Here is a 55697-nt window from a genome sequence, read left to right as displayed (position 1 = left end):
CCAGCCGTGATTGGCGTGCGAACCGGCTTCACGCGCCCGCACCGTCAGCACGCTGTTCAGCAAGAACACGCCCTGCTGCGCCCAGTCGCTGAGATCCGTCTGGCGACGCTCGACGCCCAGATCGTTATGCAGCTCCTGAAAGATGTTCTGCAAGCTGGGCTGCGGCCGATTCCCCTCCGGCACCGAGAAGCAAAAGCCCATCGCCGCACCGGGCGTGTGATACGGGTCCTGTCCGAGGATAACGACTTTGACGTCATCAAACGGCGTCAAATCGAAAGCACGGAAGATATTCTTGCCAGCCGGGCAGCACTGCGTGGCCGCATACTCGGCGCGGACGAAGGACGTCAGCGATTCCCAATACGGCTGCTCAAACTCCCCCTGCAACCGCTGCTTCCACGACTCCTCAATGCGTACACTCATTTGCGTTCCCGGACGATGCCACTGTTTTAGCGTTTCACTCCGGCCGAGTATAACGCCCTTGGCGTAAAATTCATGATTCATCACCGAACGCTACGGGACTATTTTGGACATCCGCTCGCTCCGTTATTTCGTCACCACCGTGCAGCTGAACAGCTTTACCCAGGCGGCCGAATCGATGCACGTCACGCAGTCGACCATCAGCAAAATGGTGCGGCAACTGGAGGACGAAGTCGGCGAAGCGCTGCTGATACGGCACGGCCGCAAGCTGGTGCTGACCGACGCCGGCCGCATCGTGTTTGAGCGCGGACAGGAGATGCTCAACTCCATGCGCCTGCTGAACACCGAGCTACAAGATACCAAGGCTTTGCAGCGCGGCCACCTGACGGTCGGCATTCCGCCGATGATCAACCTGCTGTTCACGCCGGTGCTGAAGGCGTTCCGCGAACGGCATCCCGACATTGAACTGACGCTGCGCGAAGATACCGGCCAGGTCATCGAACGGCTGGTGGCGACCGGCGAGCTGGAACTCGGCATGACCGTGTCGCCGGTCGATCCGTCGCTGGATTTGCAATCGAAGGAAGTGGCCAAGTTTCCCATCTGGGCCGTGGCCAAGCCGGATACCTTCCGCCGCAATGCGGCGACCATCAAGCTGTCCAATCTGGCGTCGATGCCGCTGGTGCTGCTGAAGGATGAATTTGCGTTGACGCGCGCCTTGCGCCAGGTCTTCCAGCAGCATGGACTGGAGCCGGTGGTCACGGCGCAAAGCGGTCAGTGGGATTGGCTGGTATCGATGGCATCGGCCGGCGTCGGCGTGGCCATGCTGCCGGAGCCGTTCATCCATCGACTGAATGGCGTCGAGGTGGCGGCGGTGCGCGTGATCGAACCGGAGATCAACTGGCGGCTGGCCCACATCTGGAACGGCCGCTACCTGTCGCATGCGGCCCGCGCCTGGGTCGAGCTGTGCGAGACCATGCTGTCCGGGCACTGGCTGTAGCCAGACACGGTACTACGGCGACAAGCGCGTAGAATGGCGTCTTTAAAGAGGAACTCAACATGAAAAAAACAGGACTGGCCAAGGCCGACGCAAAAAAACTGATGGGCAAGATGGTAGCGCCGGGCGCCGCCGGCTTCGGCAATGCCGATAACACCGTCATCGACAAGCGCGAGCAGCGCAAACGCGACCAGGCGCTGGGCCTGGTGCCATTCGCGGTCAAACTGAATGATGAACTGGTAAAACGCCTGCACACCCTCGCCACCGAGCGCGGCCAGGATCTAAACCAGACCGTCGCCGAAGTGCTGGCCAAAGGCCTGGACGCCTAAGTCCTTCAGCCCTACCGTCTGCGACAGATCAAAAAGCTCCTGATGGAGCTTTTTTTTTTGCACCAACATTTCGTTCTACGCCTTCGCGCCGACAAATACTTTGGTTTGTGAATATTGGAGAGATTATTTGTGATCAATCTAGCTAAAATAATTCCTAGTAGAAATTTTTCAATCGAATCAATTTTCGTCCACTTCCAAGCAACCAGGAAAGCACCATGTTTTGTAGAGAATGCGGCACCCAGCAGGACGATAACGCAGCCTTTTGCCACGCCTGTGGTAACTCGCTAAAACCGGCGGAGAACGCCATCCACGGAACAGTACCGCCGCCGCTGCCACGCGCGCTTGCACCCAGTCTGTCGGACACCCTGCCTGAAGGCGTGAAAGGCTGGAGTTGGGGCGCTTTCCTGCTGAATTGGATATGGGCGATCGGCAATCGCACCTGGATCGGCCTGCTGGCGCTGATTCCTTATGTGGGCTTTATCTTCGCCTTTTGGCTAGGCTTCAAGGGCCGCGAGATGGCCTGGAAGAATGGCAAGTGGGAAAGCCTCGAACACTTCAACCGTGTGCAGAAAGCCTGGTCGCGCTGGGCGGTTGGCCTGACTCTCGGTTCCATGGTGCTGGGTGTGGTGGCGGCGCTGGCGCTTCCCGCGTATCAAGACTACCTGCACAGGGCGGGACAGCAGGTTGCGCTGGCGGTGGACAACGCCCCGTCGAAATAAGGCAGGAAATCATTTGTGGCGCGCCGCCGATCAGGGCGGCGCGCCAGGCACTTAGCCTGCTGCCAGCACGTTGTGTGCTTGCTCGTCCGCGTGGTACGAGCTGCGCACCATGGCGCCGACGGCGGCGTGTTTGAAGCCCATTTTGTAGGCTTCTTCTTCGTACATCTTGAACACGTCCGGGTGCACGTAACGGCGCACCGGCAGGTGGCTGTTGGACGGCGCCAGGTACTGGCCGATGGTCAGCATGTCGATGTCGTGCTCGCGCATGTCGCGCATCACTTGCAGCACTTCTTCGTCAGTCTCGCCCAGGCCGACCATGATGCCCGACTTGGTCTTCACGCTCGGGTACATTGCCTTGAAATCCTTCAGCAGCTTCAGCGAATGCATGTAGTCCGAACCCGGACGCGCTTCCTTGTACAGGCGCGGCGCGGTTTCCAGGTTGTGGTTCATCACGTCCGGCAGGCCGTCGGCGAAGATCGCCAGCGCTTTTTCCAGGCGGCCGCGGAAGTCCGGCACCAGCACTTCGATCTGGGTTTTCGGCGACAGCGCGCGGGTGTTGGAGATGCACTCGACGAAGTGGGCAGCACCGCCGTCGCGCAGGTCGTCGCGGTCCACCGAGGTGATCACGACGTAACTCAGGCGCAGCTTGGCGATGGTGTGCGACAGGTTGGTCGGCTCATCCTTGTCCAGAGGGTCCGGGCGGCCGTGGCCGACGTCGCAGAACGGGCAGCGGCGGGTGCACTTGTCGCCCATGATCATGAAGGTGGCCGTGCCCTTGCCGAAGCATTCGCCGATGTTCGGGCAGCTGGCTTCTTCGCACACGGTCACCAGCTTGTTCTCGCGCAGCGTTTCCTTGATTTCGTAGAAACGGGTGTTCGGCGAACCGGCCTTGACGCGGATCCAGTCCGGCTTCTTCAGGCGCTCGACCTGTTCGATCGGCACGATCTTGATCGGAATGCGCGAAGTCTTGCTGGCGCCTTTTTGCTTTTCGCTCGGGTTGTACGCTACGATGGTTTCAGTGGTCATAATCAGTTCATTCGTTGGTCGCCAGGACGCGGACTAATTCCTCGGCCAGCTGCTGTTGCACATCCGACAGCTTTGCCTGCGCGCCAACGGTGCGCATATCGACTGTTTCCAGTCCGGCATAGCCGCAAGGATTAATCCAGGAAAACGGGGCCAGATCCATCGCCACATTCAGCGACAGCCCGTGGTAGGTGCAGCCATTGCCGCGTACCTTCAAGCCCAGCGCGGCAATCTTCGCGCCTTTGTGATCGCCGCCGGCCATATAAATGCCCGGCGCGCCTTCAACGCGCTCACCGACGAGATTATACGCCTGCAAGACATTGATGATCGCCTGCTCGATTTTATGCACGAATTGGCGGGCATACAGCTTGCCGCCCGGCTTGTTGCGGCGCAGGTCCATCAGCAGGTAAATCACCACCTGGCCGGGGCCGTGATAGGTGACTTCGCCGCCGCGGTCGGTCTGGACTACCGGGATCTCCGTCGCCCCGGCCAGCAGGTGGCCGCGGTCGGCGCCCAGGCCCAGCGTGTAGACCGGCGCATGCTCGACGATCCACAGTTCGTCGCGCGAGTCCGGCGTGCGGGCGTCGGTAAAGGCCCGCATGGCGGCGAAGGTGCTGTCGTAATCGGCTTGGCCGAGATGCTTGATCTCGGGGAAGGTAGGAGACGTCATCCGGCCATTATACGCCTGTGCGTCACTTTCATCCTGGCTGGTGGCGGGCCAGCCAGGCCTGCACCGACGGCCGCTGCCACTGGAAATCGACGTATTCGCGCAGCTTGACCGGCACCTCGTCGCCATTGCGCACCAGCCGGCTCAGCATGATGGCCAGGTCGGTATCGGCAATCGACCAGTCGCCGAACAGATGCTGCGGCCCCTGCACCAGGCGTTCCGCCACGTGCACCAGCTTGGCGGCGGCCGTCTGCGCGGTCTCGCTCAGCGGCGCGCACGGCTTCTTGAAGAATACGGTCTCGGTATCGCGCTCGACGCGCACCGGCACCAGGTCGCTGCGCACCCAAGCCTGGATTTGCCGCGCCAGCGCGCGCTGGCGGCGGTCCTGCGGATACAGGGCGATGTACTCCGGCGGCGGAAAGCTTTCGTCCAGGTATTCGGTGATGGCGCTCGACTCGGTCAGCACGAATTGCTCATGACCTTCACCTTCCACCAGCGCCGGCACGCGGGCGGTCAGCGCGCGGTCGGCAAACGCCGCCTGCCTCTGCTCACCGCTGCCCAGATCCACCGTCTTGACGCTGAAGGGCAGGCCCTTCTCGGTCAGCGCCACAAACACGGACAAGGCATACGGGCTGGTGAAAAGGCTATCGGCGTACAGTTCAAACGACATGGCGGCTCCGGCTTAGGTAGATTTATTCACATAGTAAACCTTGTGTAAGTGACTGTATAACGGTATATTTTCGCAATTCTTGTTAGTTTTATTCACAAAGTTATCCACAGCATGGCCCGCAGGCTGCCCAATTTTTCCGCATTGCGCGCCTTCGAGGCGGCGGCCCGCCACGAGAATTTCTCGCGCGCGGCGGAAGAGCTGCACCTGACGCACGGCGCCATCAGCCACCAGGTGCGGGCGCTGGAGGAAGAGCTGGGACGGCAACTGTTCGTGCGCAATGGCCGCCAGGTGAAAATAACTAACGACGGCCTGAAATTCGCCCAGTTCCTCGGCAAGGCCTTCGCCGACATCGGCGCCGCCACCGACGCCATGCGCGCCGCCAGCATCAACCAGCGGCTGACCATCACCTCGATTCCGTCGTTTGCGGCGCGCTGGCTGGCGCCGCGTCTCGGTAAATTCATCGAGCTGCATCCGGATATCGAAGTGGTGCTGCAATCGAGCGGCCACATGCAGGATCTGGCGCGCGAGGGCGTGGATGTCGGCATCCGCTTCGGGCGCGGCAACTATCCTGGCATGGTGGTATTGCGGCTAATGGGGGATGTGTACTACCCGGTAGTGAGTCCACACTATCGCGGTGGGCAGCTACCGCTCGCGCCGGCCGACCTGGCGAGGCACACGCTGCTGCGTTCGGTGGAGCGCTGGACGCCGTGGCTGCACGCAGCCGGGGTCGACCTGCCGGAACCGTCCGGCGGGCTGCTGTTTGAGGATTTATCGATGCTGGTGCGTTCCGCCGCCGATGGCAACGGCGTGGCGCTGGTGCGGCATGTGGTGGCGATGCAGGAGATCGCCTCCGGGCAGTTGCTGCGGCTGTTCAACGTCGCCACGCCCAGCCCGGATGAATACTACTTCGTCACGCCGCCCGGTGCGGCAAGCAAGCCGCAGGTGCAGGCGTTCCGCGACTGGCTGCTGGAAGAGATTGCCGCCTTCCAGCGCCAGCACAACTAGAGGTTGCTTCAAAATGAGCGCAGCGAGGCGCGGCGACGAAGACAGTGCACCTGCACGGCTAGGAGCCACAACGAAGCTGCGGTCTTTTTGAAGCGACCTCTTTACATGACAATCTTGACCATCGGGTGAGCCGACAGTTCGGTGTACAGCGCATCGAGCTGCTCGCGGCTGGTGGCGCGCACGGTGCAGGTCAGGCCGGTGTAATTGCCTTTGGCCGAAGGACGGACTTCCATCTTGCCTTCATGGAAATCCTGATCGTGCTTTTGCACAACCGTGGTAATGGTCGGGGCGAAATCGATATGAGTCGGACCCATGACCTTGATCGGGAAGTCGCTCGGATACTCGATGAGGGACTCTGATGGGGGGATCGCTTGCATATTCTTTCCAATCTATAAATATAAAACCTGAGACACCGAACGGCGTCTCAGGCCTATATTGTAGCCGGATCAGGACTTTGCAAGCGCCAGCGGCTCGGCAGCGGGCTGGCCCGACAGGCGCTGCAAGCGGGCCAGCGCCGACTCATTGCCCAGCGCCGGCTGGCTGACCGATTTGCGGATCGCCTCCAGCTCGGCGGCCTGGTCGAGCGGCTTCTGGCCAATGTCGGTGACGATGCGCAAGCCTTCGGCATTGGTGCGGATGGTCTCGGCGCGGCGGGTCAGGGCGCTCAGCGCGCTCGACTGGCCTTGCATGCCTTGCAGCCCCGTCAGCTCGGCCTGGCGCTCGGCGCGCAGCTGCTGCAAATCCTGCTGGGCCCGGGCCGAAGCCAGCGCCTGCATCGCCTTCTTCGCCTGCGAATCGAACTCGGCCAGCTGCTTCGACAGCGCGTCGACGATGGTTTGCAGCTCGTCCATGTACTGGCGGGCGTCGGCTTCTTCCTGCAACTCCTGCGGCATGCGCGCCTTGTTGGACTCCAGCTCGTCGCAGAACAGCGTAATGGTCGATTCCGAAATCTTGCCGCTGGCCAGACGCTCGGCCAGCGTGCCGGCCGCCTGCTCGTCGGTGGCGATCAGCTGGCGCAGCTTGACCACGTCGCCGGCTTCCTTGTCGAACGAGGCACGGGCGGCGGCCAGCTTCTGGGCCGCGCTGCGCAGACTGTCGGCCAGACGGTCGCGGTCGGCCTCGGTCGCGGTTTCCGGATCAAAATTGGCGATCGCTTCGGAAACGCGATTGCCCAGCGCGCCGAAGTGCTTGGTGATCAGGCGCGCGGTCAAACCCCAGCCATTCAAGTTGCTCATGTCAGTCTTCCTTCGTTTTCAAAGTTGCGCATCATTGGATAACGATGCGTTGCTGCTCCACCGGGATGCCAATCACAAAGTCCACATGGATCCCGCGTTTGGATGAATCGCCGTTCACGCTGTTGATAATTTCCGTCGTGATCAGCAAATACTCGTTGCCGCCGCCGCGCAATGTGCGCATATACGGCATGAAATACATCTCTTGGCGCAGGCCGGTGCGGCCGCTGGCGTCGTCCAGCCGCACCTCGGTGCCGGTGAACGGCGGCATGTACGGCGTTTCCGGATCGCCGGCGTCGCGCCAGTAATCCAGGCCTTCGCTGCTGCCGAATACCAGTTCCAGATCCAGGCCCAGGTCGTCCAACTGTTCGCGCCACAGCGTGTAGCTGCGGTCGCCAAGGCCGGTGCCGGCCTGGCCCGTGTAGGCATCCTGATCGGCCGCCGTTTCCGGGATCACGCGCGCCAGCTGGGTGCAGTACATGATCTCGCTGACCTCGCCGCTGGCGTTCTGATAGACCTGCAGGAACTTCTCCTTGTCGTCGCGGTCGCCAGTTTCCAGGTAATAGCGGTACAGTCCGCCCGACTGCTTGAGGCGGAGCTGCGACACGGCCAGGATGCGGGTGTCGTCCGCCTCCGGCAGCGTGATCAGCGAACCGTTGGCGACCGCGCGCAGCAGCGGCGACTGCTGTATGCCGACCACGCTGCCGATGCGTGCGCCGAGCGGCAGGTCGCCATCGGTGCGCGGCGCCTCGTTGCCGGCCAGCTTGGTCGCGCCATTGCGCAGATAGTTGTATGCATCGGTCCAGCCCATCATCAATTCCTTTCAAACGAATAATTCGGCGCGGCGCGCAGGCGGCGGAACTTGCGTACCGAATACACCACCGCCCACATCAGCAAACTCAACACGGACAACCAGGCAAACCAGCGCAGCACGCTCATGAAGAACGATGGCTGCGGCGCGGCTGCCGGCACTGCGGCCGGAGCGCCCAGGCCCGGCATGCCGGTCACCATGACGCCGCCTTCGGTGGCCGGCGCGGTGGCGGCCGGCTGCTGCGGCGCCGAAGTCCCATTGGTGGTAGTGGTCGGGTACGCCACTGGCTGATGGCTCTGGCTCATCGCCCGCCCCAGCATGAAACCCATCACGCCGGCCATCAGGCCATTGCCACTGCCGGACGGCTGCTGCTGATAACCCGGCCCCGGCGCCGGATAGGCCGGCGCGCGGTACACGGGTGACGGTTGCTGCGGCTGGCGCAAGGTATCGTTCAGCGGCGGCAGCGGCTGGTTGTTGGCGGCGGCGCGGCGTTCATCGAGCGTCTTCAGCGCATTGGCGCGCGACGCGCTCTGGTCGACATCGCGCGACATGGCCGAGGTATTGCGCTGCGGCTGGGCCGGCGAACCGGCCTGCTGGCCGAAGGCGCCCGGGCCGCTCTGGCGGTTGGCGGGCGGCGCCGACGGTCTGCTGTGTCTGGCGGCGTTGCTCTTTTGTGAAGAAAATCCACTTTTAAACGAGGACGATGTGCCAGAATGAGAAGTTGCGCCGGCATACACGGGCACATTGCCGGCCACGGCCAGGCAAACCGTCAACAGCAGCGCAGAGCGAAATGACTTCATGATGTGTTTTCACAAAGAGTTGAATGAAAAACAGCATAGCGCCGCGCGTCGGCGGGTGCATCGGTAATAAAAGGCACGCTTCACCATGACACGTAAATACCTGGACATGAATCAGCACGACGCGCTCTACAAGGTGGCGCGCGCGTATCCCGGCGGCATCGACGCCCTGGCGCAGGCGATGGGGATCTCGGTCAACGTCTTGCGCAACAAGCTGGCGCCGACGATTGCCTCGCACTATCCGTCGTTTGAGGAGGTGTCGACGGTGGTGGACCTGTGCCACAAGGCGGGCGTGGCGGACGCGCATCTGCCGCTGCACGCGCTGCTGGTGCGGCACGGCATGGCCGCGTTTGTGATGCCGACGCCGGACAGCATCGGCGAAGATGACCTGTCGCAGACGGTGTGCAAGGTGATGAGTCAGGTGGGGGCGGTGGCGGAAGCCGTCTCCACCGCGCTGATGGACGGCAAGGTCACGGCGGCAGAGGCGGATTTGATCGAGCGCGAGTTTCAGGGCGCGCTATCGGCGCTGGGCGAATGGCGTGCCCGCCTGCGCCTGAAAGCCCAGCAATAATCCGGGGTCAGGTCCTAATCCGGGGTCAGGTCCGGCATTCGGACACGAGCACAACCGTAGCGAAGACTAAGGTTGTGTTCGTGTCCGAATGCCGGACCTGACCCCGGAGTTTACTGGCGGTTTTCGCGGCGGTCGCGGTTAGGGTCTTTTTTCTCGTCGCGCGGTTTTTCGGCCTCGCGGCGCGGTTCGGCGCGCTGAGGTTGTTGTTGCGGTTGCTGCTGCTGTGGCGGCGGCGTGAACTGGCGGGGCGGCTGCTGCGCTGGTTGTGGCTGCTGCGGTTGCACTTGCGGTTGCTGCGGCTGGGCCTGCTGCTGCGGCCGCTGCTCGTCATGCGGACGGAAACGGCGGTTGTCGTCGCCCCGGTCGGTGCGCTCGCGCGGCGCTTGCCACTGTGGTTGCTGCTGCTGCTGAGTCTGTTGCGGCTGCTGCGGCGCCACCTGTAACACCGGCTGCGGCGTCACTGGCGCCTGCCATCGCGGCTGCTGACCGGGCTGCCCTTGCTGCTGGCCGGGCTGTCCCTGCTGCCCCGGCTGATTAAAGCGCGGCCGCAACTCAATCCGCACATCATTCGGATTGATGGTCTGCGCCGGCGCATCCGGATGGCCGAACTGGTTTGGCGCCAAGGTGCTGATCTGACCGCGCGGCTGCTGCGCCGGCACCTGCACCGGCTGCGACGGCGCGGTAATCACCCGTCCCGGACGGTCATTGCGCCCATCATTGCGGTCAAACCGATCCGGTATGCCATCATGATCGCGATCACCGCCGCCACGGTTGGTGGTCAAACCACGACCCGGCGGCTGCGGTGGCGCTACAGGCCCCACATTCTTGACGAAACTCGCCGGTGGAATCACCTGCGCGCCCCGGTTCACCACCACATTGCGGCGGCCTTCAAACTGATCGCGCGGCAGCACCGTCAGACCGTTTCGACGGCCATTCCAGTCGTCGCGCGGCGTGAACGGCTTGCCGTTATGCGTCCACGTCACCCGGCGATCGTAATCCGCCGACACCCGATAGCCCGGCACAAAACGGTCACGCGGCGACAGCGGATACCAGCCCAATCCCGGCCCCGGACGCGGTCCGCCCCCATTGCCGCCAACCCAACCGACCAGCGCCGGCGCCCACACCGGCCGCCCAGCCGGACGTCCGGGCGCCCACGACCAGCGGCGGCCCACCATCACCCAGCGCCCATAGTGCGACGGCGCATAGCCCCACGGCGCGTTGTCGACCCAGGTCCAGCCCCACGGCGCCAGCCAGATCCAGCGGCCGTCGCGGTACGGCGCCCAGTCCAGCGCCACATTGCGCGGCGTCCACAGCGGGCCGTATTCGGGATTGTCGATCCAGGTACCGTTGCGGTCCAATTCTTCGTAGCCGGTCATGCCGCTGGAAACGAAACGGGTGGTGGTACTGTTGTCGTAGCGGTCGCGGTCCTCGGACCAGATGTCGAAACCGTCGCGCCGCGCCACGCTGGTGCGCACGTCTTCGCCAGTCACATCCACATGGCGGCCATTGCTGACCACCACCGACGAACCGGCGCCGTCCACCCGCGCGCTGCCGGCCAACAGGCTGATCTGACTGGTGTCCGGCTGGCGGTCGACGTCAACGCGCAGAATCCCCGGCTCCAGCAGGGTGATGCGGGCTTGCGGCGTGGTCAGTTCAAAGTCGCGCAACAGGTCGGGATTGCGCACCCGGATGCTGACGCTGCCGTAGTTCAGGCGCAGGCGCAGCAGGTCGTCGTCCATGGCGGTGATTTCCAGGTCGGAATCGCCATCCACCCGCACGGCAGTCGAGCCGACGCGGAATTCGGTGCGGGCGCCGTTGGCCGTGTTGATGTGGTTGGCGGCCGTCACCGGCCAGTTCAGCGAAGCGCCGACCGGATCGCCATCCCCCACCAGCGTGACTTGCCCCTCAACGCTGGAGATGCGGCCGACGATCGCGGGCGGATCTTCAGCCAGGGCCAGCGCGGAAAAGCCGGCCAAGGCGGCCAGCACGACGGTGTGGATAATCTTGCGGCTCATGGCAGCGTCTCCTGTGGGTAATGCCTGAATAACGCCGCGCGCGCGAAACCGACGACAGCGGTTACAAATACTTGCAAACTTTCTAAGCCGCCGCGCTGCCGCGCTTGACGAAGAACAGCGCCGCGCCGACCGCCATCAGCAGGCCGCCAAACACGCGATTCTGCTTCTTGACGGCGCGGGCGTCGCGGAAAAAGCGCTGCATCGACGAGGCCAGGAACGCATAGCTGTGCATCACCACCAAATCGATGCAGCACATGGTCACGGCCAGGATCAGCAGTTGCGGCAGCAGCGGCGCCTTGTCGGTAATAAATTGCGGCAGCACCGCCACCATGAAGATGATGCCCTTCGGATTGGTGGCATTGGTCAGGAAACCGGTCAGGAAGCGCTTTTTGACGGTCGGCACCACCACGGCGGCCTGCTGCTGTTCGCTGATGTGGACCTTGGCGCGCCACTGGCTCAGGCCGAGATAAATCAGGTACAGCGCCCCCACCGTCTTGACGATGTTGAACACCACTTCCGACGCCATCAGCAGTGAACCGACGCCGGCGCCGGCGATGAAGAACACCAACAGCAAGCCAGTCTGCAAGCCGAGGATGGTGGCGCTGGCGCGCCGCACGCCATACGACAGGCCGTGCGACATCGACAACACGGCGCCCGAACCCGGCGACACGGCAATAATGCAGGCAGCAACAAAGAAGGTGATCCAGGTGGCGAAGCTCATGGCGATTCCGTTTAGTTTGTTTAACTTTAGCAATCATCATTGTAGCGGCATCGGGACGCGGCTTGCTTGGGTTAATATTGCCTGTCAAACCATACAAGGAGTACCCCGCAATGGCCGGTTCCAGCCTGTTAGCCCTGATCGACGATATCGCCTCCATCCTCGACGACGTCGCCCTGATGAGCAAGGTGGCGGCCAAGAAGACCGCCGGCGTGCTGGGCGACGACCTGGCGCTGAACGCCCAGCAGGTGGCGGGCGTGCGCGCCGAGCGCGAATTGCCGGTGGTGTGGGCGGTGGGCGTCGGCTCGCTGAAGAACAAGGCCATCCTGGTGCCGGCGGCGCTGGCGATCAGCGCGTTCGCGCCATGGGCCATCACACCGCTGCTGATGGTCGGCGGCCTGTACCTGTGCTTTGAAGGCTTCGAGAAAATCGCCCATAGCCTGTTCCACAGCGGCGACGACGAACACAAGGCCGAGCTGCGCGAAGCGCTGGCCAATCCCGATATCGACCTGGTGGCGCTGGAAAAAGAAAAGATCAAAGGCGCGGTGCGCACCGACTTCATCCTGTCGGCGGAAATCATCGTCATCGCACTCGGCACGGTGGCGACCGCGCCGTTCCTGCAACAGGTGACGGTGGTGGTCGGCATCGCGCTGGTGATGACGGTCGGCGTGTACGGCCTGGTGGCCGCCATCGTCAAGATGGACGACGCCGGCCTGTACCTGAGCCAGCGCGGCGGCGCAGCGGTGCGCGCGCTGGGCCGGATGCTGCTGGCGGCGGCTCCGGTGCTGATGAAATTGCTCGGCATCGTCGGCACCGTGGCCATGTTCATGGTCGGCGGCGGCATCCTGACCCACGGCCTGCCATTCGCCCACGACATCATCCACCACGCCACCGAAGCCGTGGCCGCCACCCCGGCGGTGGGCGGACTGCTGGCCGTGATCGTCCCAAGCCTGCTGGACGCCGTCGCCGGCCTGATCGCCGGTGGCCTGGCGTTGGTGGTTGTCAACGCGATCAGCAAGATCGTGCGCCTGGTCAAAAAGCCAGGCTGAGTCTTCTGCTCTGATACGGAAGCGAGCGCCAGCCGGCCTCGCTTTCCCTATCGACAAGGAGCACGCATGACTACCCCTTCCAGCGCCTTCATCGGCGCATCCTGGCTGGCCCTGATCGCCGGCGCCCTGACCTATATGATCGGACTGTGGAACGCCAGCATGGCGCTCAACGAAAAAGGTTATTACTTCGTCATTCTGATGTATGGCCTGTTTGCCGCCATCTCGCTGCAAAAATCCGTGCGCGACCGCAGTGAAGGCATCACTGTCACCACCATGTACTTCGGCCTATGCTGGCTGTCGGTTTTATTGGGAATTTTGCTATTGCTAGTAGGCCTGTGGAACGCCCAGCTGGCCCCGAGCGAGAAGGGTTTTTATGGCATGGCCTTCTTGCTCAGCTTGTTCGCTGCGGTCACCGTGCAGAAGAATGTGCGCGATCTGGCATCCATCCCTAACCGCTGACCAGCTCGGCTCTCTCCCCGGCGGGTCATTACACGCTCCAATCCGGAGAAATTTGATCTAAATCAATAAATTCGACCGGGGGACTACGTAAACTGACCCTATTCATTGCGATAAAGCAATAAAACACCGGCGGAGAGAGCTATGCGCAACAACCAACCAGTCACCAATCGCGAAGTAGAAGTGTTGGACGACCAGGCCATCGTGTCAAAAACTGACCTGAACGGCAACATCACTTATGTGAATCCTTACTTCACCCAAATCAGCGGTTTTGATGAGGACGAACTGTTGGGCGCTCCGCAAAACATCGTGCGCCATCCCGACATGCCGGCCGAAGCCTTCGCCGACCTGTGGGCCTCGCTCAAGGACGGCACGCCGTGGACCGGCATCGTCAAAAACCGCTGCAAAAACGGCGACCACTACTGGGTGCGCGCCAACATCACGCCGATCCGCGAAAACGGCAAGACCATCGGCTATATGTCGGTGCGCGTCAAAGCCGAGCGCCACCAGATCGCCAAGGCCGAACAAGCCTACCGCGCGATCCGCACCGAAGCCAATCACAACATCCGCATCAAGAACGGCCAGGTGATCCATCCCGGCTTCGCCAACCTGCTGTCGCGCCTGAGCCATGTGTCGCTCGGCTTCCGCATCTGGGCCGCCACCAGTGTGGTCAACGTGTTGCAAGTACTGGTGTGCGCCGCCACGCTGATGAATGGCCACGCCGCCAACAGCTACGGCATCTTCGCCGCCACCTTCCTCGGCCTGCTGATCAACGTCTTCCTGTGGTACACGCTGCGCGTCTCGGTGCTGCAACCACTGGACCGCGCGCTGCACGGCGCCCGCCAGATCGCCGCCGGCGACCTGTCCGGCAGCTTCGACACCGAAGCCACTGACGAAGTGGGCCAGTTGCTGCGCGCCTTGCAGCAAATGAACAGCAATCTGATCGCCACCATCCGTGACGTCCGCGTCAACGTGGAAACCATGGCTGTGGCCACCCGCCAGATCGCCGCCGGCAACGCCGACCTGTCCGGCCGCACCGAAGCGCAAGCCGCCAGCCTGGAAGAAACCGCATCCAGCGTCGAGCAGTTCTCGTCGACCGTCAAGCAAAACGCCGACAACTCCGAGCAAGCCAACAAGCTGGCGCAAAACGCCTCCGACGTGGCGGTGCAGGGCGGCGTGATCGTGGCCGACGTCATCGCCACCATGGACGAAATCAACAACTCGTCGCGCAAGATCGTCGACATCATCGGCCTGATCGAAGGCATCGCCTTCCAGACCAACATCCTGGCGCTGAACGCCGCCGTGGAAGCCGCCCGCGCCGGTGAACAAGGCCGTGGCTTCGCGGTAGTCGCCGGCGAGGTGCGTAACCTGGCCCAGCGCAGCGCCACCGCCGCCAAAGACATCAAGAACCTGATCGACGTCTCGGTGGGCAAGGTCAGCGCCGGCATGGCGCAGGTCGACCGCGCCGGCGCCACCATGAAGGAAGTGGTGGCCTCGGTGCAGCAGGTCACTGCCATCATGAAGGAAATCTCGGTCGCCTCGCACGAGCAAAGCATCGGCGTCGACCAGGTCAACTCGGCCATCGCCCACATGGACCAGGTCACGCAGCAGAACGCCGCGCTGGTCGAAGAGGCAGCCGCCGCCACCGCCAGCCTGGCGCTGGAAGCGGGCGGCCTGACGCAAGCGGTCAGCCTGTTCAAGTTTGGTCCGGCCCGGGGCGCGCGCAGCGTCCGCGCAGCCGCCCCACAGTCATCCACAGTGAAACGCCTCGCAGCATAAATTATGAATACGCCTTTCCCACCCGTTGAATTTGACGCTGCCATCATCAGCAAACTCAGTCAGTCGGGCCCACGCTACACCTCCTATCCGACTGCGGACCGCTTCCAGGGCGACTTTGGCTACGGCCAGTTCCTGGAGGCGGTGGCCGGCCTGCGCATGCGCCGCAGTCGCCGGCCCTTGTCGCTGTATGTCCACATTCCGTTCTGCGACACGGTGTGCTACTACTGCGGCTGCAACAAGATCGTCACCAAGGATCACAGCAAGGCCGCCGTCTATCTCGGCTACCTGAAACAGGAAATCGATATGCAGGGCCGCCTGTTCGACGGCATGGGCCAGATCGAGCAGCTGCACTTCGGCGGCGGCACGCCGACCTACCTGAGCGACAAGCAGATGGGCGACCTGATGGCGCACCTGCACGCCAACTTCGATTTCGCCGACGATGCGCATGGCGAGTATTCGATCGAGATCGATCCGCGCACGGTCAGTGTGGAGCGCGTGCACAGCCTGCGCGCGCAAGGCTTCAACCGCATCAGCCTGGGCGTGCAGGATTTCGATCCGGACGTGCAGAAAGCCGTCAACCGCATCCAGCCGGAAGCCGAAACCCGCGCCGTGATGGATGCCGCCCGCGCCGCCGGCTACCGTTCGATCAGCATCGACCTGATTTACGGCCTGCCGAAGCAGACCATGGCCAGCATGACGCAAACGCTGGACAAGGTGATCGACGCCTCTCCTGACCGCATCGCGCTGTACAACTACGCGCACCTGCCGCATATCTTCAAGCCGCAACGCCGCATCGCCGATGCCGACATGCCGACGCCGGCGGTCAAGCTGGAGCTGCTGGCGATGTGCATTCAGCGTCTGTGCGACGCCGGCTACATCTACATCGGCATGGACCATTTCGCCAAGCCGGAGGACGAACTGGCCGTGGCCCAGCGCCAGGGCCGTTTGCAGCGCAACTTCCAGGGCTATTCCACGCGCGCCGAGTCGGAACTGATTTCGTGCGGCGTGTCGGCCATCAGCGCGGTCGGCGCCACCTACAGCCAGAACGAGAAAACGCTGGATGCCTATTACGCCAAGCTGGATGATGGCGTGCTGCCGATCACGCGCGGCATCAAGATGGACAACGACGACCTGCTGCGCCGGATTGTGATCGGCAAATTGATGTGTAATTTCGAATTGTCGCTGTCGTCGATCGAGCAGGGCTTCCCGATCAAGTTCCGCCAGTATTTTGCGGCGGAGCTGGAGAAGCTGAAGGCGTTTGAAGACGACGGCCTGCTGACCGTCGATGACGAATGGATTTCGGTGACGCCGAAAGGCCGTCTGCTGATCCGTAATATTTGCATGGTGTTCGACCGTTATCTGGGCGTGGCGCAGGACATCGCGCCGCAACCGCTGCGCTACTCGAAGACTATCTGAGGATGTCATGAACGCCGCACAGCTACTGCCAGTGTTTGTGGTCGGCCTGGCCGGCAGCATTCACTGCGTTGGCATGTGCGGCGGGATTGTGACGGCGATGTCCACCACCACACGCAGCACCGTCATTCCCGCGCACGCGGAAATCCATGCCGAGTATCCACTCAGGCGTTCTATGGGTTCCCGCGTGCGCGGGAACGACGTGGCGCTGGTGCTGGCCTACAACGCCGGCCGCATCAGCAGCTACATGCTGGCTGGCGCCTTGGCCGGCGGCCTGGCCAGCGGCGCCCGCAACATGGCGGCGCTGGCGGGGGTCCAACTCGGCTTCTACTGGCTGGCCAACCTGATGCTGGTCGTCCTCGGCCTGTACCTGATGAACGCCTGGCGCGGCTTGGCCGTATTGGAGCAGGGCGGCCGCGTGCTCTGGCAACGCGCGCAACCACTCATCGCCCCCGCCATGAAAACCCTGATGCCAGCCGACACCGCGCCAAAATCCTATGCCCTCGGGGCGCTTTGGGGCTGGCTACCGTGCGGCATGGTCTACAGCGTCCTGACCACCGCCCTGCTCAGCGGCTCGGCCGCCGACGGCGCCGCGCTGATGCTGGCCTTCGGCCTCGGCACGCTGCCGATGCTGACCGGCCTGGGCATGCTCGGCGCGCGCCTGCAACAAGTCATGCAGCGCCGCCAGGTCCGCCTTGCCTGCGGCCTGCTGGTGCTGGCCTTCGGCGTCCTCGGGCTTGCCCGCGCAGCGGGAGGCGTCACGCCCGAATGGATGGAAATGCTATGCCTCACACCACACCCTTGAACGCCCTGGCGCCAGCGCCGTGCTTCCACTGCGGCCAGACGCTGCCCGACGTGGTGGATAACGCCTGGACGGTCACCATCGCCGGCGAACCGCACACCATGTGCTGCCCCGGCTGCGCGGCCGTGGCGCAAACCATTGTCGACCTGGGCCAGGAAAGCTACTACCGCGACCGCACCGCCTACGCGGCCAGCGCGGAAGGCGCGCAGCAGCTGCCGCCGGAACTGCAACTGTACGACAACGCCGACCCGCGCTTCGCGCTCGATGAAGACAGCCGTGAATCCACCTTCACGGTGGAAGGCATCCGCTGCGCCGCCTGCGTGTGGCTGATTGAAAACCGGCTGGCGCACGTGCCCGGCGTCGATAGCGCGCAACTCAACGTCGCCACCGAAAAACTCTACGTGCGTTGGCGCAGCGATGCCTGCCAGCCCGGCGACATCCTCGGCGCGCTGCACACCATCGGCTACGCCGCCTATCCCTATGAAGCCGACCGCCACGCCGGCCAGCAGCAGCGCGCCGCCAAGACGCTGGGCCGCCAGCTGTTCGTCGCCGGCCTGTCGATGATGCAGGTAATGATGTACGTCGCCCCGTCCTATCTGGCGCGCGACGACGGCACGCTGGACGACAGCATGGCCTCGCTGATGCGCTGGGCCAGTTTGCTGCTGACGCTCCCCGCCATCTGCTACTCGGCACTGCCGTTCTGGCGCGGCGCCATCACCAGCCTGCGCGCGCGCGCGCTGGGCATGGACGTGCCGGTGGCCTTGGGCATCGCCGCCGCGTTTGGCGCCAGCGTCATCGCCACCTTCACCGGCAAGGGCGAAGTGTGGTTCGACTCGGTGACCATGTTCATCTTCCTGCTGCTGTGCAGCCGCTATCTGGAACTGCGCGCGCGCCGCAAAGCCGGCGCCGCACTGGAACGCTTGCAGCATGCACTGCCGGCATCGGCCTCGCTGCTGGAGAACTATCCGGCCAGCCGCGCCGCCACCATCGTGCGCGCGGCGTCGCTGGCTGTGGATAACATCATACTTATCAAGCCCGGCGAAGCGGTGGCCGCCGACAGCGTCATCATCGAAGGCCGCACCTCGCTCGACCTGTCGCTGCTGAGCGGCGAGAGCGTACCGGTGCCGAAATCCACCGGCGACGCCATTCCCGGCGGCGCCATCAACGCCGGCAGCGTGATAATGGCGCGCGTGACGCGCAAGGCGCAGGACAGCACCTTGTCCGACCTGGTGAAACTAATCAACCGCGCCGGCGGCGAAAAACCGCACATCGCGCTGTGGGCCGATCGCGTGGCCGCATATTTTGTCGCCGGCCTGCTGCTGTTTGCGCTGGCTGCGTTCAGCTTCTGGTTCTGGCACGACGGCAGCATCGCGCGCGCCTGGCCGATTGCGATTGCGGTGCTGGTGGTGTCCTGTCCATGCGCGCTGTCGCTGGCCACGCCGACCGCGTTGGCCGCCGCCACCGACAACCTGCTGCGGCAAGGCGTGCTGGTGACCGGCCCGCAAACGCTGGAGACACTGCACCGCACCACCCACGTAGTGCTGGACAAGACCGGCACGCTGACGTGGGGCCGGCCGGTGCTGCAAGGAATACAGGAACTGGGCGCCATGCGCGCCGACTTCTGCCTGCAAGTTGCGGCCGCGCTGGAAACCGGCAGCGCGCATCCGCTGGCGCGCGCCATCATCAGCGCCGCCGACGAAGCAGGGCGGCACAACTGGAGCGCCGTGGCGCTGACCGAAACCGCCGGCTGCGGCCTGGAAGGCACGGTCCACAATCGCCGCTACCGCCTGGGCAGCGCGCAGTTCGTGGCCGGCATTGCCGGTCTGGCGCCGGAGCGCGTGGCGGCCGATGGCGTGACGCCGGTCTACCTTGGCGTGGAAGGCCAGTGGCTGGCCTGTTTGCAGCTGCACGACGGCTTGCGGCCCGATGCGCAAGACACGGTCGACTACTTCCGCCAGCGCGGCAAGACGGTGGTGCTGGTCAGCGGCGACGATGACGTGCTGGCGCGCCGCGTCGGCGACCAGCTGGGCATCGAAACCACGGTCGGCGGCTACCTGCCGGCCGACAAGCTCAACTTCGTGCAGCAGATGCAGCGGCGCGGCTGCGTGGTGACCATGATCGGCGACGGCATCAACGACGCCGCCGTGCTCGGTGCCGCCGACGTCTCGTTCGCCATGGGCAGCGGCGCCGCGCTGGCGCAAGCGCATGCCGATGCGGTGCTGCTCAACGGCCGCCTCGGCGCGGTGGCGGACAGCGCGCGCGTGGCCGAGCGCACCATGCGCATCATCCGCCAGAATCTCGGCTGGGCCACGGTCTACAACGTGGTCGCCATTCCGGCGGCGGCAATGGGCTTGCTCAATCCGTGGCTATCCGGTGTCGGCATGGCGCTCAGTTCGGCGGTGGTGGTGCTCAACGCGCTGCGGCTCAGAAAGGCCGCTTGATGGAAGCCCTGTACCTGCTCATTCCGCTCAGCGTGGTGCTGGTGTTCGTGGCGCTGTGGATCTTCTTCCGCGCCTCCGACGACGGCCAGTTCGACGACCTGGTCGGCCCGGCGCTGCGCATCCTGCAAGACGACGACAAGCCGCCCATTGATCACAAGCGATCCGGCGATTTTTGACTTACATCAAGGATTTTTAAGCTTCTCCTAAGTAACCTTTGACCTACATCATCAAAGTGTTCCGGGGAGAACTCAATTGGATCAACACTATAACTACAAGGTCGTGAAGCAGTTCACGATTGCGACCGTAGTCTGGGGCGTCGTGGGCATGCTGGTCGGCGTGATCATCGCCGCGCAGCTGGCCTGGCCGGCGCTGAATCTGGACATTCCATGGCTGACTTATGGCCGTCTGCGTCCGCTGCATACCAACGCGGTGATTTTTGCGTTCGGTATCTGCGGCCTGTTTGCTACCTCGTATTACGTGGTACAACGCACCTGCCAGGTGCGCCTGTTTTCCGACAAATTAGCGGCCTTCACCTTCTGGGGCTGGCAGGCCGTGATCCTGAGCGCGGTCGTGACGCTGCCGATGGGCCTGACCCGCGGCAAGGAATACGCCGAGCTGGAATGGCCGATTTCCATCCTGATCGCGCTGGTGTGGGTGTCGTACGCCGTGGTGTTCTTCGGCACCCTGATCAAGCGCAAGGTCAAGCACATCTACGTCGCCAACTGGTTCTTCGCCGCCTACATCATCGCCGTGACGATTCTGCACGTGGTCAACGGCATGTCGATGCCGGCTTCGCTGTTTAAATCGTACTCGGTCTACGCCGGCGTGCAGGACGCGATGATCCAATGGTGGTACGGCCACAATGCGGTGGGCTTCATCCTTACCGCCGGCTACCTGGGCATGGTCTACTACTTCATTCCGAAGCAGGCCGAACGTCCGGTGTACTCGTACCGCCTGTCGATCGTCCACTTCTGGGCGCTGATCTTCACCTATATGTGGGCCGGTCCGCACCACCTGCACTACACCGCACTGCCGGACTGGACGCAATCGGTCGGCATGGTGTTCTCGCTGGTGCTGCTGGCGCCAAGCTGGGGTGGCATGATCAACGGCATGATGACCTTGTCGGGCGCCTGGCACAAGCTGCGCACCGACCCGATCCTGAAATTCATGATCGTCTCGCTGTCGTTCTACGGCATCGCCACCTTCGAAGGTCCGATGATGTCGATCAAGACCATCAACTCGCTGTCGCACTACACCGACTGGACCATCGCCCACGTCCACGGCGGCGCGCTCGGCTGGGTCGGCTTCATCACCATGGGTTCGATCTACTACATCATCCCGCGCATCGCCGGCGACCAGAAGATGTATTCGACCAAGCTGATCGACCTGCACTTCTGGGTCGCCACCATCGGCGTGGTGCTGTACATCGCCGCCATGTGGATTGCCGGCGTGATGCAGGGTCTGATGTGGCGCGCGGTCAATCCGGACGGCACGCTGACCTACACCTTTGCGGAAAGCGTCAAGGCCACCTATCCGTACTACGTGGTGCGCTTCACCGGCGGCCTGCTGTACCTGGGCGGCATGTGCGTGATGGCCTACAACACCTGGATGACCTTGCGTAACACCAAGACTGCGGTCGCGCCTATCCCGGCGGTCAACGCGGCCCACGCCTGATATCGGAGCACAGTATGAAATTTTCACATGAATGGATCGAGAAAAATCCCTGGCTGCTGATCGCGCTGGTGACGCTGGTGATCAGCGTCGGCGGCGCCGTCGAGATCGTGCCGCTGTTCTTTCAAAAATCGACCACGGAACCAGTGGCGGGCCTGAAGCCGTACTCGCCGCTGCGCCTGGCCGGCCGCGACATCTACATCCGCGAAGGCTGCTACAACTGCCACTCGCAGATGGTGCGGCCGCTGCGCGCCGAGACCGAGCGCTATGGCCACTATTCTGTGGCCGGCGAGTTCGTCTACGACCACCCGTTCCAGTGGGGTTCCAAGCGCACCGGCCCCGACCTGGCGCGCGTGGGCGGCCGCTACTCCGACGAATGGCACCGCGACCACCTGAACAATCCGCGCGACGTGGTGCCGGAATCGAATATGCCGAACTACCCATGGCTGTCGAAGAACACGCTGGTGCCGGCCGAGATCCAGCCGAAGATGCGCGCGCTGCGCCGTACCGGCGTGCCGTACACCGACGCCGAGATCGCCGCCGCGCCGGAAGAGCTCAAGGACAAGACGGAACAAGACGCCCTGATCGCCTATCTGCAAGGCCTGGGCACCCTGATCAAAACGAGGAACTAGCATGGATACCCTGTTTGACAACGCCAGCAGCGTGATGACGGTGATTTCGTTCATCACTTTCGCCGGGATCCTGTGGTGGGTGTATGTGCACCGCAAGGCCACCGACTTCACCGCCGCCGCCAACCTGCCGTTTGACGACGACGAGGAGGTGCACCATGGCTGATTTCACCAACGGCTTCTGGGACATCTACATCGCCGCGCTGACCCTGCTGGGCATCATCGGCTGCGGCATCCTGCTGTACTCGCAATCGAAGGTCAAGGTCGTCAAGACCGACGCCGGCAAGATCGACACCACCGGCCACGTCTGGGACGAGGACCTGACCGAGCTGAACACGCCAATGCCGCGCTGGTGGATGTGGCTGTTCTACATCACCATCGTGTTCGCGCTGGCCTACCTGTTCCTGTATCCAGGCCTGGGCAGCTACGCCGGCAAGCTGGGCTGGAAATCCAGCGGCCAGTATCAGACCGAGCTGGCCAAGGCTGATGCCGAATACGGTCCGCTGTTCGCCAAGTACCAGAAGCAGGATCTGAAAACGGTGGCGGCCGATCCGCAAGCGCACGCCATCGGCGAACGCCTGTTCCTGACCTATTGCGCGCAGTGCCACGGTTCTGACGCGCGCGGCAACAAGGGCTTTCCCAACCTGACCGACAAGGACTGGCTGTTCGGCGGCGCGCCGGAAACCATCCAGGAAACCATCCTGCACGGCCGCGTCGGCGCCATGCCGCCGATGGGCGCCGCCGTCGGTGGCGACAAGGAAGTGGAAGCGGTCGCGCACTACGTGCTGAGCCTGTCCGGCTCGACCCATGATCCGATCAAGTCGGTGTTCGGCAAAGAGAAGTTCGGCGCCTGCATGGCCTGTCACGGCGCCGACGCCAAGGGCAACCAGACGCTCGGCGCGCCTAACCTGACCGACAAGATCTGGCTGTTCGGCGGCAGTGTGGAAACCATCAAGGAGACCATCAACAAGGGCCGCACCACCACCATGCCGGCGTTTGCTGACTTCCTCGGCGAAGCCAAGGTGCATGTGCTGGCGGCGTACGTCTGGAGCCTGTCGAACAACCCTGCCGAGGTGGCCGCTCCCGCCGCCGTACCGGCTGATCCACCCGTAGCAGCAGAAAAATGAACGCCCCAAAGGAACAAGTCATCAAGATGTATGCGGCTCGCGAGGAAATCTATCCGCGCGAGATCGCCGGCCGCTACGCCCGCCTGCGCTGGCTGTTTGTCTGGCTGACGCAGCTGGCCTTCTACTGCACGCCGTGGCTGCAATGGAACGGCCGCCAGGCGCTGCTGTTTGACCTGGGCACGCGCAAGTTCTACATCTTTGGCCTGGTCCTTTGGCCGCAGGACTTCATTTACCTGGCGGTGCTGCTGATCATCTGCGCCTACCTGCTATTCCTGGCGACAGCGATAGCAGGGCGGGTGTGGTGCGGTTTCGCCTGCCCGCAAACGGTGTACACCGAAATCTTCCTGTGGATAGAGCGCAAGATTGAAGGCAAGCGCAGTGCCCGTATCGCGCTGGACCGCCAGCCGGCATCGCTGCGCAAGTTCGCCAAGAAGAGCGCCAAGCATGCTGCCTGGCTGCTGTTCGCACTGTGGACCGGCTTTACCTTCGTCGGCTACTTCACGCCGATCAAGCACCTCATGACCGAAGTGGTGACCTTCGACTTCGGCCCATGGGAATGGTTCTGGGTGCTGTTCTACGCCTTCGCCACCTACGGCAACGCCGGCTGGATGCGCGAACAGGTGTGCAAATACATGTGCCCGTATGCCCGCTTCCAAAGCTCGATGTTCGACCGCGATACCCTGATCATTACCTACGACACCGCGCGCGGCGAACCACGCGGCCCGCTGTCGAAAAAAGAGCATGGCCAAGGCGGCTCGTGCATCGACTGCTCGCTGTGCGTGCAGGTCTGCCCGACCGGCATCGACATCCGCAACGGCCTGCAATACGAGTGCATCGGCTGCGCCGCCTGCGTCGACGCCTGCAATACCGTGATGGACAAGACCGGCCAAGCACCCGGCCTGATCCGCTACAGCACCGAACGGGCGATGGACGAGCATCTGACGCCGACCGAAATCCGCCGCCGCACCACGCGGCCACGGGTGAAGATCTACACCGCCGTACTGGGCCTGATCGTGCTGGCCACCTGTAGCGCCTTGTACCTGCGCACGCCGCTCAAGCTGGACGTGATCCGCGACCGTGGCTCGATGGGCCGCGAGGTGGAAGACGGCATGATCGAAAACGTCTACCGCCTGCAAATCATGAACACCTCCGAGCAAGCGCATGTGTACAAGATCAGCGTTGGCGGCCTCGATACGCTGAGCGTAGCCGATGCCGACACCGTGCGGGTCGAGGCCACCGAGACGCGGGCCTATCCGGTGCGCTTGCGGGTGGCGCATGGCGCCGGCCATACCGGCTCGAACAAGATTAACGTCAGCCTGACCGCAGTCGACGATCCGTCGCTGCATGTGAAAGAATCCGCGGTCTTCATCGTGCCGCGCTAAGGAGAAATAACATGTCCAACGCCATTCTCAATATGCCTGTTACGCCGTGGTGGAAGCAGCGCTGGCCGTGGCTGCTGATGCTGGGCCCGGCCTCGGTGATGGTGGCCACCAGCTACACCGCCTGGCTGGCGATCAAGACGCCGGACGCGGTGGTGGTCGGCGATTACTACACGCAGGGCAAGGCCATCAACCAGGACTTGCGGCGCGACCGCGTGGCCGCGCAGCTGGGTTTGTCGATGACGCTGGGGTATGACGCCGCCACCGGCGCGCTGAGCGGCCGCATCAACCGCAAGGACACCGGGCCGCTGATGCTGCACCTGTCGCACGCCACGCAGCCGGAGAAGGATCTCAAGCTGATGCTGGTGCCGGATGCCGAAGGCAACTTCAGCGTGGCGCTGCCGATGCTGGAACGCAGCCGCTGGGTGGTGCTGGTGGAGGGTGGAAAACGCGAATGGCGCCTGGCCGGCGCCTGGGTGTGGCCGGCCAACCACGGCATTACGCTGCTGCCGGACTAAGGCGGTTTAGCCGCAGGTTGCGGTGCCGGCGGTAATCGCTTTCAGCAGACGCGGATCGAGCAATTCGATTTCGCGGTTGCTGACGCGCAGCAGGCCTTCTTTCTTGAACTTGGACAGCAGGCGCGAAATACTCTCGATCGTCAGGCCCAGGTAATTGCCAATCTCCTCACGCGACATGCGCAGCTGGAAGGTAATCGGCGAATAGCCCCGCGCCTCATAGCGCGACGACAGATTGACCAGGAAGGCAGCAAACCGCTGGGTCGCCTGCATATTCCCCAACAACAGCATCACACTTTGCTCACGCGTGATTTCCTGGCTCATCATGCGATGGAAATGGCGCAGCAGCGTCGGCATTTCCGCCAGCAACAATTGCAACGTAGCGAACGGAATCTCGCAAACCTCGCTATCTTCCAGCGCGATGGCGGTGCAATGGTGCTCGTCGGCGCTGATGGCGTCCATGCCCAGCAGCTCGCCGGCCATCTGGAAGCCGGTGATCTGCTCCGCACCCTCGCGGTTGACCTGGTAAGTCTTGAAATGGCCGAGGCGAATTGCGTACAGGTTCTGGAACGGATCGCCGATGCGGAACAGCGTGCCGCCACGCGGTACTTTGCGGCGACGGCCGATGATCTGGTCCAGGCGCTCCATATCGTTGTTGTCCAGCCCCATGGGCAAACAGAGCTGATGCATGCTGCACGACGCGCAGCTTGCTTTCAGCACCTCAATTGTCGCGCCGGGGATTACCAGCGAAGGAAGTTCTCGTATCATGCAGCTAGTGTAGCCCATCGGACTTGATTTGCACCGCTATACCGCAGTCATCCAATCAGGTATTCGCGCGCGGGAAAATATTTTGTTAGGCTAGCGGCATGACCCTGCCCAAGCCTCCCACCCTCGACCAGCATTTGTGTTTTTTAGTCTACAACACATCGCTGAAGATGACCCAGACCTACAAGCCACTGCTGACCGCCCTTAACCTGACCTATCCCCAATACCTGGTGATGGTGGTGCTGTGGGAAGAAGACGGGCTCGGCCTCAAAGACGTGGCCGAACGCCTGCAACAGGACTCCGGCTCGGTGACGCCAGTGGTCAAGCGGCTGGAAGCGGAAGGCTACCTGACACGCGACCGCGATCCCCGCGACGAACGCAACCGCGTGCTGAAGCTGACCGCCGCCGGCCAGACGCTGCGCGCCGCTGCGCTCAAGGTCAGCCAGGACTTCGCCGCCGAATGTCAGGTCAGCCACGAGGAGGTGGCGACGCTGATGGCCACCCTCGGCAAATTGAACCGCAATCTCGGCGATTGAAAAAATAAATCTAAATTTAACTTGCGTACGATTTTTTAGTGCGCTATATTTCATCTCAAGGAAACGCGCTATTCAAACCAGCGCGTTTTTAAAACCATAATACTTAGCGCGCTAACAGTTAGCGCATACAACTGAAAGGAAATATCATGAAACGTACCTTCATCGCTTCCGCCCTGCTGGCCGCTACCGCTTTCGCCCACGCCGCCGCACCGGCCAACGACACCACCATCGTGCTGGTGCACGGCGCCTTCGCCGACGGTTCCAGCTGGAACAAAGTCATCCCTATCCTGGAAGCCAAAGGCTACAAAGTGGTCGCCGTGCAGAACCCACTGAGCTCGCTGGCCGACGACGTCGCCGCCACCCAGCGCGTGGTCGATGCGCAAACCGGTAAAGTGGTGCTGGTCGGCCACTCGTGGGGCGGCACCGTGATCACCCAGGCCGGCACCAGCGACAAGATCAAGGCGCTGGTCTACGTGGCCGCGTTCGCGCCGTCGGAAGGTGAAGCCACCGCCAACCTGGGCAAGGACTACGCCGTGCCACCTGGCATCGCTACGCTGAAAGCCGACGCCGGCGGTTACCTGTGGCTGCCGACCGAATCGGTGGCCCAAAACTTCGCGCCGGACGTGACGCCAGCCGAGAAAAAACTGATTGCCGCCACCCAGGGCCCGATCGCCGCCAAAGCCTTCGGCGACACCACCACCGTGGCCGCCTGGAAGAACAAGGCCAACTACTACATCGTCGCCAGCAAAGACCGCATGATTGCGCCGGAACTGGAACAAGCCTTCGCCAAGAAAATCAACGCCACCGTGACCACGCTGCCAACCAGCCACGTACCGATGGTGTCGCAACCGGCCAAGGTCGCTGAAGTGATTATCGCCGCCGCCCAGCGTTAATTTGCTTGCAGTTTGAAAGCCTACAGGCGTGCCACGGCACGCCTTTTTCTTTCTTGCCAACGCCAGTCTTTGATAGGAGAATCCAATCAGCCCCTGCATTCATCAAGGTTGATATGAAGCCACTCGGCATCAAGGCCAAAGTCGCGCTCGTTACCAGCATCACTTCGGTCCTGATGATCGGCCTCGTCACGCTGGTGCAAACCCAGCGCATGAAAGAGGATTACACGCGGGTGTTGTTCACCCAGCAGACGGCGCTGGTCAACCGCACCGCGCAGGAGCTGGACGACAAGCTGACCATGCTGCTCGATATCATCGCGCTGTCGGCCCGCAACCAGCCGCCGGCGCTGGCCACCTCCGGCGACCAGCTGCGCGAGTATTACCAGGACCGCGCCGTGCTGGCCCTGTTCGACGATTTGCTGGTGCTGAACCCGCAAGGCAAGGTGATCTCCGACCTGCCGCTGGTGCCGGGACGAGTCGGCATCGACGCCTCCGACCGCGTCTACTTCAAGACCGTGATGCGCACCCGCAAACCCATGATTACCGAGCCCATCATCGGCCGCGCCAACAAGCAGCCGGTAGTGCAGATGGTGGCGCCGGTGCTCAACAACAAAGGCGAAGTGGTGTGCCTGCTGGTGGGCGTGCTGCGGCTGTACAAGGACAATCTGCTGGGCCACTTGCGCACCGCCAAGGTCGGCAATAGCGGCTACTACTTCGCGCTGACCCGCAACGAGAATCCGGTGTACGTGCTGCATCCCGATATTTCGCGCCTGCTCAAGCCGCGCGATCCGAACGCCAACCCGGCCACCACGCGCGCGCTGCAAGACGGCTTTGAAGGCACCGCCATGGGCCTGGGCGAAGGCCTGCCCACACTCAACAGCTACAAGCAGCTGAAATCGGTCGACTGGCTGCTGGCCACCTCGCTGCCGGCCGAGGAAGCGCTGGAACCGTTTGACGGCGTCATCAAGCGCGTGCTGGTCTGGAGCGGCGTGGCGGCCGTGCTGACCGCCTTGCTGATCAGCACGCTGACGGTGCGGCTGCTGGCGCCATTGGCACGGCTGCGCAACGCCATCGTCGGCCTGCGCGCCGAACCGGCCCGCTTCACGCCGCTGCCGGTGTACGCGCACGATGAAGTCGGCCAACTGACCACCGCATTCAACGAGCTGATGCACGAACGGCTGGCAGCCGATGCGCGCCTGCAAAGCCTGGTCGAGTTCGCGCCGAACACCATCGTCGTGGTCGGCATCGACGGCCGCATCGAGACCTTCAACCGCGAAGGCGAACGCTGCTTCGGCTACGAGCGCGACGAGGTGCTCGGCCAGCCGCTGGAAATCCTGGTGCCGGAACGGCTGCGCCAGCAACACGTGGGCCACCGCAACCGCTTCTTTGCCGACCGTCTCAGCGCCGAGCCGGTGCGCATGGGCAATGGCGCCGCGACCTACGGCCGCCGCCGCGACGGCAGCGAGTTCCCGGTCGAGGTCAACCTGAGCGCGGTGCGCACCGACCAGGGCACCAAGGTGCTGGCGGTGATTTCCGACATTACCGAACGCCACCGCCTGCAACAGGAGGTGGAAAGCCGCGCGCTGGAACTGGAGCGCGAACGCGACCGGGCGCAGGCGGCCAACCGCGCCAAGAGCGATTTCGTCGCCAATATGAGCCACGAGATCCGCACGCCGATGAATGCGGTGCTGGGCATGGTCTACCTGCTCGGCAACACGCAGCTGACGTCGCAGCAGCGCAAGTATCTGAACATGGTGCGGGTGTCGGGCCAGTCGCTGCTGGGCATCCTCAACGACGTGCTGGACTTCTCCAAGATCGAGGCGCGCAAGCTGGACCTGTCGCCGGTCGATTTTTCGCTCGACGAGACCATGAATGCGCTGGCCACCATGATGACCATGAACGCCGGCGACAAGGAGCTGGAGCTGGCCATCAGCGTCGATGTGGCGATTCCCAACCGCCTGCGCGGCGACGCCATGCGCCTGCAGCAGATCCTGGTCAACCTGGCCGGCAACGCCATCAAGTTCACCGAGCAGGGCGAAGTGGTGGTCAGCGTGCAGCTGACCGCGCGCGACGACCACAGCGCGCTGCTGCGCTTCGAGGTGCGCGACACCGGCATGGGCATGACCGAGGCCCAACTGGGCCAGCTGTTCAACGCGTTCTCGCAGGGCGACCAGAGCATCACGCGGCGCTTTGGCGGCACCGGCCTGGGGCTGGCCATCACCAAGCGCCTGATCGAACTGATGGGCGGACAGGTGGCCGTCAACAGCCGGCCGGGGCAGGGATCGACCTTCTGGTTCAGCCTGCCGTTCGAGATCCAGTCCGACCAGACCGATGAGCGGCGCAAGCCGGCGCTCGGCCAACTGCGCCTGCTGGTGGCCGACGACAACCGTACCAGCCGCGAACTGGTGGCACGCCTGATCCGCGCCTGGGGCTGGCAGGCGGACGAGGTCGATTCGGGCGAGGCCGCACTGCGCCGCTACCGCCAGAGCATCGACCACCAGCAGCCATACGACGTGGTGCTGGCCGACTGGCACATGCCCGGCATGGACGGGCTAGCCACCGCCAAGAGCATCCGCGCATCCGCGCACGGCAAGCCGCAGCCGATGGTGGTGATGCTGAACGCCTTCGCCCGCGACCGCATCGAGGAAATCTCGCACGCGCCGGAAGCCGACGTGGTGCTGGTCAAGCCGATCACCAGCTCCAACCTGTTCGATGCGCTGCATCAGGCGCTGGCTACGCAGGGCGAGGCCGAGCCGCAGGGCGTGCCCGATACCGGCATCGTCGGCATGCTGGCCGACGTCCATTTCCTGTTGGTGGAAGACAATCTGCTGAACCAGGCGGTGGCGCGCGGCATTCTGGAACACGCCGGCGCCACGCTGGACATCGCCGGCGACGGCCGCCAGGCGGTGGAAATCATGCGCGGCCATGCCGCCGAGTACGACCTGGTGCTGATGGACATGCAGATGCCAGTCATGGATGGGTTTACCGCGACCCGCATCCTGCGCCAGGAATTGAAGCTGAACTTGCCGATCATTGCGATGACGGCCGGCGTGCTGGAATCCGAACGCGAGCGCAGCCGCGAGGCCGGCATCACCGATTTCATTCCCAAGCCAATCGAGGTGGACGAGATGCTGGCGGTGCTGCAACGCCACCTGCCCAAGCGCGCCGCGCCACCTGCGCCGCCACCACCACCCATTCCCGCACCACCAACCCGCGCACCGGCGCCTGTGCACGCCGCCGTGACGCCGCCAGCGTCGCCGGTCGAAGACGATCTGCTGGCCTCCATGGCCGCAGCCGCCGCGCCGGCCGCACCCGCAGCACGGGAAACTGCCCCGGCGCCCGTCTTCGCACCATTAGTCGCCGTGCCGCTCGGCGGCCCGCTGGCCAACGCACAGCAGTCCTCGGCGCCGCCACCCAAGCTGATGACCAACGCGCCGCCGCCAACCGGCGAGACTGCCATCTTCAACATGGACAGCCTGATGCGCGTCATGGGCAAGGACGCCAAGGGCCGCGCCGCCATGTACAAAATGGTGCGCGGCGCCCTCGACACCGGCATGGAACCAGCCGACCAGGCCGGCCTGGCGCTACAGGAAGGCCGGCTGCGCGACGCCGCCAAACTCTTCCACAGCCTGCGCGGCGCGGTCGGCATATTGGGCGCCAAACGCCTGATCCAGGCTACCATCGCCGCCGAAGACGCGATCCACGACCAGCGCGAGGACGAGCTCACCGAGCGCTACCTGCAAGTCCGCAACGAGCTGGCGCAAACCCTGGCCCAGGCCCGCGCCTGGCTGGAACGCGAACAGTCCTGACCCCCTCACAGATGTAAGCAAACGTACGCCGGATGACCTATCCGGCTGCCTAACTTTTGGGCAACGTTTGGCGTTTACACCACAGTCCTGCCCCTCCCAAGCGATTCCATGAATCATATTGATAATAATTCGCATTTACGTTACGGTATTTTATTGTTACAATCTTTCCCACTAATTTATTCCCGAACCGGCAAGCCAGACGCCGCATGAACACTGTTTCAGCGCGCAGCCAGCCCTCTCTCTTCTGACGAAAGAAGCACATGGCAATGATCAAGAGTCGCAAACATGCGCAGACGCGCTTTAATCAACACATGAGTGCAGCGCTGGCTGCGATGCTGCTGCCGGTCGCCGCCCACGCCGTCGAAGCCGCCGCCCCGTCGGATACCGACGCCCAGGCCAAGCCGCAAACCATGCAAGAAGTGCAAGTCAATGCCGCGCGTGAAAACGACTACAAAGCCGAACGTGCTTCGTCCGCCAAGTACACCGAAAAACTGGTCGACACCGCCCAGACCCTGACCGTCATCAAAAAAGAGCTGATCGAACAGCAAGGCGCCACCACGCTGACCGAAGCGCTGCGCAACACCCCGGGCGTCGGCGCCTTCTTCCTCGGCGAAAACGGCTCGACCAACACCGGCGACGCCATCTACATGCGCGGTTTCGACGCCTCCGGCAGCATCTACGTTGACGGCGTGCGCGACGTCGGCTCGATCGCCCGCGACACCTTCAACATCGAACAGATCGACGTGCTGAAGGGCCCGGCCGGCACCGACAACGGCCGTTCGTCGCCAACCGGTTCGATCAACCTGGTCACCAAACAGCCACTGCTGGAAAACGCCTACCAGGCGTCCGTCACCGGCGGCAGCGGCAAGCAGAAGCGCGGCACGGCCGACATCAACACCGTGATCGACGCCGACAGCGGCACAGCCTTCCGCCTGAATGTGCTGGACCAGGACAGCGGCAATCCGGCGCGCGACGTCGTCAAGAACAAGCGCTGGGCCATCGCGCCATCGCTGGCTTACGGCCTGAACAGCCCGACCCGCGTCTACCTGGACCTGCTGCACGTCAAGCAAAACAACATCCCTGACGGCGGCGTGCTGACCATCGGCCTGCCTGGCTACACCTCGCCGGACCCAACCCGTCCGTTCCTGACCAATGCCCGTCCGGTCGATCCGAAGAACTTCTACGGCTCCAGCCTGGACCACGACGATGTCAAAGCCGACATGGTCACGCTGAAAATCGAACACGACTTCGCCAACGGCGCCAAGCTGGTCAACACCGCCCGCTACGGCAAGACCACCGAGAACTACCTGCTGACCTCGTTCATGGCGACCACCGCCAACGTGGTGACGCCGAACCCTGCCGATCCATCGACCTGGACCATGAAGCGCACCAACCTGACCTTCAAGGATCAGGTCAACGAAATCATCGCCAACCAGACCACGCTGACCGCCGATGTCACCACCGGCGCCGTCAAGCACACGCTGGTGGGTGGCCTGGAGTTCACCAACGAGAAGCAAACCAACTACACCTGGGCCGCCACCGGCGGCACCGCACTGCCGGCGACCAGCATCTACAATCCGAATCCGGACGCAGCGGTCAACGTGACCTACGCCCGTAACGGCGCGCGCGGCAACGGCAGCACCAACACCGAGAGCGTCTACCTGTTCGACACCGCCAAGATCGGCGCTGACTGGATCATCAACGCCGGCGTGCGCGTCGACCACTACAACACCACCTACAACGCCGTTACCCTGCAGGCTGCCGTCACCGCGCCGGCACAACAGGTGATCCCGGTCGGCACGCTGCTGGGCAGCTCGATCGACGCCGGCGACACCCTGCTGAACGGCAAACTGTCGGTGGCCTACAAGCCGACCGCCGACAGCAGCGTCTACGGTCTGGTGGCCAGCTCGAAATCGCCGCCAGGCGGCACCACCTTCACCCTGAGCAGCGCCGCCAACAGCGCCACCAACCCGAGCTACGATCCGCAAACCACCACCAACTACGAAGTCGGCACCAAGTGGGATCTGCTGCAGCAAAAACTGTCGTTCACCGCTGCCGCCTTCCGCACCGAAGTGAAAAACGAGATCGAAGTCGATCCGACCAACCCGGCCGTGTACTACCAGAATGGTAAAAAACGCGTGCAAGGTATCGAGCTGGGCGTGACCGGTGAAATCCTGCCGAAATGGCTGGTCAGCGCCGGCTACACCCACCAGTCGACCAGCGTCGAATCGGGCAAAGTGGTGACCGCCAACGGCGAAAACCAGCTGAGCTACACGCCGAAGCAAGCGTTCACGCTGTGGACCTCGTACACGCTGCCGTTCGGCCTGCAAATCGGCGGCGGCGCGCGCTTCAGCGACAAGCTGCTGCGCGGCACCGACGGCGCCGTCGGCACCCCGGCCTACGCCGATTCGTACTGGGTGTTCGACGCCATGGCGGCGTACCCGATCAACAAAAACATCGACCTGCGCCTGAACGTCTACAACCTGGGCGACAAGGACTACGTGCAGGCGATCAACAAGTCGGGCTACCGCTACACCCCGGGCGCACCACGTTCGGCCAGCCTGACCGCGAACTTCAAGTTCTAAGCACGCGGTTCCCGATTCCGTGTTGCTGGCCCCGCCGCTATTCGTAGCGGCGGGGCTTTTGCTTTTAGAAGAGATTCAGCGGGCGGGGTCTGAGTCAGACGCCCATATCCACCACCCAGACCACGCCGAAACGGTCTTTCAGCATGCCGTACAGCGGCGACCATGGCGCTGCCGCCAGCGCGTGCAGAACCGTGCCGCCTTCGGCCAGCTTGTGCCACTGCGCGGTGATTTCCTCCGCATCATTGCCGCGCAGCGAGACGAAGAACGCATTCTCGCCTTGGTTCCACGCCGTGGCGGCCGCCACATCGCACGCCATGATGCGGAAGCCGTTGGCGGCCACCACCTGGCCCCAGATGATGTGGTCCGCATCGGCGGGATCTTGCACATTGCCCATCTGCGCATAGGTCACCTGCGTCAGTTCGCCGCCGAAGACAGCTTGATAAAAGGCCAGCGCAGCGCGCGCCTGGCCGCGCAGGTTGATGTGGGTAACGGTCGTGACAGACATGGGTAACTCGCTTTCTAAGTGGCATGAGCAAAATTGCTGACGCCACTATAGCCAGCCCTCCTGTCACTTTTTGTCAGCAGTCACGCCAGCGCTTTCAGCTGGCCCTTGAACACGCCGGCCAGGGTCTGGAACAGGAAGATCACGATGGTCAGGCTGGCGATGGCCAGCACCACCACGGCGATGGCGTCAGTGACCGGATCGGCGGCATACGCGGCATAGCGGATCGCTGCGCCGGCCGAAGCCGCCAACGGGAAGCTGGCCGCCCACCACGACACGCGGAACGGCGAGCAGTGCGGCAGGTGACGCAGGCGGCCTAGCAGCACCGCCAGCAGGAACAGCGTCAGCATGTACAGCACCTGGGCGAACAGGTCGATGCCGCCGGTGGTGGTGACGTAAGCGGTGAAGCCGACCGCGAACGGCGCCACCAGCACCAGCAGCGACGGTTGCAGAGGTGCCGGCAGCGGTTCTTCCAGCACCAGCCGCTGGAAGATCAGCGTGAACAGCGGCACCGCGAAGAACAGCCCGACCGCCAGCCCGAATACCATCAAGCCATGCAGGCCATCCCATTGCAGCGTCGGCACCGCCAGCGGCACATCCAGCATGCCGACCACCGGCACGATCCACGGCGGCGACACATGGGATGCGACCAGCCGCACCGTCATCCAGCGCATCACGATGACCCACGCCAGCGCCGTCATGCCGATGGCGCCCAGCACCCACGACAAGCGCGCCAGCGCCAGGCTGTAATCGACCAGCACAAACGGCAGCAGCAGCAGGCTGATCATCGGCGTGCCGAACAGGTTGGAGGCGATCGGATGACTGAACTCGGCGCGCACCGCGTCCCAGCCGGACCAGGCCTTGATGCCATAGGCGACCACCAGCGCGACAAAGGCGGCGACGGCCGCCAGCCCGATGGCCTGGCTGATCCAGATTGGCGCACCAAAGTGATGATGCGCCGCCTTCCAGGCGACCGACAGCCCGGTCAAGCCCATGACGCCGCCGAAGATGCCGATCGGCAGGTAGGAGAGGGGGGTGGATTCGTTTTGCATGATGGTCAACCGGTGACAGAATGGTTGCCATTGTCGAGCCGCCCGCCACCGCTGGCGATGCTCCGGAGGATAGACTTTTTGCTCGACCGTCTCAACCGCTACTTCCGGCAGAGACGGGTCAGCCCGCAATCAACGTAGCAGCACGGCGCCGGCTTTGCCGGGTTGTTCGGCGTGGCGGACGGCGGTGGCGATGTCGGCCAGGTCGTAGATGCCGGCTGCGGTGAAGGCGTCCGGCACCAGCCGCGCCAGATCCAGCGCGATGTCGATGTCGGCGGCGCGCACTTCGTCCGGCAGCGACGGCCAGCGGCCCACCGAGACACCCTGAATGCTGATGCCGCGCGTGGAGAAGGCCAGCGCCGGCACGGTCAGCGGCTGGCCCGACAAGTCGCCATACGAAACCAGCGTGCCGCCATCCCCCAGCAGCGACGCCAGCGCGCTGCCGACCTCGCCACCCACCGGATCGAGCGCTACCCGTACCGTGCGGCCTTGCGTCAGGCCATAGACGCGGCGCGTCCAGTCGGCCCGCCCGGTGCTGATGAATTGCATGCCCGGCATCTGGCTCGACAAGGCCGGAATGGTTTGCTCCGAGCGCACGATGCCAACCGGCATATAGCCCTCCGCCACCAGTAGCTTGGACGCCAGCCGCGCCACCAGGCTGCCGGCCGCGCTGAGCGCGATGACGTCGCCGGCCTGGGCCCGTGCCGCGCGCACCGCGCGCAACAGCAGCGTGGCCGTCAGCGGCGCCACGTGCAACTGGGCGGCAGCGGCATCGCTGATGTCATCCGGCAGCACGGTGACGGCGCGTATCGGCGCCAGCACCTTGTCGCTCCACGCCCAGCGCGCCGGAAAGAAGGCCACCCGCGCACCCGGCGCCAAGCCCTGCGCGCTATCGACGCCAGGGCCGAGCGCTTCGATCACGCCCATGCCTTCAAAGCCCGGCCGCGCGCCTTCCGGCCCCAGCGGCGCGGCGTTGCCCGGCGCCCGGTAGCGGCCGCGAATGCCGATCAGGTCGCCCGGATGCACCGGCCGGCTGAGCACGCGGATCAGCACTTCGCCGACGCCGGGCGCCGGCAGTTCCGGCGCTTCGGTCAGTTGCAGCACGTCGGCCGGTTCGCCGTACTGGTGGTAGATGATGCTGCGCATGGCGGTCCTCTCAGCGAAGTTTGGCGAAGGCGGCGCGCAGCTCGGCGGCAAACAGCGCCGGCTGTTCAAAGGCGGCAAAGTGGCCGCCGCGATCGACCTCGTTCCAGTAAATCAGCTGTGGATAAGTCGCCTCGCCCCACGAGCGCGGCGCGCGGTAGATCTCTTTCGGGAACACCGTGACCGCCACCGGCAAGTCCAGCCGTCCACCGGAAAAACTCGACGGCGAATTTTCCCAGTAGATGCGAGCCGACGAAGCCGACGTATTGGTCAGCCAGTACAGCGAAATATCGTTCAGCAGCTCATCGCGCGTCAACACACGTTCGACGTCGCCGCCGTTGTCGCTCCAGGCCTGGAATTTCTCATAGATCCAGGCCGCCTGGCCCACCGGCGTCGAGCTCAGCACTTCACCGACAGTCTGCGGCATGGTCGACTGCTCGTTGAAGTAGCCGTATTCGCCGCTGAGGAAACGGCCGACGCCATCCACCGCGCGCTGCTCTTCCGATGACAGCGTGGCCGGCATCTTTTCCGGGAACACGAACTGCCAGTTGAGGTGGATGCCCGCCAGTCCTTGCGGCTTGACGTGGCCCAGCGCGGTGGTTACGCCGGCGCCCCAGTCGCCGCCTTGCGCCACCCAGCGCTGGTAGCCGAGCCGCGCCATCAGCGCGCCCCAGGCCTTGGCGATGCGCACCACGTTCCAGCCTTTTTCGCGCGGCTTGTCGGAGAAGCCGAAACCGGGCAGCGACGGCACCACCACGTGGAAGGCGTCTTCCGCCTTGCCGCCGTGCGCGGTCGGATCGACCAGCGGGCCGATCACCTTGAGGAATTCAAATACCGAGCCCGGCCAGCCGTGGGTCAGGATGATCGGCAGAGCGTTCTCATGCTTCGAGCGCACATGCAGGAAGTGAATCCCGAGGCCGTCGATCTCGGTGCGGAATTGCGGGAAGGCGTTCAGCTGCGCTTCGGCGCGGCGCCAGTCGTACGTGTGCTGCCAGTAGTGCGCCACGTCCTGCATGCGCTTGAGCGGCACGCCTTGCGACCAGCCGGCGCCGGCTTCGCGATCGGGCCAGCGCGTCAGCGCCAGCCGCTGTTTCAAATCGTCCAGCAGTGCTTGCGGCACTTCGACACGGAACGGCGTGACAGCGTCGGTGGCCGGCGGCAGCGCCAGTCCCTGGGTCGGATGCAGGGCCGACAGCTTGCCGGTCAGCAGCGCGCGGCGCGCCGGTTGAATAGTGGATGCTTGCATGGTGTTCTCCTGCGATCAACGAATGGTGGCGAAAGCGCGGCGCAGTTCTGTGGTGAACAGCGCCGGCTGCTCGAAGGCGGCAAAGTGGCCGCCGCGCGGCAGCGCTTCGTTCCAGTAGTACAGCTTGGAGTACACGCGCTCGCCCCACTTGCGCGGCGGCCGGAACAGCTCGCCGGGGAAGACGCTGACCGCCACCGGCAAGTCCAGCTTCTGGGTCGAGAAATCGGTGGTGAAGCTTTCGGCATACAGCCGCGCGGACGACGCGCCGCTGTCGGTCAGCCAGTACAGCATGATGTTGTCGAGCATTTCATCGCGCGACAGCACCGACTCCGGATCGTTGCCGCTGTCGCTCCACGTGCCCAGCTTTTCATAGATCCACGCCGCCTGCGCCACCGGCGAATCGGCCAGCGCGTAGCCGATGGTTTGCGGCCGCGTGCCCTGCAACTTGGCGTAGCCGGATTTGGCGCCGTCAAACGCCACCAGTTGCGCGATCGACGCCTGCTCCTGCGCATCCGGCGTGCCGTCCAGCGGCGGCGGGAACAGGATCGGCAAGTTCAGATGTACCGCCGCCAAGCCGGCCGCGTGCTGCCTGGCCAGCCAGGTGGTGACGCCGGCGCCCCAGTCGCCGCCTTGCGCCACCCACTTGCTGTAACCGAGACGGCCCATCAACACGCTCCAGGCGCGGGCGATGTGCGGCAGGCCCCAGCCGGTCGCCTGCGGCTTGCCGGAGAAGCCGAAGCCGGGCAGCGACGGAATCACCACGTGGAAGGCATCCTCGGCCTTGCCGCCGTGCGCGGTCGGGTCGACCAGCGGGCCGATCACTTTGAGGAATTCGAAGATCGAGCCGGGCCAGCCGTGCGTCAGCAGCAGCGGCAGCGCGTTGGCGTGCTTGGAGCGGACGTGCAGGAAATGGATGTCCAGGCCGTCGATATTGGTGGTGAACTGCGGCAGCGCGTTCAGGCTGGCTTCTGCGCGCCGCCAGTTGTAGCTGTGCTGCCAGTAGTCCACCAGCGATTGCAGGCGCTGCAAGGGCAGGCCTTGCGACCAGTCCGTCACCGTTTCCGGATCGGGCCAGCGCGCCATCGACAGGCGCAGCTTGAGGTCGTCCAGCGCGGCCTGCGGCACCGCTACCTTGAACGGCTTGACGCCGGCGCGCGCGGCAGCGCGCTCGAAGGCGATCTTGCTGACGTCGACACTGGCAGCGCCAGCATCAGCCGGCAGCAGGCTGGCGACGCCACTGGCGGCAGCTGCGGCAGCCAGGCCGCGCAGTGCCGAGCGGCGCGAGAGATCCGGAATCGGGAACTGGTCCATGGCTTATACCTGCGCCAGGCCGCCGTCGACAAACAGCTCGGCGCCGTTGACGAAGCTGGCGTCGTCCGAGGCCAGGAACAGCACCGCTTTGGCGATCTCTTCCGGCTCACCGACGCGGCCCAGCGGCACTTGCGCGGCCAGCATGTCCAGCAGACCTTGCTGGTTGGCGGCGTCCGGACCGGCCAGTTCCACCAGACCCGGCGTGCGGATCGGACCAGGACTGACTACGTTGATGCGGATCGCGCGGTCTTTCAGGTCGAGAATCCAGCTGCGCGCCAGGTTGCGCACGGCGGCCTTGCTGGCGCTGTAGACGCTGAAGGCCGGGGTGCCGACCACGCCGGCGGTCGAGCTGGTCAGCACCACGGAAGCGCCCTTGCCCAGCAGCGGCAGCGCGTTCTGCACGGTGAAGATCAGGCCTTTGACGTTGCGGTCGAAGGCGTCGGCGATGTGTTCTTCGGTGATCGCACCCAGTGGCGCCATCGAGCCGCCGCCGGCGTTGACGTACAGCACGTCGATGTGGCCGGCTTTGTCCTTGATGGTGTCGAACAGGCGCTTCAGGTCGGCGGCATTGGACGAGTCGGCCTGGATGCCGGTGGCGTTCGGAATCGCGGCAGCGGCCGCATCCAGTTCCGCCTGGCGGCGACCGGTAATGAACACGCGCGCACCTTCGGCGGCGAACAATTTGGCGGTGGCCAGGCCAATGCCGCTGGTGCCACCGGTAACCACTGCTACTTTGCCTTGAAGCTTGCTCATGATGAACTCCTTGTTGGGTTAGTTGATGAAGTTCAGTGTATTTTGTCCACCGTTCTGTGTAAATTGGCCGATAGTGGAATCACTATCCATCCAGATGTACAATCAAGGCAAAACGGGAGCCTTATGGATCATTTGTTAGCCTTACGCATGTTTGTCCGCATTGCCGAAGCCGGCACCTTCGGTCGCGCCGCCGACCAGTTGGCGCTACCGCGCTCCACCGCCAGCAAGCTGATCCAGGATCTGGAAGAGCACCTGGGCACCAAGCTGATCCACCGCACCACGCGCTCGATCACGGTCACGCCGGAAGGCGCGCAATACTACGAACGCGCGCGGCGGCTGATTATCGATCTGGAAGAAATGGACGCAGCCGCCCGGCAAACGCGAGCCCAGCCGCGCGGTCGCTTGCGGGTGGACATCGGCTCGATTCTGGCCAACCAGATCCTGCTGCCGGCGCTGCCGCAGTTCCAGGAAGCGTATCCGGATATCGAGTTGCGCCTGGGCGTCAGCGACCGTCCCAGCGACCTGGTGAGCGAGGGCATCGATTGCGTGATCCGCGGCGGCCCGCTGGCCGACACCACGCTGATCGCGCGCAAGCTGTGCGAGATGGAGTTCATCACCTGCTGCCACGCGTCTTACCTGGCGCAGCATGGCGGGCCAGCCCATCCGCGCGAACTGGAAACCCAGCACCGGGTGGTGGCGTATTTTTCCTCGCTGACCGGCAAGGCGCATCCGCTGCGCTTTGTGCGCGGCGAGGAGAACATCGAAATCAACGCCCATGCGGCGGTGGCGGTCAACGAAAGCACCGCCCACCTGAGCGCGCTGACGGCGGGGCTGGGCATCGGCCAGACCTTTGCCTGGTTTGTGCGCGACCTGGTGGCCAACGGCGAGATGGTGCAGGTACTGGGCGAGTGGCAGCCGCCGCGCCATCCGCTGCACATCATGTACCCACCCAACCGCCACCTGAACGCCAAGGTGCGGGTGTTTGTCGACTGGGCGGTGCAGGTGTTTTCGGCGGTGGACGCGCGCGTCAGTCCAGGAATTCGCTGAGGTGGTTCAGCAGCTGCTGCGGCTGTTCCTCGGGGATGAAGTGGCCGCTGTCGGCGATCTTCACCACGCGATGGTTGCTGCTCTTGGTGGCCAGCGTGCTTTTCAGCCAGCCGTAGCCAGGACCGCCGACCGCCAGCACCGGCATCGCCAGCGGTGCGTAGGCGCCATCGTCAAGAATGTCCTGCGGGAAGGCCTGATACCAGGCATCGCCGGCGCGGATGGCGTCGCGGCTGTTGTAGGCGTGGCGGTAGACGGCGCGGTCCAGCGCATCGAGCTTGTGCTCGTCCTGCATCAGGTAGCGGAACATCCAGGCCTGCTCCAGGCCGATGCGTCCATCGGCCAGCAGGTCTTCCGGCAGCCCCTTCACCTGATGGAAGGCGAACCACCAGACGTAGGGGTGGTTTTCGTCCAGCTTGTCGCTGAAGGTGCCGGCCTCGGGCAGCAGCGGCCACTTGGCCAGCGCGGCGTCCGGATGCGCCACGTCCACCATCACCAGCCGGCGCGTGGCCTGTGGATAATTGGCGGCAAAGCTGAAGGCCACCATCGAGCCGATGTCGTGGCCGACGATGTCGACTTGCTGGTAGCCCAGTTGCTGCACCAGCGCGTGGATATCGGCCGCCAGTGTCTTTTTATCGTAGCCGCCGGCCGACTTGTCGGAACCACCCATGCCGCGCAGATCGACCGCGATCACGGTGTGGTGCTGCGCCAGCGCCGGCATCAGCTTGTGCCATTCCCACCAGGTTTCCGGCCAGCCCGGCAGCAGCACCAGCGCCGGTCCCTGGCCGCCGATCACGTAATGCAGCTTGACGCCGTTGGCCAGCGCCTTGCCGTTGCGGAATCCCGGCAGCTTGCGCACCAGCGCGGCGTCGCTGACCTGGGCTGCCGGTACGGCGGGCTGCGCCGCTACGGCCGGCACGCACAGTGAAGCCAGCAGCGCCGCCGCGCCGGCCAGTTGTTTGAATGTGACCATGTTTTCTCCTGACTTGAATGAGAAACCAGTCTAGGCGGGCGTGGCGACTTTGAGATCGGCATGAAGTAGCAGCACTATCCACCGGCGCGGATAATCGCCGCCCCTGCAATCTGGCAGGTTTCCGGCTGGGGCCGGCACGTTACAATCGACTGGCCGCCAACTACAGGAGCCCTTCGTGGCACAGCATATGACCTTGGGAACGCGTGATCGCTCGGCGATCCGCGTCCTGCTCGCAGACGACCATCCGATGATGCGCGCCGGCATCGGCGCCACGCTGGCCGCGCACGCCCCGGTCGAGATCGTGGCCGAAGCGGCCGATGGCGAGGAAGCCGTCGACGAGTACGACCGCGCGCGGCCGGACGTGGCGCTGATCGACCTGCAAATGCCGCGCATGGACGGGCTGGAAGCGATCCGTCTGATCCGCGCCAGGCATCCGGATGCACGCCTGATCGTGCTGACCACCTACTGCGGCGACGCCCGCATCGCCGCCGCGCTGAAGGCCGGCGCGCAAAGCTACCTGATGAAAAACGTGCCGGGCGCCGAGCTGGCGGCCACCGTGCGCGAAGTCCATGAAGGCTGGCATGTGCTGCCGCCGGCGTTGCGCCAGTCGATTTCGTCGCAGTACACCGGCAGCGGGCCATCGGCGCGCGAGCTGGACGTGCTGCGGCTGGCGTCGTCCGGCAACTCCAACCGCGAAATCGCCTCGGCGCTGACCATCAGCGAAGCCACCGTCAAGGCGCACATGAGCACCCTGCTGATGAAACTCGGCGCCGCCGACCGCGCCCACGCCGTCACGCTGGCGGCCCAGCGCGGCTATATCGATCTCTGACGTTTATGCATGGGGGTGGATGGTGATGCGCCATTCGCCCGATGACAGCCCAGCGCCAGCGGCACAAACTTCCTCACGTTATCCATCCCCTGAGGAAGTGCCATGACCGACAACGAACAAATCATCCGCGAACTGTACCGCCGGGCCGAAGTGCAGGACAGCGCCGGCTTCGTCGAGCTGTTTGCGCCGGACGGCTATTTCGCCGACATCTCGGCTGGCCAGAAATATGTCGGCGCCGCCATCGGCAAGACCGTCGACATCTACGCCACCGCTTTCCCCGACATGCACCGCGCGCTGGAAGAATTGATCGTGATGGGCGACGTGGTGGTGGTGCAGCTGTCGCTGAACGGTACCCACAAGGGTCCGCTCGTGCTGCCAGCGGGTACCATCGAGCCGACCGGGCAGACTATCCACACGCCGTGCTGCGACGTGTTCCGCCTGAAAGACGGCAAGGTGCTGTCGTTCGACTGCTATACCGCTGCCACCATCCTCTTCGCTCAGCTTGGCGTCCTAGCCAATTTATCGGCCGCCTTGCGGGCGTAAGCGCGCCGCGCGGGCAGCCGCAGCGTGACGGTGGTGCCATGGCCGGCTTCGCTGCAGATCTCAAGCGTGCCGCCAGCATCCTGCGCCCGTTCGCGCATACCGGTCAGGCCGAAATGGCCGGGCCGATGGCCACGCGCAAACACTTCGGCCGCCATGCCGCGCCCGCCGTCGCGCACCGACAGCGAAAACTGCGTGCGCGCGTGGCGCAGCTCGACCGTCACCTCGTGGCTGCGCGCGTGGCGGAAGGCGTTCAACAGCGCCTCGCGGCCGATGGCATACGCTTCGGCCGCCGCTGCCGCGCGCAGCGGCTTGGGCGTACCGGTCACCGTCAATACGAAGCGCGCGCCGTGGCGCGGCGCCAGGATGTGCCCCAGTCCGGACAGCGCCGCCTCCAGGTCGCCGGTCAGCTCGTGGTTGAGACGCAGCGCCAGCACCTGTTCGCGGCCCTCGCTGAGCACGTCATCGGCGGTCTCCAGCGCGGCGTCGATCCGCTCTTGCAATGCATGCTCGGACGGCAGCCCGTGCTTGATCAGGTCGAACTGCATCATCAGCGCCTGCACGCTTTGCAGGAAGTGGTCGTGCAAGGTACGGGCGATGCGTTCGCGCTCGCGCAAGCGTTCGCGCAGGCGATCACCGATGCGCGCCGTCACCAGCGCCATGCGCCACCAGTACAGGCCGCCGGCCAGCGCCAGCACCAGCAGGGCGCACAGCAGCTTGAACCAAATAGTTTGCACGAAGGCCGGCGCAATATGGAATTCCAGCGTGGCCGGGGCCGCGCTCCAGACCCCATCCTCATTCGCGGCCAGCACTTCGAAGCGGTAGTGCCCCGGTCCCAGATTGGTATAGAAGGCGGCTCGACGGGCGCCGGCGTCGCGCCATGCCTGCTCCTGGCCGAGCAGCCGGTAGCGGAACCGCACCCGCTCCGGGATGCTGAGAATGGCGGCGGTAAACTCCAGTTCCAGATTGCTGGAGTAGGGCGGCAGCAGCAGATCAGCGCGGGCGTCGTACTGGCGCTGGTCGGTGCGCAGCGTCGTCACCTGCGCCGTCGGCGCCTGCGAGTTGCGCGCAATATTGGCGGGATCGATCCAGCCGACGCTGGCCGAGGTGGCGTACCAGATGCGGCCGTCGATGGCCTCGCTGAGCACCGCCAGCGGCCGCACCTGCGACGGCTGGCCCTTGTAGCCATCCAGATAATCGAAGCGGTCGACCCGTAGCCTGCGGCTGGCCAGGCCGGCATCCAGGTCGGCTGCAGCGACCCGGGTCAGGCCGTCAATACCGTTCAGCCAAAGCTCGCCGCGCCGGGTGACGACCATGGCCGAGGCGCCGCGCAGCGGCTGGCCGTCGGCATCGTGCAGCGGCACAAAGCGCTGGCCGGCCAGCACCGCCACGCCCTGGTCGCCGCCGACCAGCAGTTGGCCGCGATAGGTGAGGATGGCGGCCACATTGCCCACATCCAGGCCGTCGGCAGCGCCATATTGGCGCAAAGAGTCGCCGTCCAGCACCGCCAGCCGGTTCGAGGTATAGCCGAACCAGACGCGGCCCTGCGGATCGGCGTGCAGCGACACCGGCGTCAGCTTGGTCAGCGCGGGAATGCCGCCGCCGGCCTGCCATTCACCGTCGCGAAATACATAGGCGCCGTTGCGCACCATCGACAGCCACATGCGCCCGCGGCGATCGACCGCCATGTACTGCACGTCGCTGCCTTTCAGGTTAGCCGGCAACGGCCATTGGCGCCATGCGCCATGCTCGCGGTGCCACAGGATCTGGCCGTTGCCGAACCACAGGCTGCCGTCCGGCGCCAGCATGCTGGCGGCCATGTTGCTGAGCGGCGTGGCGATCCGGCTGCCGTCCGGCCGCAGGCCGAAGGTCGCCACCTCGTAATCGCCATCGGTCTTGTGATTGCTGATCCAGACGGTGCCGTCCGGATCGGGCTGGACCGACATGGAGCGGAACATGCGCGCCGGCAGCTGCACGGCGGTCAGGCGCGATTCGCGGATGCGGTCGACGCCATTCTCGGTGGTCAGCCACAGATTGCCTTCGCGGTCATCCAGCGTGTTGAAGACTTGCTTGCCGCTCAGGTTGTTCAAGCCGGCAAAGGTCTGCTGGGGCCGCATGTCCGGCCCCAGCAAGGTCAGGCCGGCGTCATTGTTGACCCACAGCGCGCCACGCGCGTCGATGAAGGGATCGCGCGGCGGTACATCCGGCGGAAACGTCAACGGCACGCTGGCGCCGGTGAGCGCGGAATAGCGGGAGAACTGGCGCGCCTGGTTGACCAGCAGCACGTCGCCGTTGGGCAGCAAGGTGTGGATTTCGATGCCTTTGCCACCCGCCACCTTGTGGAACTGGTGGCTGCCGGGCGTGTTGCGGTACACGCCATTCGGGTGATCGGCCAGGATGCTGCCATCGGGCAGCGCAGTGAAGTAGTGGACGTTGCCAGGCACCAGACCGTCGCCGGCTTCCACGTAGCGCCAATGATCGCCATCGAGCCAGTACAAGCCATCGGCGGTGGAGCACCACATCGTGCCATCACCGCTGCGCACCACCTGGTAGATGGTGCGCACCGGCAGGCCTTGCTCAACGCCGTAGTGGTGCACATGGCCTTGGTCGAACACGCTGACGCCGCCAAAGCTGTAACCGACCCACAGCGCCGAGCCGACCGCCAGGATCGCGTTGGTGTTCGACGAGCGCAGCTTGTTGCCGTCGATGGCGGTCAGGCGCTCGAAGCGGGCGCCGTCGAAACGGTAGACGCCGTCGTTGGCGGCGAACCACAGCATGCCGCGCTGGTCCTGCGTGATGCCGAACACCGCCGTCGGCGCGCCTTCCTGCTTGGTCCACGCCTTGTGCACCATCGAACTGTGCCAATACGGACGCGGAGCAGTCTCGGCCGCGCTGGCGCTGAAGATCAGCGCGGCCGGCAGAATCAGTCGCAACACATGGAAGGCGGCTCGTAAAGGCATGCGTATATCTAAAAGGAGACCTTGTATTTTAGCGTCTCACGGCTGACTATTGTTATGCAATTTATACGGATTTACATGCAATAGCGCTTGCGCAGCGCATAAAGCCGACTATATACTTCGTATACGTTTCGTATATGAGGTAATTATGGGTATTGTGAACATCGACGACGAGCTGCATGACCAGCTGCGCAAAGCCAGCGCGGTGGCGTGCCGCTCGATCAACGCGCAGGCGGCGTTCTGGATCAAGATCGGTATGCTGTGCGAAATGAATCCGACGCAGTCGTTCAACGACATCGTCGGCCGCGAACTGCGCGCCGCCGGGGTCGATGCGCAAGTATTGAGGACGGTCTCATCATGACCAAGCGACCGGAGGAAATCGCGCTGATGGCGGAATCGGGCCGGCTGCTGGCGGACGTGTTCCGCCATCTCGACCAGCTGAACCTGATCGGCATGTCGACCATGGCGGTGAACGACCTGGTCGACCGCTACATCGTCGACGACCTACAGGCGCGACCGGCCAGCAAAGGCCAGTACGGCTACGCCTACGCGCTGAACGCCTCGCGCAACAGCGTGGTGTGCCACGGCGTGCCGTCGGCCAGCGAGATCTTGCAGGACGGCGATATCGTCAACTTCGACATCACGCTGGAGAAGAACGGCTACATCGCCGATTCCAGCAAAACCTATCTGGTCGGCGCCGTGTCATCGGCCGCCCGCAAGCTGGTGCAGGTGACGTATGAAGCGCTGTGGATGGGCATACACACCGTGCGGCCCGGTGCACAGCTGGGCGACATCGGCCACGCCATCGCCCGCCATGCCAGCCGCAATGGCTACAGCGTGGTGCGCGAATACTGCGGCCACGGCATCGGCCGCGAAATGCACGAAGCGCCGCAGGTGCTGCACTGGGGCAAACCGAAGACGGGCCTGGTACTGCGCGAAGGCATGACATTCACCATCGAGCCGATGCTCAACCAGGGCGGCCGCGCCGTGCACACCGAGGACGACGGCTGGACCGTGGTCACCGACGACGGCAAACTCTCCGCCCAGTTCGAACACACGGTAGCAGTCACGCGTACCGGCGTGCAGGTGCTGACGCTGCGGCCCGGTGAGCGGGCGCTGCACTGAGCTGTTCGGTGAATTTTCTGCGTCTTCAGTGCCAACTCAAATGGAAACCACAGGGGCCTGGTGGAGATAGTCGCCGCGTTCCGCCACGCTCAACATAAAGCCCGCCAGATCGGCTCTCGACAGTCTGCCGGTGATGCCCGGTTTCAAGCTGGTGCTGGCGCGGTAGGCGCCTGTGGCTGCGCCGTTGGTCAGCGCGGGAGGGCGGACCAGGGTCCAGTCGGTGGTGCTGGCTCGGACCAGGTTTTCCATGCCATCCTTATCGCGCATTTTTTCGCGGATGATCTTGCGCACCAGGCGGATGAACCACGAGTGATCTTGCGTTTCTGATGCGCCGTAGGCGCTGAGCGCTATCAGCCGTTGGGCTCCGGAGTGCTGCATGGCTTGTAAAATACTACGGATGCCGTCCGTGCAAACCGTCGGCGAACCGCCCTTGCGGACACCCAGGACGCTGATCACTGCATCGGCGCCTTGCACCACGGCGGCTACCGCATCAGGCTGATCCAGCTGGCCGACGATCCGTTGCAGGCGGACGCTATCCAGCGACAAGCTGTCGGCGGTGCGCAGCAGTACGGTGACGTCGTGTCCGGCAGCCAATGCCCGTTGGACCAGCAGCCGTCCGGTCGCGCCTGAGGCGCCAAAAATAGCGAGTTTCATCGTGTGTCCTTTCCAGCGAGAATGGAAACGGCTGGGGCCATCAATGCCGGTGCGCTGGCGAGAAAATCGCTGCTGCCCAAGTGCCAAGGTGTGCCGTCCAGATCGGTTACGCTGCCGCCCGCTTCGGCCACCAGCAGGGCGCCAGCCACCAGGCCGGAACGCACTTGGCTGTATTGCCAGAACAAGTCCTGACGTCCCGCCGCGACCTGCACCAGCTGCAAGGTGGCGGGAACCGAGACACGCACGACCAGCGCTGCTTCCAGCATGGCGGTCACCGATTGGCCCATGCGCTGATAGACCGCGCTGCCTTCATTCGGCACCGCCTGGCCGGTGCCCACCATGGCGGCGTTCAGTTCGGTTTTGCCGGAGACGTGTAAGCGTGTGCTGTTCAACCAGGCGCCGCCGCCGCGCAGGGCGGTATAGGTATCGCCGCTCAAGGGCAGATGCACTGCGGTCAGCACCGGCAGGTTGTCGCGCACCAGCGTCGCCGTGACGCCCCAGTCGGGCAGGCCGTGGATGTGGTTGATGGCGCCCTCGACCGGGTCGGTGACCCACCAGGCGCCAGGCGGCAAGGCGCCCGCGCCGGCCTCGTCGTCATCCCAGCGCGCTGTGGCGCAGGCAGCCGATAACGCGGGCCGCAGGATATCGCGCGAGATGGTGTCGTTGGCGGCGATCATGTTGCCGATGTCGTTTCGGTCGCGCGGACGGGCGTCTGCGCTGAAGCGGGCCAGCACGGCCTGGGCAGCCGACTGCACTACCTGGACTACCTGCTGGAGCAGGTCAAAGTCCGGATGATTCAAGGGGTTCATTTGGGGTCTCGATTTCGCTTGACGGGGAGTAAAAATGATATGAGCATTAGCTCACATGAACAACTCGCATTCCAAACCGGCCCGCTTGCAGCCGCGCAAAGCCCCGTCCCAGCCCCGTTCCGCGCAAACCGTTGAAGCCATCTTGACGGGGGCAGCTCACATTCTGGAGCGGCACGGACTTGAGGGATACACAACCAACGCCATCGCCGCCAAGGCCGGCGTCAGCATCGGCTCGCTGTATCAATACTTTCCAACCAAGGATGCGGTGACGGTCGCGCTGATCGAGCGCGAGATGGCGCAGGTGGTCGATGAGGCGATGCAAGCACTCAAGCTCGCTGACCGGCAGGCGGCGTTGCAGCAGCTGATCGAGGTCGCGGTGCGCCATCAATTACGTCGTCCAGCGCTGGCGGCCTTGCTCGATTTTGAGCAGCATCGTTTGTCTGCAATAATGCCGCCGTCCGGCAACCGGATGACGATGCGCGCGGCGCTGGTTGAGTTTCTCGGCCGCGATGCAGCCGCGCCGGAGCTGGTGGCGGAAGACCTGATGGAGCTGATCAGCGCGCTCACCGATGCCGCCGGACGCCGCGGCAACGTTGAACCGGCACTGCTGGTGGAACGAATTGGTGGCGCCGTGCGCGGCTACCTCAGCGTGTTGTAACGACTTAAGGAACTGGTATGCCCCGTGGTTTCAAACAGGTAGACGTTTTCTCCGCTGTCCCGTTTCAGGGCAATCCGCTGGCCGTCATCCTGGATGCCGACGGACTCAGCAGCGATCAGATGCAGGCGATTGCCCGCTGGACCAATCTGTCCGAAACCACCTTTGTGCTGCCGCCCACCGACCCCGCCGCCGATTACCGGGTGCGCATCTTCACCACGCAGGAAGAATTTCCGTTTGCCGGCCATCCCACCTTGGGCACGGCCTATGCGCTGTTGCAGGCTGGGCGGCAGCCTAAGACTCCAGGAGTACTGATTCAGGAGTGCGGTGTCGGACTGGTGCCGGTGCGCATAGCCGATGACGGCGCGTTGGGATTCCGCGCGCCACCAGCGCGGTTTGAGGAGATGAACGCTGCCCAGCTGCCGCTGCTGCACCGCGCCCTGGGCGTCAAGCCTCTGCATGCGCCGGTGGTGGCCGATATGGGCATCTGCTGGCTGATCGTTCGCCTGGAAACGGTGGCCGATTGTCTATCGGTAGCGCCGGATGCCTCGGCACTGGATGAATTGATGCGGCTGACCCGCTGCAACGGCGTCGCCCTCTACGCCCCGCACGTCGCCGGCGGCCCGGCCGACTACGAGGTACGCGCCTTCCTGCTGGAAAACGGCCTGTTGCTGGAAGACCCGGTAACCGGCAGCGCCAACGCCTGCATCGCCCGCTTGCAGCCCGGCGAGGGCTACCGCGTGCGCCAGGGCACCGCGCTCGGCCGCGATGGCCGGGTCACGGTGGTCTACGAAAACGATGAGCCATGGATCTACGGCCAGTCCGTCACCATCATCGACGGTCAAATCAACTGCTGAAAATATTCCTGCGATTTTACTAGACGACTGGTCTAATTATGTTTATAGTGAAGTCCATGAACACGACAACCACCTCCGAAACCAACGACGTACGAGCGACTATTCTCGCCACGGGCCAACGCCTGATGGCTGGAAAAGGCTTCTCGGCGGTCGGGTTGAATGAAATCCTGACCGGCGCCGGTGTGCCCAAGGGATCGTTCTACCATTACTTTGGTTCGAAGGACGCGTTCGGCGAAGCGCTGCTCGACACGTATTTCGAGGACTATCTGGCGGAGCTGGATGTGACGCTGGCGCAGCCAGGTCTGAACATGGCCCAGCGCCTGATCACCTACTTTGAAGTCTGGCGCCAGACGCAGTCGTTTTTCGATTGCCAGGGCAAATGCCTGGCCGTGAAAATGGCGGCCGAAGTGGCCGACTTGTCGGAAGCGATGCGCCTGTCGATCAAGCGCGGCACCAGCGGTATCGTGCGCCGGCTGGCAGCCGCCATAGAAGCAGGCGTGGCCGAAGGCTCGCTGAGCATCGCCGCCGACGCCGACAGCACTGCGCACAGCCTGTACCAGTTGTGGCTGGGCACCAGCGTCATGGTCAAGATTGAACGCGACGTTGCGCCATTCACGACCGCAATGAACACTACGCACCAAATCCTTCATCTGTCCCAGCACTAAGGGAACGATGACACGCATTTCACACGAAATGCTTTTTTTTGCCCCAGTTATAGACGACTGGTCTAATAGTAGCAACTTATTTACCTTTACTTACCTCTGGAGAAATATCATGAAAAAAGTTTTGATGGTTCTGACCTCGCACGACCAATTGGGCAACACCGGCCGTAAAACCGGCTTCTGGCTGGAAGAACTGGCTGCGCCGTACTACACCTTCAAGGATGCCGGCGTCGAAGTGGTGCTGGCTTCGCCACTGGGCGGCCAGCCGCCGCTGGACCCGAAAAGCAATGAGCCGTCGTTCCAGACCGATCTGACGCGCCGCTTTGAGCAGGACGCCGCCGCCACCGCGCAACTGGCCGCCACCGTGCGTCTGGACTCGGTCAACCAGGCCGATTTCGACACCGTGTTTTACCCAGGCGGCCACGGCCCGCTGTGGGATCTGGCGGAAGACAAGCACTCCATCCAGCTGATCGAATCCTTCCTCGCCGCCAACAAGCCGGTGGCGCTGGTCTGCCATGCGCCAGGTGTACTGCGTCACGTCAAAACGCCGGCTGGCCGTCCGCTGGTCGAAGGCAAGAAAGTGACCGGTTTCACCAACACCGAAGAGGAAGCTGTCGGCCTGACCAATGTGGTGCCGTTCCTGGTTGAGGACGTACTGAAAGCCAACGGCGGCGTGTATTCGCAAGGTCCGGACTGGGGCTCGTACGTGGTCAGCGACGGACTGCTGATCACCGGGCAGAACCCGGCCTCGTCGTCCGCTGCCGCAGCCCTGCTGCTCAAGCAAATCGCCTGACCCGCTGTGCCGGCGCGGTGATCGACCGCGCCGGCAAGTCCGCCTACTACTGAGGTACATGATGAACCACCAAGCACTGCTGACGCCGACCACCTTGGGGCGGCATATCCTGAAAAACCGCATCGTCCTGCCGCCGCTCACGCGCCAGCGCGCCGCCCAGCCCGGCGATGTACCGACCGATCTGATGGCGCTGTACTACCGGCAACGGGCCAGCGCCGGCTTCATGGTCAGCGAAGGCGCGCAGATCGAACCGCGCGGCCAAGGCTACGCCTGGACGCCGGGCATCTACAGCCAGGAGCAAATCGCCGGCTGGCGCAAGGTCACCGACGCCGTGCATGCGGAAGGCGGCATCATTTTCGCGCAGCTGTGGCATGTGGGCCGTGTATCGCACACGGCCTTGCAGCCGGATGGCCAGGCGCCGGTTGCGCCGTCCGCCATCCAGGCGCAAAAAGTGAAGGCGTTTATCGAAACCTCGGACGGCGCCGGCACCTTGGTCGAGCCGTCGATGCCGCGCGAACTGAGCCGCGACGATATCCAGCAACTGGTGGCGCTGTATGCGCAGGCAGCGCAGAACGCGCTCGATGCCGGCTTCGATGGTGTCGAAATCCATGCCGCCAATGGCTACCTGGTCAACCAGTTTATTTCGGCGCACGCCAATCAGCGCACCGATGAATATGGCGGCTCGTTGCAGAAGCGGCTGCGCTTCCTGCGCGAAATCGTGCAGGCCGTGGCGGCCGTGGTGGGACCGGAACGGCTGGGCGTGCGCTTTACGCCACTGTTCACCGGCACCGATCAGGACCGCGTCTACATCGGCCTGGTCGAAGAAGATCCGCATACCACCTACATTGAAGCCATCAAGATCCTGGAGCAGGCTGGCGTTGGCTATCTGTCGATTGCGGAAGCGGACTGGGACAACGCGCCCGATCTGCCGGAAGCCTTCCGCCGCGACGTGCGCAGCACTTTTAGCGGGCACATTCTGTACGCCGGCCGCTATACCGCTGAACGCGGCGCGCGCCTGATCGAAGCCCAGCTGGCCGATCTGATCGCCTTCGGCCGGCCATTCATCGCCAACCCCGACCTGCCGGCGCGCATCGCCAACGGCTGGCCGCTCAATCCACTCGCCGCGGCGTCGCTGTATGGCGGCGGTGCACAAGGATTTACCGATTACCCCGTGTTTGCAGCAACCAACAACGAAGAGGTCTCACCATGAACAAAAACATTTTTGACGGTCCTTACTACCAAACCATCGCCGGCAAACTGGCGACGTCCGCAGCATCGTTTGACGTGTTCAACCCGGCCACCGGCGCAGTGCTGGCACAGGCGCCGGCTGCCAGCGCGGAACAGCTGGAAGAGGCTATCGCCGCCGCCAAGACCGCCTTCAAGAGCTGGTCGCAACTGAGCTACGAAGAGCGCCAGACCTATCTGAACGCCTATGCGGATGCGCTGCAAGAACATCGCGACGAGCTGGCGCGGCTGTTGACGCTGGAGCAGGGCAAACCGCTGAAGACCATGTCCGAACCCGAGGTCGACCAGTCGATTTCGTGGATACGCCAGATTGCCGCGCGCCGCCTGCCGGTGGAAATCGTCGAGGAAACCGACGCCCACGTGGTCGAGCTGCATCACACGCCGCTGGGTGTAATCGGCGCCATCACGCCGTGGAATTTCCCGGTCCTGCTGGCCTTGTGGAAAGTCGCGCCGGCGCTGATTACCGGTAACACCATGGTGATCAAACCGTCGCCGTTCACGCCGCTGTCGACGCTGCGCTTCGGCCAGATCGCGCAATCCGTGCTGCCGCCGGGCGTGCTGTCCGTGGTTGCGGGTGGCAACGAACTCGGCCCGCAGATGACGGCGCATGCGGACATCGCCAAGATCAGCTTTACCGGCTCGACCGAAACCGGCAAGCACGTGATCCGTTCGGCCGCCGGCACCATGAAGCGCCTGACGCTGGAACTGGGCGGCAACGACGCCGCCATCGTGTTGCCGGACGCCGACTGGCAGGCCGCCATTCCGCAATTGTTCTGGGGCGCTATCGGCAACTCGGGCCAGTGGTGCGTGGGCATCAAGCGCCTGTACATCCACCGCTCGTTCCACCAGGAATTCGTCGCCGCGTTTGTCGACTACGCCAAATTGCAAAAAATGGGCGATGGCCTCGACCCGGCCGTGACGGTCGGTCCGGTGCAGAACAAGATGCAGTTCGATAAGGTCCGCACCTTCCTCGACGACATTAAAGCAAACGGCCAGAAGGTGGTGCTGGGCGGCGAGATCGATGACAGCCGTCCCGGCTACTTCATTCCCGTCACCGTGGTCGACAATCCGCCCGAGGACGCAAAAATCGTGCAGGAAGAACAGTTCGCACCGATCGTGCCGATCATCGTCTACGACGACGTTGAGGACGTGATCGCGCGCGCCAACAACAGCCCGTATGGCCTGGGCGGCTCGGTGTGGGGACGCGATACCAAGGCCGCCGTGGCCGTGGCGAATCGTCTGGAGACCGGCATGGTGTGGGTCAACGAAATCCATACGCAAGGCGTGGACATCCCGTTCGGCGGCCACAAGCAGTCGGGCCTGGGCACCGAGCACGGCAACGAGGGACGCCAGCTGTTCACCAATCCTAAAACCATCCTGATTCACAAATAATCATGACGACAAGCGCCTTTCCCATGACGATCCAGACTGGCGAGCGCCGTGTGCTCTCCATGTTTGCCGCCCTCGTCTGTATCGTTTTGGTGGCGCTGGGATTGCGGCCCGGCATCGTGTCCATCGGTCCGCTGCTGCCGAGAATCATCGTGCAATTCGGCTTGTCGCACACGCAGGCTTCCCTGCTGACGACGATTCCGACCTTGCTGATGGGTTTGCTGGCTTTGCCGGCGCCATGGCTGGCGCGCCGCTTCGGCCGGGATCGCATGATCTTGATCGCACTGGCGCTGCTGGCTTCGGCCAGCCTGCTGCGGGCGTTTGCCGGCTCGGCGGCGCTGTTGTTCGTGGCCACCGCCGGCATCGGCGCCGGCATTGCGGTGGCCGGCACGCTGATCGCCGGTTTCATCAAGGAGAGCTATCCGGCGCGCGTGGCGATGGTGATGAGCATCTACGCCACCGCGCTGGCGCTCGGCAGCAGCATGTCGGCACTGGTCACCGGCGCGATCGCCGCGCGTTTCGATGGCTGGCGCGTTGGCGCCGGCGTCTGGATGATATCGGGATTGGTGGCGCTGGCCGCCTGGCTGCTGGTCGCCAGCGGCGCGCCCAAGGCCCGGCAAACGGCGACCGCCAAGCGTTACGCCATGCCCATCGGCAATCGCACCGCCTGGCTGATCGCCCTGTTTTTTGCCTGTAACAACTTCATTTTTTACGCCTACATCTCATGGCTGGCGCCGATGTATGTGGAATATGGCCGCAATGCCGCCAGCGCCAGCCTGATACTGGCAACCTTTACGCTGGCGTTCATGGTGGCCAATCCCGTGTTCGGCTTCCTCAGCCACAACGAGGACCGGCGCATGCCGCTGGCCATCAGCGCCGGCATCGCGCTGGCCGGCAATCTGCTGATGCTGGTGTCGCCCACCGCCTTCCCGTGGCTGACGGTGGTGCTGATTGCCTTCGGCACCGGCGGCTCGTTCACGCTGGCGATGACTTTGCCGCTGGATAACGCCGCCAATGCCGACGAAGCCAACGCCTGGAACGCCTTCGTGTTGCTGGTCAGCTACGTCATCGCCGCCGCCGGCCCCTTGCTGGTGGGCCAGCTGCGTGACGCCAGCGGCAGCTTCCAACCGTCGCTGTGGCTGATCGCCGGGGTCGGCGCCGCCATGCTGGCCATCACGCCGTTCTTGCAGCCTTACCGGCCCAGTTCCATCACCTTGGCCCAGGCGGCGACGAAATCGGCGACGAACTTCTGATCGCCATCGGTGCTGGCATAGACTTCGGCCAGCGCCCGCAGATGGGCGTTGGAGCCGAATACCAGATCGACGCGAGTGGCCTGCCATTTGACGG

General features: G+C 64.0%; 56 protein-coding genes (2 of these 56 cut by a window edge). 34 read left to right on the top strand and 22 right to left on the bottom strand.

Annotated elements, in window-relative coordinates; genetic code table 11:
• A protein-coding gene (locus GTP69_RS15330; RefSeq protein WP_161055681.1) for a uracil-DNA glycosylase crosses the window boundary here: on the bottom strand, positions 1 to 420 show its 5' portion. 243 nt of this gene lie to the left of the window's left edge; the window shows 420 of its 663 coding nt (coding positions 1–420); it begins with the start codon at positions 418 to 420; its stop codon lies off the left edge, out of view.
• 103 nt (positions 421 to 523) lie between these two features.
• Between GTP69_RS15330 and GTP69_RS15325 the strand changes: the two genes are divergently transcribed.
• From GTP69_RS15325 to GTP69_RS15315, 3 genes are all read left to right on the top strand, one after another.
• A complete protein-coding gene (locus tag GTP69_RS15325; protein ID WP_161055680.1) occupies positions 524 to 1414 on the top strand; it encodes a LysR family transcriptional regulator in 891 nt (296 codons plus the stop codon).
• Positions 1415 to 1473: 59 nt separating this feature from the next.
• Complete coding sequence (locus GTP69_RS15320; protein WP_161055679.1) at positions 1474 to 1740, top strand: hypothetical protein; 267 nt, start codon at positions 1474 to 1476, stop codon at positions 1738 to 1740.
• Positions 1741 to 1955: 215 nt separating this feature from the next.
• Entirely contained in the window at positions 1956 to 2459 is a 504-nt protein-coding gene (locus GTP69_RS15315; RefSeq protein WP_161055678.1) for a zinc ribbon domain-containing protein, read from the top strand.
• 51 nt (positions 2460 to 2510) lie between these two features.
• On the opposite strand, the gene lipA is transcribed toward GTP69_RS15315, so the two are convergent.
• Genes lipA through yfcF form a run of 3 tightly spaced genes read right to left on the bottom strand, consistent with a single transcriptional unit; the run spans position 2511 to position 4819 of the window.
• The gene (lipA, locus tag GTP69_RS15310) at positions 2511 to 3485 is read right to left on the bottom strand and encodes a lipoyl synthase (protein WP_161055677.1); all 975 of its coding nucleotides are present in this window, start codon (positions 3483 to 3485) and stop codon (positions 2511 to 2513) included.
• A 7-nt stretch (positions 3486 to 3492) separates the two neighbouring features.
• Complete coding sequence (gene lipB / locus GTP69_RS15305) at positions 3493 to 4152, bottom strand: lipoyl(octanoyl) transferase LipB (protein ID WP_110845972.1); 660 nt, start codon at positions 4150 to 4152, stop codon at positions 3493 to 3495.
• Positions 4153 to 4180: 28 nt separating this feature from the next.
• Positions 4181 to 4819 (bottom strand): glutathione transferase, encoded by a 639-nt coding sequence (gene yfcF / locus GTP69_RS15300; RefSeq protein ID WP_161055676.1) that lies wholly within the window; start codon positions 4817 to 4819, stop codon positions 4181 to 4183.
• Positions 4820 to 4930: 111 nt separating this feature from the next.
• On the opposite strand from yfcF, the gene GTP69_RS15295 reads away from it, so the two are divergent.
• Positions 4931 to 5824, top strand: a complete 894-nt coding sequence (locus GTP69_RS15295; RefSeq protein ID WP_161055675.1) for a transcriptional regulator GcvA — start codon at positions 4931 to 4933, stop codon at positions 5822 to 5824.
• A 101-nt stretch (positions 5825 to 5925) separates the two neighbouring features.
• Here the strand turns inward: GTP69_RS15295 and GTP69_RS15290 are convergent, their stop codons facing one another.
• The 4 genes from GTP69_RS15290 to GTP69_RS15275 all read right to left on the bottom strand — a co-directional run bounded on the left by GTP69_RS15290 (position 5926) and on the right by GTP69_RS15275 (position 8667).
• Positions 5926 to 6201 (bottom strand): DUF493 family protein, encoded by a 276-nt coding sequence (locus GTP69_RS15290; protein ID WP_161055674.1) that lies wholly within the window; start codon positions 6199 to 6201, stop codon positions 5926 to 5928.
• A 69-nt stretch (positions 6202 to 6270) separates the two neighbouring features.
• A complete protein-coding gene (locus tag GTP69_RS15285) occupies positions 6271 to 7059 on the bottom strand; it encodes a hypothetical protein (RefSeq protein ID WP_161055673.1) in 789 nt (262 codons plus the stop codon).
• Positions 7060 to 7090: 31 nt separating this feature from the next.
• Entirely contained in the window at positions 7091 to 7870 is a 780-nt protein-coding gene (locus GTP69_RS15280; RefSeq protein WP_229260958.1) for a DUF2491 family protein, read from the bottom strand.
• The gene (locus GTP69_RS15275) at positions 7870 to 8667 is read right to left on the bottom strand and encodes a hypothetical protein (RefSeq protein WP_161055672.1); all 798 of its coding nucleotides are present in this window, start codon (positions 8665 to 8667) and stop codon (positions 7870 to 7872) included. Before GTP69_RS15275 ends, GTP69_RS15280 begins: the two co-directional genes overlap by 1 nt.
• Positions 8668 to 8752: 85 nt before the next feature.
• Between GTP69_RS15275 and GTP69_RS15270 the strand changes: the two genes are divergently transcribed.
• Complete coding sequence (locus GTP69_RS15270) at positions 8753 to 9235, top strand: phage regulatory CII family protein (protein WP_161055671.1); 483 nt, start codon at positions 8753 to 8755, stop codon at positions 9233 to 9235.
• 110 nt (positions 9236 to 9345) lie between these two features.
• Here GTP69_RS15270 and GTP69_RS15265 read toward each other — a convergent pair whose 3' ends face one another.
• Together GTP69_RS15265 and GTP69_RS15260 are read right to left on the bottom strand one after the other, a co-directional pair.
• Positions 9346 to 11250 (bottom strand): DUF6600 domain-containing protein, encoded by a 1905-nt coding sequence (locus GTP69_RS15265; protein ID WP_161055670.1) that lies wholly within the window; start codon positions 11248 to 11250, stop codon positions 9346 to 9348.
• An 82-nt stretch (positions 11251 to 11332) separates the two neighbouring features.
• The gene (locus tag GTP69_RS15260) at positions 11333 to 11971 is read right to left on the bottom strand and encodes a LysE family transporter (protein ID WP_161055669.1); all 639 of its coding nucleotides are present in this window, start codon (positions 11969 to 11971) and stop codon (positions 11333 to 11335) included.
• 110 nt (positions 11972 to 12081) lie between these two features.
• Here GTP69_RS15260 and GTP69_RS15255 point away from each other — a divergent pair, with 110 nt between their 5' ends.
• From GTP69_RS15255 to GTP69_RS15195, 13 genes are all read left to right on the top strand, one after another.
• A complete protein-coding gene (locus GTP69_RS15255; RefSeq protein WP_161055668.1) occupies positions 12082 to 13017 on the top strand; it encodes a DUF808 domain-containing protein in 936 nt (311 codons plus the stop codon).
• A gap of 66 nt (positions 13018 to 13083) precedes the next feature.
• The gene (yiaA, locus tag GTP69_RS15250; protein ID WP_161055667.1) at positions 13084 to 13476 is read left to right on the top strand and encodes an inner membrane protein YiaA; all 393 of its coding nucleotides are present in this window, start codon (positions 13084 to 13086) and stop codon (positions 13474 to 13476) included.
• Between the two features lie 141 nt (positions 13477 to 13617).
• Positions 13618 to 15252: a methyl-accepting chemotaxis protein gene (locus GTP69_RS15245; RefSeq protein WP_161055666.1), complete on the top strand. Its 1635-nt coding sequence runs from the start codon at positions 13618 to 13620 to the stop codon at positions 15250 to 15252.
• Positions 15253 to 15255: 3 nt separating this feature from the next.
• The gene (gene hemN, locus GTP69_RS15240) at positions 15256 to 16668 is read left to right on the top strand and encodes an oxygen-independent coproporphyrinogen III oxidase (RefSeq protein ID WP_161055665.1); all 1413 of its coding nucleotides are present in this window, start codon (positions 15256 to 15258) and stop codon (positions 16666 to 16668) included.
• Positions 16669 to 16675: 7 nt separating this feature from the next.
• The gene (locus tag GTP69_RS15235; protein ID WP_161055664.1) at positions 16676 to 17470 is read left to right on the top strand and encodes a sulfite exporter TauE/SafE family protein; all 795 of its coding nucleotides are present in this window, start codon (positions 16676 to 16678) and stop codon (positions 17468 to 17470) included.
• Positions 17449 to 19908: a heavy metal translocating P-type ATPase gene (locus GTP69_RS15230; RefSeq protein WP_161055663.1), complete on the top strand. Its 2460-nt coding sequence runs from the start codon at positions 17449 to 17451 to the stop codon at positions 19906 to 19908. The genes GTP69_RS15235 and GTP69_RS15230 overlap by 22 nt, the downstream gene beginning before the upstream one ends.
• A complete protein-coding gene (gene ccoS, locus GTP69_RS15225; RefSeq protein ID WP_161055662.1) occupies positions 19908 to 20084 on the top strand; it encodes a cbb3-type cytochrome oxidase assembly protein CcoS in 177 nt (58 codons plus the stop codon). The genes GTP69_RS15230 and ccoS overlap by 1 nt, the downstream gene beginning before the upstream one ends.
• A gap of 76 nt (positions 20085 to 20160) precedes the next feature.
• Entirely contained in the window at positions 20161 to 21582 is a 1422-nt protein-coding gene (gene ccoN / locus GTP69_RS15220; protein ID WP_161055661.1) for a cytochrome-c oxidase, cbb3-type subunit I, read from the top strand.
• A 14-nt stretch (positions 21583 to 21596) separates the two neighbouring features.
• Positions 21597 to 22211, top strand: a complete 615-nt coding sequence (gene ccoO, locus GTP69_RS15215) for a cytochrome-c oxidase, cbb3-type subunit II (RefSeq protein WP_110845990.1) — start codon at positions 21597 to 21599, stop codon at positions 22209 to 22211.
• Position 22212: 1 nt separating this feature from the next.
• Complete coding sequence (locus tag GTP69_RS15210; RefSeq protein WP_161055660.1) at positions 22213 to 22374, top strand: cbb3-type cytochrome oxidase subunit 3; 162 nt, start codon at positions 22213 to 22215, stop codon at positions 22372 to 22374.
• The gene (gene ccoP, locus GTP69_RS15205) at positions 22367 to 23335 is read left to right on the top strand and encodes a cytochrome-c oxidase, cbb3-type subunit III (RefSeq protein ID WP_161055659.1); all 969 of its coding nucleotides are present in this window, start codon (positions 22367 to 22369) and stop codon (positions 23333 to 23335) included. Before GTP69_RS15210 ends, ccoP begins: the two co-directional genes overlap by 8 nt.
• Positions 23332 to 24717 carry a cytochrome c oxidase accessory protein CcoG gene (ccoG, locus tag GTP69_RS15200; RefSeq protein WP_161055658.1) on the top strand — a complete coding sequence of 462 codons (1386 nt, stop codon included), beginning with the start codon at positions 23332 to 23334 and terminating at the stop codon, positions 24715 to 24717. Before ccoP ends, ccoG begins: the two co-directional genes overlap by 4 nt.
• Positions 24718 to 24728: 11 nt before the next feature.
• A complete protein-coding gene (locus GTP69_RS15195; RefSeq protein WP_161055657.1) occupies positions 24729 to 25232 on the top strand; it encodes a FixH family protein in 504 nt (167 codons plus the stop codon).
• A gap of 6 nt (positions 25233 to 25238) precedes the next feature.
• Here the strand turns inward: GTP69_RS15195 and fnr are convergent, their stop codons facing one another.
• Positions 25239 to 25997, bottom strand: a complete 759-nt coding sequence (gene fnr / locus GTP69_RS15190) for a fumarate/nitrate reduction transcriptional regulator Fnr (RefSeq protein WP_161055656.1) — start codon at positions 25995 to 25997, stop codon at positions 25239 to 25241.
• A 98-nt stretch (positions 25998 to 26095) separates the two neighbouring features.
• Here fnr and GTP69_RS15185 point away from each other — a divergent pair, with 98 nt between their 5' ends.
• The 4 genes from GTP69_RS15185 (at position 26096) to GTP69_RS15170 (ending at position 33814) form a co-directional block, all read left to right on the top strand.
• The gene (locus GTP69_RS15185; protein WP_161055655.1) at positions 26096 to 26530 is read left to right on the top strand and encodes a MarR family winged helix-turn-helix transcriptional regulator; all 435 of its coding nucleotides are present in this window, start codon (positions 26096 to 26098) and stop codon (positions 26528 to 26530) included.
• A 146-nt stretch (positions 26531 to 26676) separates the two neighbouring features.
• On the top strand, positions 26677 to 27423 hold the full coding sequence (locus GTP69_RS15180) for an alpha/beta fold hydrolase (RefSeq protein ID WP_161055654.1): 747 nt from the start codon (positions 26677 to 26679) through the stop codon (positions 27421 to 27423).
• A 113-nt stretch (positions 27424 to 27536) separates the two neighbouring features.
• Positions 27537 to 31229: a response regulator gene (locus GTP69_RS15175; RefSeq protein WP_161055653.1), complete on the top strand. Its 3693-nt coding sequence runs from the start codon at positions 27537 to 27539 to the stop codon at positions 31227 to 31229.
• Between the two features lie 260 nt (positions 31230 to 31489).
• Complete coding sequence (locus GTP69_RS15170) at positions 31490 to 33814, top strand: catecholate siderophore receptor Fiu (RefSeq protein WP_161055652.1); 2325 nt, start codon at positions 31490 to 31492, stop codon at positions 33812 to 33814.
• A 94-nt stretch (positions 33815 to 33908) separates the two neighbouring features.
• Here the strand turns inward: GTP69_RS15170 and GTP69_RS15165 are convergent, their stop codons facing one another.
• The 6 genes from GTP69_RS15165 to GTP69_RS15140 all read right to left on the bottom strand — a co-directional run bounded on the left by GTP69_RS15165 (position 33909) and on the right by GTP69_RS15140 (position 39821).
• The gene (locus GTP69_RS15165; RefSeq protein ID WP_161055651.1) at positions 33909 to 34319 is read right to left on the bottom strand and encodes a VOC family protein; all 411 of its coding nucleotides are present in this window, start codon (positions 34317 to 34319) and stop codon (positions 33909 to 33911) included.
• Between the two features lie 80 nt (positions 34320 to 34399).
• Complete coding sequence (locus GTP69_RS15160; protein ID WP_161055650.1) at positions 34400 to 35368, bottom strand: SLAC1 anion channel family protein; 969 nt, start codon at positions 35366 to 35368, stop codon at positions 34400 to 34402.
• 129 nt (positions 35369 to 35497) lie between these two features.
• The gene (locus tag GTP69_RS15155; protein ID WP_161055649.1) at positions 35498 to 36511 is read right to left on the bottom strand and encodes a zinc-binding dehydrogenase; all 1014 of its coding nucleotides are present in this window, start codon (positions 36509 to 36511) and stop codon (positions 35498 to 35500) included.
• Positions 36512 to 36521: 10 nt separating this feature from the next.
• The gene (locus tag GTP69_RS15150) at positions 36522 to 37754 is read right to left on the bottom strand and encodes an epoxide hydrolase family protein (protein WP_161055648.1); all 1233 of its coding nucleotides are present in this window, start codon (positions 37752 to 37754) and stop codon (positions 36522 to 36524) included.
• A 15-nt stretch (positions 37755 to 37769) separates the two neighbouring features.
• Complete coding sequence (locus GTP69_RS15145) at positions 37770 to 39065, bottom strand: epoxide hydrolase family protein (RefSeq protein WP_161055647.1); 1296 nt, start codon at positions 39063 to 39065, stop codon at positions 37770 to 37772.
• A gap of 3 nt (positions 39066 to 39068) precedes the next feature.
• The gene (locus GTP69_RS15140) at positions 39069 to 39821 is read right to left on the bottom strand and encodes an SDR family oxidoreductase (protein ID WP_161055709.1); all 753 of its coding nucleotides are present in this window, start codon (positions 39819 to 39821) and stop codon (positions 39069 to 39071) included.
• Positions 39822 to 39941: 120 nt separating this feature from the next.
• Here GTP69_RS15140 and GTP69_RS15135 point away from each other — a divergent pair, with 120 nt between their 5' ends.
• Positions 39942 to 40865 carry a LysR family transcriptional regulator gene (locus tag GTP69_RS15135; protein WP_161055646.1) on the top strand — a complete coding sequence of 308 codons (924 nt, stop codon included), beginning with the start codon at positions 39942 to 39944 and terminating at the stop codon, positions 40863 to 40865.
• On the opposite strand, the gene GTP69_RS15130 is transcribed toward GTP69_RS15135, so the two are convergent.
• A complete protein-coding gene (locus GTP69_RS15130; protein WP_161055645.1) occupies positions 40846 to 41835 on the bottom strand; it encodes an alpha/beta fold hydrolase in 990 nt (329 codons plus the stop codon). The genes GTP69_RS15135 and GTP69_RS15130 overlap by 20 nt on opposite strands.
• Before the next feature lie 187 nt (positions 41836 to 42022).
• On the opposite strand from GTP69_RS15130, the gene GTP69_RS15125 reads away from it, so the two are divergent.
• Both GTP69_RS15125 and GTP69_RS15120 read left to right on the top strand, forming a co-directional pair.
• A complete protein-coding gene (locus tag GTP69_RS15125; RefSeq protein ID WP_161055644.1) occupies positions 42023 to 42664 on the top strand; it encodes a response regulator transcription factor in 642 nt (213 codons plus the stop codon).
• Between the two features lie 102 nt (positions 42665 to 42766).
• The gene (locus GTP69_RS15120) at positions 42767 to 43207 is read left to right on the top strand and encodes a nuclear transport factor 2 family protein (protein ID WP_161055643.1); all 441 of its coding nucleotides are present in this window, start codon (positions 42767 to 42769) and stop codon (positions 43205 to 43207) included.
• Here the strand turns inward: GTP69_RS15120 and GTP69_RS15115 are convergent.
• Entirely contained in the window at positions 43162 to 46164 is a 3003-nt protein-coding gene (locus GTP69_RS15115; RefSeq protein ID WP_161055642.1) for a sensor histidine kinase, read from the bottom strand. The genes GTP69_RS15120 and GTP69_RS15115 overlap by 46 nt on opposite strands.
• 145 nt (positions 46165 to 46309) lie before the next feature.
• On the opposite strand from GTP69_RS15115, the gene GTP69_RS15110 reads away from it, so the two are divergent.
• Complete coding sequence (locus tag GTP69_RS15110) at positions 46310 to 46522, top strand: ParD-like family protein (RefSeq protein WP_161055641.1); 213 nt, start codon at positions 46310 to 46312, stop codon at positions 46520 to 46522.
• Complete coding sequence (gene map, locus GTP69_RS15105; protein ID WP_161055640.1) at positions 46519 to 47286, top strand: type I methionyl aminopeptidase; 768 nt, start codon at positions 46519 to 46521, stop codon at positions 47284 to 47286. The genes GTP69_RS15110 and map overlap by 4 nt, the downstream gene beginning before the upstream one ends.
• A gap of 36 nt (positions 47287 to 47322) precedes the next feature.
• Here map and GTP69_RS15100 read toward each other — a convergent pair whose 3' ends face one another.
• Positions 47323 to 47940: an NAD(P)-dependent oxidoreductase gene (locus GTP69_RS15100; RefSeq protein WP_161055639.1), complete on the bottom strand. Its 618-nt coding sequence runs from the start codon at positions 47938 to 47940 to the stop codon at positions 47323 to 47325.
• Positions 47937 to 48749: an inositol monophosphatase family protein gene (locus tag GTP69_RS15095; RefSeq protein ID WP_161055638.1), complete on the bottom strand. Its 813-nt coding sequence runs from the start codon at positions 48747 to 48749 to the stop codon at positions 47937 to 47939. The genes GTP69_RS15100 and GTP69_RS15095 overlap by 4 nt, the downstream gene beginning before the upstream one ends.
• 55 nt (positions 48750 to 48804) lie before the next feature.
• On the opposite strand from GTP69_RS15095, the gene GTP69_RS15090 reads away from it, so the two are divergent.
• From GTP69_RS15090 to GTP69_RS15060, 7 genes are all read left to right on the top strand, one after another.
• On the top strand, positions 48805 to 49407 hold the full coding sequence (locus GTP69_RS15090) for a TetR/AcrR family transcriptional regulator (protein ID WP_161055637.1): 603 nt from the start codon (positions 48805 to 48807) through the stop codon (positions 49405 to 49407).
• Between the two features lie 17 nt (positions 49408 to 49424).
• The gene (locus GTP69_RS15085) at positions 49425 to 50261 is read left to right on the top strand and encodes a PhzF family phenazine biosynthesis protein (RefSeq protein WP_161055636.1); all 837 of its coding nucleotides are present in this window, start codon (positions 49425 to 49427) and stop codon (positions 50259 to 50261) included.
• Between the two features lie 56 nt (positions 50262 to 50317).
• The gene (locus GTP69_RS15080; RefSeq protein ID WP_161055635.1) at positions 50318 to 50926 is read left to right on the top strand and encodes a TetR/AcrR family transcriptional regulator; all 609 of its coding nucleotides are present in this window, start codon (positions 50318 to 50320) and stop codon (positions 50924 to 50926) included.
• Positions 50927 to 51035: 109 nt separating this feature from the next.
• Complete coding sequence (locus GTP69_RS15075) at positions 51036 to 51716, top strand: type 1 glutamine amidotransferase domain-containing protein (protein ID WP_161055634.1); 681 nt, start codon at positions 51036 to 51038, stop codon at positions 51714 to 51716.
• Positions 51717 to 51777: 61 nt separating this feature from the next.
• Complete coding sequence (locus GTP69_RS15070; protein ID WP_161055708.1) at positions 51778 to 52926, top strand: alkene reductase; 1149 nt, start codon at positions 51778 to 51780, stop codon at positions 52924 to 52926.
• A complete protein-coding gene (locus GTP69_RS15065) occupies positions 52923 to 54353 on the top strand; it encodes an aldehyde dehydrogenase family protein (RefSeq protein WP_161055633.1) in 1431 nt (476 codons plus the stop codon). The genes GTP69_RS15070 and GTP69_RS15065 overlap by 4 nt, the downstream gene beginning before the upstream one ends.
• 23 nt (positions 54354 to 54376) lie before the next feature.
• On the top strand, positions 54377 to 55603 hold the full coding sequence (locus GTP69_RS15060) for an MFS transporter (RefSeq protein ID WP_202424428.1): 1227 nt from the start codon (positions 54377 to 54379) through the stop codon (positions 55601 to 55603).
• Here GTP69_RS15060 and katG read toward each other — a convergent pair.
• Positions 55543 to 55697 carry the 3' portion of a catalase/peroxidase HPI gene (gene katG, locus GTP69_RS15055; RefSeq protein ID WP_161055632.1) on the bottom strand. The gene runs 2068 nt beyond the window's last position, so the window shows 155 of its 2223 coding nt (coding positions 2069–2223); its start codon lies beyond the right edge, outside the window; it ends in the stop codon at positions 55543 to 55545. The two genes, GTP69_RS15060 and katG, sit on opposite strands and share 61 nt — an antisense overlap.

This window comes from Duganella levis (assembly GCF_009857605.1).
Classification (GTDB): domain Bacteria; phylum Pseudomonadota; class Gammaproteobacteria; order Burkholderiales; family Burkholderiaceae_D; genus Rugamonas; species Rugamonas levis.
This window is presented reverse-complemented; position numbering and strand designations above follow the sequence as displayed.

Coding starts and splice junctions, on each gene's coding strand:
- GTP69_RS15315 (WP_161055678.1), top strand. CDS start 1,956: ATGTTTTGTAGAGAATGCGGCACCCAGCAGGACGATAACGCAGCCTTT.
- GTP69_RS15110 (WP_161055641.1), top strand. CDS start 46,310: ATGGGTATTGTGAACATCGACGACGAGCTGCATGACCAGCTGCGCAAA.
- GTP69_RS15260 (WP_161055669.1), bottom strand. CDS start 11,971: ATGAGCTTCGCCACCTGGATCACCTTCTTTGTTGCTGCCTGCATTATT.
- GTP69_RS15060 (WP_202424428.1), top strand. CDS start 54,377: ATGACGATCCAGACTGGCGAGCGCCGTGTGCTCTCCATGTTTGCCGCC.
- GTP69_RS15295 (WP_161055675.1), top strand. CDS start 4,931: ATGGCCCGCAGGCTGCCCAATTTTTCCGCATTGCGCGCCTTCGAGGCG.
- GTP69_RS15280 (WP_229260958.1), bottom strand. CDS start 7,870: ATGATGGGCTGGACCGATGCATACAACTATCTGCGCAATGGCGCGACC.
- yfcF (WP_161055676.1), bottom strand. CDS start 4,819: ATGTCGTTTGAACTGTACGCCGATAGCCTTTTCACCAGCCCGTATGCC.
- GTP69_RS15080 (WP_161055635.1), top strand. CDS start 50,318: ATGAACACGACAACCACCTCCGAAACCAACGACGTACGAGCGACTATT.
- ccoP (WP_161055659.1), top strand. CDS start 22,367: ATGGCTGATTTCACCAACGGCTTCTGGGACATCTACATCGCCGCGCTG.
- GTP69_RS15155 (WP_161055649.1), bottom strand. CDS start 36,511: ATGCGCAGCATCATCTACCACCAGTACGGCGAACCGGCCGACGTGCTG.
- GTP69_RS15100 (WP_161055639.1), bottom strand. CDS start 47,940: ATGAAACTCGCTATTTTTGGCGCCTCAGGCGCGACCGGACGGCTGCTG.
- GTP69_RS15115 (WP_161055642.1), bottom strand. CDS start 46,164: ATGCCTTTACGAGCCGCCTTCCATGTGTTGCGACTGATTCTGCCGGCC.
- lipA (WP_161055677.1), bottom strand. CDS start 3,485: ATGACCACTGAAACCATCGTAGCGTACAACCCGAGCGAAAAGCAAAAA.
- GTP69_RS15180 (WP_161055654.1), top strand. CDS start 26,677: ATGAAACGTACCTTCATCGCTTCCGCCCTGCTGGCCGCTACCGCTTTC.
- ccoG (WP_161055658.1), top strand. CDS start 23,332: ATGAACGCCCCAAAGGAACAAGTCATCAAGATGTATGCGGCTCGCGAG.
- GTP69_RS15255 (WP_161055668.1), top strand. CDS start 12,082: ATGGCCGGTTCCAGCCTGTTAGCCCTGATCGACGATATCGCCTCCATC.
- GTP69_RS15090 (WP_161055637.1), top strand. CDS start 48,805: ATGAACAACTCGCATTCCAAACCGGCCCGCTTGCAGCCGCGCAAAGCC.
- GTP69_RS15160 (WP_161055650.1), bottom strand. CDS start 35,368: ATGCAAAACGAATCCACCCCCCTCTCCTACCTGCCGATCGGCATCTTC.
- ccoS (WP_161055662.1), top strand. CDS start 19,908: ATGGAAGCCCTGTACCTGCTCATTCCGCTCAGCGTGGTGCTGGTGTTC.
- GTP69_RS15285 (WP_161055673.1), bottom strand. CDS start 7,059: ATGAGCAACTTGAATGGCTGGGGTTTGACCGCGCGCCTGATCACCAAG.
- GTP69_RS15065 (WP_161055633.1), top strand. CDS start 52,923: ATGAACAAAAACATTTTTGACGGTCCTTACTACCAAACCATCGCCGGC.
- GTP69_RS15165 (WP_161055651.1), bottom strand. CDS start 34,319: ATGTCTGTCACGACCGTTACCCACATCAACCTGCGCGGCCAGGCGCGC.
- GTP69_RS15265 (WP_161055670.1), bottom strand. CDS start 11,250: ATGAGCCGCAAGATTATCCACACCGTCGTGCTGGCCGCCTTGGCCGGC.
- lipB (WP_110845972.1), bottom strand. CDS start 4,152: ATGACGTCTCCTACCTTCCCCGAGATCAAGCATCTCGGCCAAGCCGAT.
- GTP69_RS15170 (WP_161055652.1), top strand. CDS start 31,490: ATGGCAATGATCAAGAGTCGCAAACATGCGCAGACGCGCTTTAATCAA.
- GTP69_RS15130 (WP_161055645.1), bottom strand. CDS start 41,835: ATGGTCACATTCAAACAACTGGCCGGCGCGGCGGCGCTGCTGGCTTCA.
- GTP69_RS15070 (WP_161055708.1), top strand. CDS start 51,778: ATGAACCACCAAGCACTGCTGACGCCGACCACCTTGGGGCGGCATATC.
- GTP69_RS15210 (WP_161055660.1), top strand. CDS start 22,213: ATGGATACCCTGTTTGACAACGCCAGCAGCGTGATGACGGTGATTTCG.
- GTP69_RS15120 (WP_161055643.1), top strand. CDS start 42,767: ATGACCGACAACGAACAAATCATCCGCGAACTGTACCGCCGGGCCGAA.
- GTP69_RS15075 (WP_161055634.1), top strand. CDS start 51,036: ATGAAAAAAGTTTTGATGGTTCTGACCTCGCACGACCAATTGGGCAAC.
- GTP69_RS15270 (WP_161055671.1), top strand. CDS start 8,753: ATGACACGTAAATACCTGGACATGAATCAGCACGACGCGCTCTACAAG.
- GTP69_RS15320 (WP_161055679.1), top strand. CDS start 1,474: ATGAAAAAAACAGGACTGGCCAAGGCCGACGCAAAAAAACTGATGGGC.
- yiaA (WP_161055667.1), top strand. CDS start 13,084: ATGACTACCCCTTCCAGCGCCTTCATCGGCGCATCCTGGCTGGCCCTG.
- GTP69_RS15195 (WP_161055657.1), top strand. CDS start 24,729: ATGTCCAACGCCATTCTCAATATGCCTGTTACGCCGTGGTGGAAGCAG.
- hemN (WP_161055665.1), top strand. CDS start 15,256: ATGAATACGCCTTTCCCACCCGTTGAATTTGACGCTGCCATCATCAGC.
- GTP69_RS15095 (WP_161055638.1), bottom strand. CDS start 48,749: ATGAACCCCTTGAATCATCCGGACTTTGACCTGCTCCAGCAGGTAGTC.
- fnr (WP_161055656.1), bottom strand. CDS start 25,997: ATGATACGAGAACTTCCTTCGCTGGTAATCCCCGGCGCGACAATTGAG.
- GTP69_RS15290 (WP_161055674.1), bottom strand. CDS start 6,201: ATGCAAGCGATCCCCCCATCAGAGTCCCTCATCGAGTATCCGAGCGAC.
- GTP69_RS15125 (WP_161055644.1), top strand. CDS start 42,023: ATGACCTTGGGAACGCGTGATCGCTCGGCGATCCGCGTCCTGCTCGCA.
- GTP69_RS15235 (WP_161055664.1), top strand. CDS start 16,676: ATGAACGCCGCACAGCTACTGCCAGTGTTTGTGGTCGGCCTGGCCGGC.
- GTP69_RS15275 (WP_161055672.1), bottom strand. CDS start 8,667: ATGAAGTCATTTCGCTCTGCGCTGCTGTTGACGGTTTGCCTGGCCGTG.
- GTP69_RS15245 (WP_161055666.1), top strand. CDS start 13,618: ATGCGCAACAACCAACCAGTCACCAATCGCGAAGTAGAAGTGTTGGAC.
- GTP69_RS15185 (WP_161055655.1), top strand. CDS start 26,096: ATGACCCTGCCCAAGCCTCCCACCCTCGACCAGCATTTGTGTTTTTTA.
- GTP69_RS15175 (WP_161055653.1), top strand. CDS start 27,537: ATGAAGCCACTCGGCATCAAGGCCAAAGTCGCGCTCGTTACCAGCATC.
- map (WP_161055640.1), top strand. CDS start 46,519: ATGACCAAGCGACCGGAGGAAATCGCGCTGATGGCGGAATCGGGCCGG.
- ccoO (WP_110845990.1), top strand. CDS start 21,597: ATGAAATTTTCACATGAATGGATCGAGAAAAATCCCTGGCTGCTGATC.
- GTP69_RS15230 (WP_161055663.1), top strand. CDS start 17,449: ATGCCTCACACCACACCCTTGAACGCCCTGGCGCCAGCGCCGTGCTTC.
- GTP69_RS15150 (WP_161055648.1), bottom strand. CDS start 37,754: ATGCAAGCATCCACTATTCAACCGGCGCGCCGCGCGCTGCTGACCGGC.
- GTP69_RS15135 (WP_161055646.1), top strand. CDS start 39,942: ATGGATCATTTGTTAGCCTTACGCATGTTTGTCCGCATTGCCGAAGCC.
- GTP69_RS15085 (WP_161055636.1), top strand. CDS start 49,425: ATGCCCCGTGGTTTCAAACAGGTAGACGTTTTCTCCGCTGTCCCGTTT.
- GTP69_RS15145 (WP_161055647.1), bottom strand. CDS start 39,065: ATGGACCAGTTCCCGATTCCGGATCTCTCGCGCCGCTCGGCACTGCGC.